The organism is Pseudomonas sp. AP19 (assembly GCF_001728855.1).
Classification (GTDB): Bacteria; Pseudomonadota; Gammaproteobacteria; order Pseudomonadales; family Pseudomonadaceae; genus Aquipseudomonas; species Aquipseudomonas fluorescens.
The window spans coordinates 1-56,089 of sequence record NZ_LXJP01000015.1 but is presented as its reverse complement, the minus strand read 5'-3'; the positions used below and the strand labels follow the sequence as shown (position 1 = coordinate 56,089).

Here is a 56,089-nt window from a genome sequence, read left to right as displayed (position 1 = left end):
TGCCAGCGCCTGGGAATCTTCAGTGACACCAACCCCAGCAACGCGGCCAATGCGCCACTGACCAGCAGCGCCTTGAGGCCAAGCTGATGCTCCAGCACCGCGCCGATCACCGCCCCCACAAACATCCCGGCCCACGGCACCAGTTGCACTCGCCAGCCGTTGCGGCGCTCGCCGAGCATCCAGCGCCCGAGCCCGCGGCCAAAGCGGGACAGCGCGCCCGTCACATACGTCAGGCCCACCGGCAAGCCGTTGACCTCTTCCACTGCGGCGTTGAGCATGCCCATGGCCGTAATCGCCGCCAGCAACGCAGGCAAGTCATTGTCGTAGGGCCACACGGCTGCGCCACACAACAAGGTGGCGATGCACATCAGCAACGGCAGTGCATGCCGCCGACTGAGCCGGCTGACCACCACGCCCAAGGCGTTGCCGACCACAAACACCAGCACCAGCAACAGCAAGCGCCCGGTCAGGCCGAGGTCACCTGCGCTGATGGCCACTGCCAGGCGCGTGGTGTTACCGCTCATGAACGAGACAAAATCACCGCTGGCCATGAAGCCAATCGCATCGGTCATGCCTGCCAGCACGGAAAGGCTGGCCACCAGCATCATGCCGACGCGCCCGCGCCAGCGTTGGCGATGGGCGAGTGCGGCACTGGCGTAAAGTCGTTGGGACGAAGGCAGCATGGGGCCGGGCTCCTCGGTGAGATTATTCGGCCACCACCGTAGTGCGCTTTGATTGCGCATGCAATGACCTCAGACATACTCCAGGTGCCATCCCGCTGGCTGCCAGATCAAGTGATGGGTCGGCCGAATCGCCTGCACAAACGCTTCGTCGTGGGACACCGCGACTATTGCGCCGCTAAACCCTTGCAGCGCCTGTTCAAACGCCAGCACCGACTCCAGGTCCAGATGGTTGGTCGGCTCGTCCAGTAGTAGCAGTTGCGCCGGTACTTCACGCCACAAGGCAATCGCCATCGCGGCCTTCAAACGCTCGCCACCACTTAATCTGCCTACGGGTTGAGTGACGCGCAACGCATCCAGTTGCAGCAGAGCCAGGCGTGTGCGCAACTGCGCTTCGGCCAGCGGCGTGTCGAGCAGGTTGAGTTGCTCTACGAGGGAGCGTTGGTCGTCCAGCAGCGCGAGCTGTTGATCGATATACGCGCAGGGCACGTGCACCGCACAGTCGCCGCTGACAGGCTGCGATTGGCCCGCCAGCAGTTTGAGCAGTGTGGATTTGCCGCAACCATTGGGGCCGCGCACGGCCACGCGTACCGGGCCCGACAGGTCAAGCGTGACGTAGGCAGACGGCTGCCGTGGGTCGAGCCATGGCAGTTGGGCGTTCTCCACTGTCAGTACGTGTCGGCCGTTGGGCAGTGCCGAGCCAGGCAGCGCAAGCAGGGTAGGTGTTTCATCGACAACACGTTCGTAGGCGTCGCGCACGTGCCCATCAAGCTCGTTTTTATACGCATGATGTGCGCTGCGTACCGTGCTGACGATTTCCTTGGCGGCGCCTTTCCAGCGGGCTTTGGTAAACCGCGAGACATTGGCGGTCTCGGCGTGTTTGCGCGCGCGGGCAGCACTGCGTTGCAGGCTGTCGTGATCCTTTTGCAGGCGCTTGCGTTCGCGGCTGCGCGCCAGGCGCGCGTGCTCAACTGCCGCAACCGCAGCCTGGTGTTCGCTGTCGCGTTGCAGGCGATAGGCATCATAGTTGCCGCCGTACACCCGTGCGCCGAGGGGCGAAAGCTCGACGATGCGCGCCAGGGTGTTGAGCAACTGCCGATCATGGCTGACCACCACCAGGCCACCACGCCAATCGGCGAGGCGGTTCAGCAGCCAGTCGCGGCCGGCGCTGTCGAGGTGGTTAGTGGGCTCATCCAGCACCAGCAGATCCGGCGCCGCCAGCAGCGCACCAATCACGGCGACCCGGGCCTGTTGGCCGCCACTCAATTGATCGGCCGGGGCATCAAAACCGAGTGCTTGCAAACCGGCGGCATCAAGGGCGGCGCGCAGACGTTCGGCAAGGTCCCAGCGATCGTCGATCACTTCGAGGTCATTGGCCTGGGGCGTGCCCCTGGCCATGCGCGCAAGCGCGGCCAGGGCCTCGGCCGTACGGGTGAAACCGGCGATGCTTGCGCCCGTTTCAATCTCCGGGGTTTGCGCCACGTACGCCACGCGGGCCTTACGGTCGAGGGTGCCGGAGGAGGGCGTCAGCGCCCCGGCGATCAACTTCGCCAAGAGACTTTTGCCGCGACCATTGCGGCCGACAATCCCGGTGGGCGTGTGATCAATCGACAGGTTCAAATCTTCCAGCAGGGTTTCGCCATTGGCGAACTGGAAGCTCACGTGTTGCAGGGATACGAGTACGGGCAGCCGTTTGACGTCAGTCATCAGCACCTCCAAAAAAATGTCGAACAGGCCAACAAGCGCGCCGGGCGGCTCATTGCAGCTACATTTTGGAAGGCTTAGTTGTTCACGTCGGCGGTCATCCCGTGAGTCAGAAGGGACGCCAAGGCTACCCCACCTTGGCGTTTTTCGGCAAGTCAGCGGCCAGTTGTTCGAGGAACATCGCCAAGGCAACTTCCTCGGCTTTCAAGCCGGTGCGCTTGCGCGGTTTTGGCAAGCTGGACAGTTCGCCCAGGCTGAAATGCTCGAGCACCGCCGGGTGGATATAGCACTTGCGACACACGGCCGGGGTGTTGCCCAGTTGCTTGGCGACATCCTTGACCATTGCTACCACATGCCGCTTGGCGTCGGATTCCGGTTGCCACGCCAATTCCCGCAGCACCGCCAGTGCCATCGCGGTGCCGGCCCAGGTGCGATAGTCCTTGGCGGTAAAGTCGGCGCCGGTCAGGCTGTGCAAATACGCATTCACGTCGTGGGAGCTGACCGTGTGGCGCTCGCCGGCTTCGTCCAGGTACTGAAACAGGTTCTGCCCCGGCAATTCCAGGCAGCGCTTGACCACCGTGGCCAGGCGTCGGTCCTTGACGCTGATCTGATGCTCGACGCCGCTCTTGCCGCGAAACTGGAACTGGATTTCGCTGCCCTTGACGTCCACATGGCGGTTGCGCAGGGTGGTCAGCCCATAGGATTTGTTGTCGCGGGCGTACTGGGTGTTGCCGACACGGATCAGCGTCGCATCCAGCAGCATCACCACCGTGGCAAGGACTTTCTCGCGCGTGAAACCTGGGGCGGCAATTTGCGCCTCCAGTTGCTTGCGCAGTTTGGGTAGGGCATTGCCGAATTCCTGCAGCCGCGAATACTTGTCGGTGTCGCGCACCTCTCGCCAGCGCGTGTGGTAGCGGTACTGTTTACGACCGCGCGCATCGCGGCCGGTCGCTTGCAGATGGCCACGCGGGTCGGCGCAGATCCACACGTCGGTGTAGGCCGGCGGCACGGCCAGGGCATTCAGGCGTTTGATTTCCTCGGCATCGGTGATGCGTTGGCCTTTGGCGTCGACATACTGGAACTTGCCGCGCAGCTTTTTACGGCGAATGCCGGGCTGCGTGTCGTCAACGTAATGCAGGTCGCGGGGCAGCTCGGCAGTCGGGGCGGAGTCGGGCATCGTGCAAATTCCTTGGCAACGGATCAGGCCGGTATGACTGATTGACCGCAGGGTTTTGCGCGCGTGCAAAAAAGTTATGCGAGTACCGCCACCGCCTTGATTTGCGCCCACAGGGTCTGGCCGGGATGCACTTGCAACTGGTCGCGGGAGAAGCGCGTAATGCGCGCCAACAGCGGCGTACCCGCAGCATCCAGGCGCACCAGCACATGGGCGCTGTTATCCGCCGACATCTCCTCAGTGACCGTCACCGGCAGGCGGTTGAGGATGCTGCTGTGCTCTTGCGCCTGCAGGCTCAGGCTGACGTCGCGCGCTTGCACTTTGATTCGCAGCTGTTTGCCCAACGCCAGAGGTGTATGGGCCACGCGCATGCACAACGCACTGTGGGGCAATTGCAGGGTAAGTAATTGATAGTGCGCGTCATAGGCGCTGACGCTGCCATTGATGACCACGCCGGCGTCATCGCCCAGGGCCAGGGGCAAATCCAGGCGCGCCAGGGTCTCGCCGATGGGGCCGCTGGCCAGGGCCTTGCCGTCGCTGAGCAACACAATGTGATCGGCCAGCCGTGCCACTTCGTCCTGGGCATGGCTGACGTACAGCAGGGGGATTTCCAGTTCGTCGTGCAGGCGTTCGAGGTACGGCAGGATCTCGCTTTTGCGTTGGCTGTCCAGCGCCGCCAGCGGTTCATCCATCAACAACAATTGGGGACTGGTGAGCAATGCGCGGGCGATGCCGATGCGCTGGCGCTCGCCGCCGGACAAATGCTGCGGGTGGCGCTCGAGCAGGTGGCCGATGCCCAGCAGCTCGGTCGCGTGAGCCATGTCCACACGGCGCAGCTTGCGTGAGATGCGCTTGAAGCCGAACTCCAGATTGGCCCGTACCGACAGATGGGGAAACAGGCTGGCTTCCTGGAACACATAGCCCAAGGCACGTTTGTGCGGCGGCACGAACAGCCCCAGGCGACTGTCTTGCCAGACCTCGCCGTTGACCTGGACCCGCGCGTCTTCAGCGCGCTCCAGCCCGGCGATACAGCGCAGGCATGTGGTTTTGCCCGAGCCGGAATGCCCGTACAGCGCGGTGACGCCGCGGCCGGGCACATGCAGGTCGACATCCAGCGCAAAGCCGGAATAGTGCAGGTTCAGGCGTACATCAATCATCGATCAGCTCCAGCCCATCTTGGTTTTACGGCTGGAATAGAGCGCCAGCAACACAACGAAAGCGAAGACCACCATGGCGCCCGCCAGCCAATGGGCCTGGGCATATTCCATGGCTTCGACGTGGTCGTAGATCTGCACCGAGACCACGCGTGTTTTATCCGGGATGTTGCCGCCGATCATCAGCACCACACCGAACTCGCCGACGGTGTGCGCGAAACCGAGAATCGACGCGGTGATAAACCCGGGGCGCGCGAGGGGCAGGATCACCGTGAAAAACGTATCCCAAGGATTGGCGCGTAGCGTTGCGGCCACTTCCAGTGGGCGAGTGCCGATGGCAGAAAAGGCGTTTTGCAACGGTTGCACCACAAACGGCATGGAATAGATCACCGAGCCAATCACCAGCCCGGCAAAACTGAAGGTCAGGGTGCCCAGGCCCAGCCACTGTGTGAACTGGCCGAAGTAACCATGGGGGCCCATGGTCAAGAGCAGGTAGAAACCGATCACCGTCGGTGGCAACACCAACGGTAACGCGACAATCGCACCGATGGGGCCGCGCCACCGCGAACCGGTGCGCGCCAGCCACAGCGCAATCGGAGTGCCGATGACCAGCAGGATCACGGTGGTCAGTGACGCCAGTTTGATGGTCAACCAGATTGCGGAAAAATCGGCACTCGACAGCGGCATTTTAGTTGGCCAACTCGTAACCGTAGGCCTTGATGACCGCTGCGGCTTTCGGACCCTTGAGGTACTCGACCAGGGCCTTGGCGGCGGCGTTGTCTTTGCCTTTGGCGAGGATCACGGCGTCCTGTTTGATCGGGTCATGCAGGGCCGCCGGGACGATCCAGGCCGAGCCGCTGCTGAGTTTGCCGTCTTTGTAGATTTGCGACAGGGCAACAAAGCCCAACTCAGCATTGCCGGTGGACACGAATTGATAGGCCTGGGTGATGTTCTGGCCTTCGACGAGCTTGTCCTTGACCTGGTCGGTCAAGCCTTCTTTAGCCAGTACTTGAGTGGCGGCCAGGCCGTACGGAGCGGCTTTCGGGTTGGCGATGGAGAGGTGCTTGAAGGCATTCTTTTTCAGCACGTCGCCTTTGGCATCCACATAACCTTCTTTGGCCGACCACAGCGCCAGGGTGCCGACCGCGTAGGTGAAGCGCGAGCCTTTGAGCGTGTCGCCCTCGGTTTCGAGTTTTTGCGGGGTGGTGTCGTCAGCGCTGAGGAACACGTCGAACGGCGCGCCGTTCTTGATCTGCGTATAGAACTGACCGGTGGCGCCGTAGGCTGCAACGAGTTTGTGGCCGGTGTCTTTTTCGAAGTCGGCGGCGATCGCCTGGATCGGCGCGGTGAAGTTGGCGGCGACGGCGACCTGCACTTCATCGGCTTGGGCCGAGCCGCAGGCAAGGGCGGCAATAACGGTTACCAGGGCAGTGGGGGCCAAGCGTGAGGCGCGGATCATCATGAAGCAGCTCCTTTGGGCGGTGTACGGCTTGTTATAGGGGGAAGACTCTACCGCTATGTACGGGAATATATAGCGGTTGGCCATTGCCGGTACAGTGCAACGTTGCCTCACAGGTCAGTCGCGCGTGAGCTTGGCGAGGGTCTGCTCCGCCAACTGCCGCGTCAGGTCATAAGTGGAGAGATCTTTACCCAGGCGCAGTGCCTGGCCTGACCACAGGTTGCTGAAACCCGCTTCATCCTTGGCCTTGAGGGGCATCAAGGCGCCGCCGGAGGTCGGGAAGGCAGGCGCGGCCGGGTTGATCGCGCCGAGTTCACGCATCACGCGGTTGACGATCCCGCGTGCCGGGCGGCCGGTGAACAGGTTGGTCAGCGCCGTTTCGCTGGCCTGGGCATGACGCAGTGCAAAGTGGTGGGAGGCGGTTACGTTGGCTTCCGGCGTGAACAGGTACGCGGTGCCGATCTGGACGGCTGACGCGCCCAGGGCGAATGCCGCGACAATCCCGCGCGCATCACCCATTCCGCCAGCGGCAATCACCGGCACGCTCACTGCGTCGACAATTTGCGGCACCAGTGCCATCAGCCCGATCTGGGTATTGAGGTCGTCGCTGAGAAACAACCCACGATGCCCGCCAGCCTCTAGCCCCATCGCAATAATTGCATCGCAGCCATGCTGTTCCAGCCAGATGGCTTCTTCTACGGTAGTGGCCGATGACAGCACCTTGGCCCCAGTGGCTTTTACCCGGTCGAGCAAGGCTTTTTCGGGCAGGCCAAAGTGAAAACTCACCACCTCGGGACGAAATTCCTCGACCACTTTGCAGGTGGCCTCGCTGAACGGCTCGCGGTTGGAGAGGGGCGTTGGCGCATCAAAATCGGCGCCGAGTTCGCGGTAATAAGGTTCCAGCAACGCCTTCCAGTGGCGGTCACGCACCGCATCCGCAGCGGGCGGTTGATGGCAGAAGAAATTCACGTTAATCGGGCGCGAGCTTGCCTGGCGAACGGTGCTCAAGGCTTCACGCAGTTGCTCGAGACTCAGCGCGGCCGCCGGCACAGAGCCCAGCCCGCCTGCGTGATTGGCCGCGATGACCATGGCGGTGGTGGTCGCACCCGCCATTGGGGCCTGGATAATCGGCACTTCAATGCCCAGCAGGTCGAGGATTCGGGTGTCTGGCCAGGTGCTCATGGGATGCGTCTCCAGCAGTCGTCGGTCTTTTCGCTGTTTTAGCAGGGCCCTTGGCACCCGGCCAGTCTGTTTTATTCACTGGACGAAGCCGAGATTTCGTGTAGCGACTTCAGTCAATCGCCTCGCCCAGCACCGCATGAATGCGCTCAGCGATAAGCACTGCGTGGGTTTCCAGAGCGAAGTGGCCGGTGTCGAGCAGCTCGACCACGGCATTCGCGTTATCCCTTTTGTAGGCAAGGGCGCCGGGCGGGATGAAGAACGGATCGTGCTGGCCCCAGATCACCAGGGTGGGTACCTGGCTGGCTTTGAAGAACGCTTGGAAAGCCGGATAGAGCGTGAGGTTGTTGCGGTAATCGAGGAACAGGTCCAGCTGAATCTCGGCGTTGCCGGGGCGCTGCATCAACAGCGCATCCAGCATGTAGGACTCGGGCGCAACCCGTTGCGGTTCACTCACGCCGTGCAGGTACTGGTAGCGCGTGCCGTCCAGGCTGATCACCGCTGTGCGGATCACGTCCCGGTTGGCCTGGCTCGGCTCGGCCCAATAGGCCCGGATCGGTGCCCAGGCATCGCCCAAGCCTTCCAGGTAAGCGTTGCCGTTTTGCGAGATCAGCGCACTGACCCGTTCTGGGTGCGCCACGGCCAGCCGCAGGCCTACCGGTGCGCCGTAATCGAACACGTACAGCGCGTAGCGGGACAGCTTCAGCGCATCGACGAAATGCCCGACAGTCACCGCCAGGTTATCGAAGCTGTAGTGGTAAGCGCGCTCGGCAGGTATTTCGGTGAAGCCGAAGCCCGGCAAGTCGGGCGCGATAACCCTGAAGCGTGTGGCGAGCAGCGGGATCAGGTCGCGGTACATGTGCGAGGAGCTGGGAAAGCCGTGCAGCAGCAATATCACCGGTGCGGCCGGGTCGCCGGCTTCACGGTAGAACACGCGCACACCATCGGCATCGACGTGATGGTAGCGAACGACAGGGGCTTTGATCGACATGGCAGGCATACCTTATGTAACTGGTTTAGTGGTTATTACGGGTTACCATTTAAACGCTGCGCTGAATTATGTAACCTGTCAAATTAATATTTCAGGTTAGCTGTTTGTCGAATGTAACTACCCATGCACAAAAATAGTGGTTACGATTGCGCGATGAACACGAGGACGAATCATGGCCATCCCTACGCCCCCAGCGGCACCCTTGGAACCCTATGTGCTTGCCGATGACCCGGTGTTGGACATGCTCAATACCCTGGCGAATATCGATGGCATGCCGTGGGATTTCTGGCAGACCGACGCTGACGTCCAGCGTTGGTTAGTGCGTTTGGAGTGGGTTCAGCCAGCGGCCATGCCTGCGTTTGAAGCGGGCGCCTTGCTCGCCGCCGCACGTGAGTTGCGCGAGGTGGTCCGTGACCTCGTCGTGACGCGCAAGCTCGGTCAGCTCGGCAATCCCACGGCGCTCAACAGTTTTTTGCGCAAGGCAGTCAGCCATCCACAGCTGGTCTGGCCGGCGTCCGGGGCGCCGCTGTTGGAGCGTCAACGCAAATCGCAGACGGCAGAGCAATTTTTGTCGCCGATTGCCGAAGCTGCAGCTAATTTATTGGTGGCCGGCGATTTCAATTTGATCCGGCGGTGCGAGCATCCGGAATGCGTGCTGTGGTTTTATGATCGGACCAAGGCCCATAAGCGTCGCTGGTGCAGCATGGCCTTGTGCGGTAACCGGCATAAAGTCGCCGAATTCCGTAAACGTCAATTGCAGCGTTGAAAGGAGAGGGCTTTGCCAGCAATCAAGGAACAGGTCGTGGCAGCAACCAGGGTCTCGGGCTTGCAAGTGCGGACCCGCAATGCCGATGAAATGCTGCCCGCGAGCGCGAAAATCGGCCCGCTGTGGCAACGGTTTTTTGAGCAGGGGCTTTACCAGGCAATTCCGGGCAAGCACCCCGACTCGCCGGTGTACGGGGTGTACAGCGGCTATGAGTCGGATGCGAGTGGTTTTTTTGATGTGATGGCGGGTGTTGCCTCCACCGCAGCGGCGCAAGGCTTTGAAAGCCTGGTGATCGAGCCGGGCCGGTATTTGGTGTTTGAGGCGCGCGGGCCAATGCCGGACGCAATCATTGCCACCTGGCAACAGGTCTGGGCTTATTTCGAAAAACCGGGTGTCGAGTCGCGGGCGTTTGTCACTGACTTCGAGGTCTATCAGGCAGACGAAGTGGCGCGAATTTATATCGGCATCCGCTAGGCCATTACTGGCGTTCGCGCTCCAGCAACTGCCGCTTGCGCGCTACGCCCCAGCGGTAGCCCGACAGCTCGCCGTCGCTGCGTACCACGCGATGGCAGGGAATCGCCACCGCCAGGCAGTTGGCGCCACAGGCCTGGGCCACGGCGCGAAAGGATTTGGGGGCGCCGATACGCTCGGCAATCTGCGCATAACTGGCGGTGCTGCCCAGCGGAATATCGCGCAGCGCCCGCCATACTCGCTCCTGAAAGGCGGTACCGCGTAAGTCCAGCGGCAAATCCAACCCCAGCGCAGGCGCTTCGATAAAGCCCACGACCTGGGCAATCAGCTGTTCGAAGTGGCGGTCCGCGCCCACCAATTGTGCCTGCGCAAATTGATCCTGCAGGTCTCGCACCAGTTTGTCCGGGTCATCCCCCAGCAAAATCGCACACACGCCGCGTTGGCTCTGTGCCACCAGAATCGCGCCCAGTGAACACTGGCCGACGGCAAAGCGAATCTCGCTGTTAGTGCCGCCGGCCCGGTAATCCGTCGGCGTCATGCCCAGTAATTGATCGGCGGACTCGTAAAAGCGGCTGTTGGAGTTGAAGCCTGCGTCATACAGCGCGTCAGTGACCGAGTGCTCGTTCAAGAGGCCGTCGCGTATTTTGCGCGCGCGCAGGGCGCTGGCGTATCCCTTGGGGGTGAGGCCGGTGATGGCTTTGAATACGCGGTGGAAATGAAAGGCGCTCAGCCCGGCCAGACGGGCGACTTCATCCAGGCTGGGCGGCGTTTCGGCCTGTTCTATGTACCGGCACGCCGTCGCCACCAAGTGCGCATGGTGCGCAGCCAGTTGGGTCTGGTCACCGGCGGCGCGCTTGCTCGGGCGATAACCGGCAGCCTCGGCTTGCTTGGGGGTGTCGAAGAATTCGATGTTTTGCGGGCGTGGCAAACGCGAGGCGCTGCTGGGGCGGCAATACACGCCTGTGGTTTTTACGCCGTAGACAAACAGCGTGTCTGCCTTGGCATCGCGGGCGATGATGGCGGCCCAGCGTGGGTCATGTTCGTTGTTCATGGCCTGCACTCTTGACGGATCACGGGCAGATTAGCCGCTGCGGGGATACTCGGCACTCCGAAGCTTGCGGTCAAATCAGCCGGCGGTACGAAAGGTCAGGTTGATGCGTTGTGGGCCCATGATCGGGTGCACGCCGTCCTTGATCGGCATCACCCCATGAAAACGCAAGCGATCAACGCCGCCCCAGACCACGATATCACCGTGGAACAAGGCGATCTTCTGGGGCTTGCTGCTGCGCTCAGCGCCGCCGAACAGGAAAATCGCCGGCAGGCCCAGCGACACAGAAACCACCGGGGCGTCGTAGTTGCGCTCGTTTTTATCCTGATGCAGGGACATCTTGGCCCCAGGCACATAGCGGTTGATCAGGCAGGCATCCGGGGAAAACGCGCTGAAGCCGGCCTCGGCTGCCGCACGTGTGGCGAGTTGGCGCAGCGCGCTGGGCATGGCTGGCCAGGGGTGTTGGCTGCGCGGGTCGAGGGGGCTGTAGCGATAGCCGGACGTGTCGGTGGTCCAGCCCAGTGCGCCGCAACTGCTCAGCGCCGCTGACATGGTAAAGCCGCCGGGCGTGACCATTTTCCGAAACGGCGCTTGGGCCAGCACCTGGCGAAGCTCAGGCAGCAGGCGCTCAATCCAGGGCAGGGCATAGCCCCTCAGTACGTAGGACTCTTCGCCAATCTGTTCGCGCCGCGCAGGTTGCTGCAACGCATCCTCGGCGAACAGGTCGGCAGTCGGCCCAGGCATGGCTTACAGCGCCTTACTCACGTTGATGTCAGTGATTTCGTCACTGGCATCGTGGATTTTCGCCAGGGCTTGCTTGGCCTCTTCGACACTGTTGGTGTGCAATTGCGCGAACTCAAAGCGACGTTCGCCGTTGAGCTTGTACTTGATGACGTATTTGGTCGTGGTGGTCACAGCTTGTTTCCTGTCGAGGGTTCGGCTCAGCTCAGTTTGGTGCTGGTGCGACGAACGATGCGGATCTTGTGGGACAACGCGGGTTTACGGGTAACGCTGATGGCGCGACGTGTCACCACGTCCAGGGTGATGTTCCAGAAACCGGTGCTGGGCGCGGTAATTTTCGCCGGGAATTTGTCGAACGCACCGCCGTGGTAGGTGTGGCGGCCGCCGTTCTTGAAGCTGCGAAAATTGGCATCGCTCATCAGGCGAATATTGCAGGTCTGCGAGCATTCGATGACAACGATGTCGCCCTCGTTGAGGTGCTCGCGCTGGTGGATGAATTTCATGGGGTGTCTCCAGAAGGGCTTTTTCTGAAAAATCAGAATGATACGTAGGTTAAGATAGAGTTTATCAGCCCCAGCGCGTTTATTATCGGGTCGTCGTCGACGACTTCGACAATTTAAAACAGTTATTTACCGAGTTTTCAGAGATAAATCCTACATTGGCGGGAGAAATTTACTCTCTAAGCTGTCGTAGGGTCTTTATCGGAGGTTTTAGTATGAAGTGGAGTGTGTTGGTTCTGGCCTTGGCGATAGGTGGATGTGCTTCGGTTGCAGATATCAAGCAGACCCCGCCAACGTTGGTGGTGATTTCCGGGAAAAAACCGCCGGAATATGCCGCCTGTGTGGTGCGCAAGCTGGCCGACACCCGTCGCCCGCCGCAGATCGAGCCCCATAAGGATGGTATACAGGTGATTGTGCCGCAGAAATTCTCGGCCGACCCTTCGGCAATCTTCGAGATTGAAGATCGCTCCAGCGGCAGCAGCATCAAGCTCTACGAGAGCATGTCCAATGTCCCGATCCGCCCGGGTGATATCAAGAAAGCCGCTGAGGCGTGTATTTCCGGCTGAGCCTCAGGCTCACCCACGCCGTTGAATCCGATAAAAAAGCCTGACGCTGCGATAGTGGCATCAGGTTTTTTTTGGCGTTGATGTCAGGTGTCGTCGACAAAGGATCATTACCCTGGGGTTTGCAGATCCGTTAAACTGTTGGTTATCCAATCCAAAAAAATACCGCGCAAGCCTTGAGAATGCGCGGCATTTGTCTTTTCTGGAAATCGTCATGAAACGTGAACATGTCACAGCCCGCCATGCCGAGGGCGAAATCTCGGCCACCCATGTCATCCAGAATCCTGCCGACCTGGGCGAGTGGATCGTGTTCTTCAAGAAAAGCGGCGGTCGTAGTTATTTCTTGGTGGATGAGCACGATGAAGTCGAATCATTTGCGCGCCTGGATGACCTGATAGAAATCCTGCGCGGCCTTGGCATCAAGTTCGCAGAAATTCACCTGTAGCCCTCAGGCTTACTTGCAAACGACAACCACGCTGCGGCTCTTGAAGTTACCCACGTCTTTGCCAAGGGTCTTGTCGCTTTCCTTCAACGCAGGCGTGCCTTCGGTGCCGACGATGCGGTAGCCGGTGCCGGCGCAGGAAGCATCGGCTTTTTCGTAGCAACTGGCCCACGAGTTGGCCTCGCCCGAGCAGTCGATGGTCAGGCCTTGCTCGCCATTTTTCAGGTAAGTATCGGAAGTGGTGGTGCAGCCGGCCATCAGCGCCAGTAGTGCAGGCAGTGCCAGAATCTTGTTCATAGTGGAATCGTCGTCGAGGGTGTTGGAGGGGCGCTGACACTGTCGTGGGGCGTTTGCGCAAGATTATAGCGAACTGCCACCTAGGTACAGCCAATCACAAAAAAGCCCCGATCATCGGGGCTTTTTGCAAAAGGCCAGGGCTTACTTGCCCTTGGGTCTTTTGCTCGACGCGTGGCCAGCTTCATCCACGAACACCTCGGCGACTGCAACAGCCTGGCTTTCGGTCGCAAATGCCCCGGCGACGCTGTCACCGTGGAAGTTGATCAGGTGCCAGCCGTCCGCTCGCTTTGTGATCAGGTAGCCGTTTACGCCTTTGGGTTCTGACATCTATCAATCTCGTGGTGTGGTTCAAGTGCGTAATGATAGCGCCAAACGCCCTGGGAGCGGGCAAGTTGTTGCAGGTCAGTGCCTTGCGTCGAAAAGCGTGCTAAAACATTGACAGCCCTCTTAATCAAAGGGGTCAAGGCGTGGTTTGTCGTGCCGTTGGTAACGCCCTTGTAGGATCAGCGGAACTTACGCGCACATTTTTTCTCTATGTTGACATCGCAACGCCAGCAGGACCCATTGTAAGGTGACTGCGGCCTCATTAGACTGCGCCGAATTCCGTACGCACAGCCCTTTGTAAGGACTCATATGATCAAGAAATGCTTGTTCCCAGCAGCCGGTTACGGCACTCGCTTCTTGCCAGCGACCAAAGCCATGCCTAAAGAGATGCTGCCGGTGGTGAACAAGCCACTGATTCAGTACGGCGTCGAAGAGGCACTGGATGCCGGTCTGAACGAAATTTCCATCGTTACCGGCCGTGGTAAGCGCGCGCTGGAAGACCACTTCGACATCAGCTACGAGCTGGAAAACCAGATCAAGGGCACCGACAAGGAAAAATACCTGGTCGGTATCCGTAAATTGCTCGACGAGTGCTCGTTCTCGTACACCCGTCAAACCCAGATGAAAGGCCTCGGCCACGCGATCCTGACCGGGCGCCCACTGATCGGTGACGAACCGTTCGCTGTGGTACTGGCGGATGACCTGTGCGTCAATCTGGAAGGCGACGGCGTACTGACCCAGATGGTCAAGCTGTACCAGAAATACCGCTGCACCATCGTTGCAGTTCAAGAGGTCGATCCTCTGGAAACCAACAAGTACGGCGTAATCGCTGGCGACGACATTGGTGATGGCCTGATTCGTGTGCGTGACATGGTTGAAAAGCCAGCGCCGGAAGATGCACCTTCGAACCTGGCTATCATTGGCCGTTACATCCTGACCCCGGACATCTTCAAATTGATCGAAGAAACCGAGCCAGGCAAGGGCGGCGAGATCCAGATCACTGACGCTCTGTTGAAGCAAGCCAAAGACGGCTGCGTAATTGCCTACAAGTTCAAAGGCCGTCGTTTCGACTGCGGTGGCGCTGAAGGCTACATCGAGGCGACCAACTTCTGCTATGAGCACTTCTACAAAACTGGCAAGGCTTACTGATTCACGGTTGCCTGACCTGTTTTAAGAGAAAGCCACCTTAGGGTGGCTTTTTCGTTTTTCAGCCCCATCTAAATCGGTATGCTGATGCCCTGCCGAGGAGAGTGAAATGGCCTACGATTTTGATCTGTATGTAATTGGCGCCGGTTCCGGCGGTGTTCGCGCGGCGCGCTTTGCCGCAGGGTTTGGCGCCAAGGTGGCTGTGGCGGAAAGCCGCTACCTGGGCGGTACGTGCGTTAACGTCGGCTGCGTGCCGAAGAAACTGTTGGTGTACGGTGCGCATTTCGCCGAAGACTTTGAGCAGGCCAGCGGTTTTGGCTGGTCCCTGGGTGCAGCGAACTTTGATTGGGCGACCTTGATCGCCAACAAGGACCGTGAAATCAATCGCCTTAATGGTATCTACCGCAACCTGCTGGTTAACAGTGGCGTGACCCTGCATGAAGGGCATGCGCGGCTGGTTGACCCGCACCAGGTGGAAATCAATGGCGAGCGTTACACCGCCAAGCACATTTTGATCGCTACCGGTGGTTGGCCGCAGATCCCGGAGATCCCGGGGCGTGAGCACGCCATTGGCTCCAATGAGGCGTTCTTTCTGAAAGAACTGCCCAAGCGCGTGCTGGTCGTTGGCGGTGGTTACATCGCGGTTGAGTTCGCGGGTATTTTCCACGGTTTGGGCGCACAGACGACGCTACTGTATCGCGGCGATTTGTTCCTGCGCGGTTTTGATGGCTCGGTGCGTACGCACCTGAAGGAAGAGTTGACCAAGCGCGGCCTGGACCTGCAATTCAATGCCGATATCGAACGTATCGACAAGCAAGCAGACGGCAGCCTCAAGGCAACCCTGAAAGATGGGCGTGTGCTGGAGGCCGATTGCGTGTTCTACGCCACCGGTCGCCGCCCAATGCTCGACAACCTGGGGCTGGAGAACACCGGCGTCACCCTCGACGAGCGTGGCTTTGTTACGGTGGATGACCTTTACCAGACCGCTGAGCCGTCGATCCTGGCCATTGGCGACGTCATTGGTCGTGTGCAATTGACGCCGGTAGCCCTGGCTGAAGGCATGGCAGTGGCCCGTCGTTTGTTCAAGCCAGAACAGTACCGCCCGGTGGATTACGCGATGATTCCGACGGCGGTGTTCAGCCTGCCGAACATCGGCACCGTCGGCTTGAGCGAAGAAGACGCGAAGAAGCACGGCCACAAGGTGCAGGTCTTTGAAAGCCGCTTCCGGCCGATGAAGCTGACGCTGACCGATTGCCAGGAAAAAACCCTGATGAAACTGGTAGTCGATGCCGACACCGATAAAGTCCTGGGTTGCCACATGGTCGGGCCGGATGCCGGCGAGATCGTTCAGGGGCTGGCGATCGCGCTCAAGGCGGGCGCGACCAAGCAGCATTTCGACGAAACCATCGGCGTGCATCCTACGGCGGCGGAAGAGTTCGTCACCATGCGCACGCCTGTGGCGGACTGATCATGTGTCGGGCGTTGCCTCTGGCGTCGTTGCAACGACGGCCGCCAGGCGCAATGCCTCGATACTGGCCTGGGCCTTGATGAGGTCCAGTTCCAGGCTCTTGTTCGCCAGCTGGTGTTCGTTCAGCGCTTGCTGGCGTGACTGGCTCTCCAGTAGGGCAACCCGCAGGCGCTCCTGAAGCAGGGTGCGCTCGCTTTCTATCAGGCTGACCTGCTCGCTGAGTTTTTGCTGCGCGGCCTGATCCTGGCGGGTTTGGGCCTGCAGGGCGGCCAGCTCCTTGATCGTGACGCGGTGCTCGATCAACAGTCGCTCATTGTCACGGTGCAGTTGGGTGATCTCATCCTGGCGCACCATGGCGCTTTGCTGGGCCTGGCGCAGTTCCGCCTGGACCTGCTGCAACTGGCCTTCATGACGTCGCTGTTCCTGCTCGCGCTGCTCCTTGATTGCATTGCGGTAATGCTCGAGGGCTTCCCGCGCGTGCAGGTGTTTTTCTTCCAGCGAACGAATTTGTTCGTCCTTGTCGTTGATGCGTAATTCGTAATCGCTGCACGCCTGGCTGAGCCCGGCGTTACGGGTTTGCTCGGTTTGCAGGCTGGTGCTCGCGGTTTGCAGGGCGGCACTTTCTTCTGCGAGGGCGGCGGCCTGGATAGCGCATTGCTGACTGAGCTGGCTCTGAGCCTCTTCAAGCGCTTGCAGCTGGGCGAGCAGGGCGGCTTTCTGTTGTTCGAACTGCGCCAGCGCCAGGTCAATCGGCTCCTGGGCCTTTTCTTTAAGGCGTTGGGCCAGGCGTGCAACCAGTTCACCCAGCTCGTCGTCGATGGGTGCCTCGGTGATCGTCAGCCGGGTTTCGCTCTCGTCCAACTCCTTCAAATAACGATGAATCGTGGTTTTTGAACCGGTATTGCCCATTTCGATGCGGACTGCGTCGATGCTCGGGTTCTCGCCGCGGGCAAGGATCGCCAGGCGTGCCGTTTGAACTACTGCTTTGTTTATGCCGCCGCGAGCCATGGAGTCTCCGTCGATTTAGTACTGTGGTACGTATTATGTAGATACATACTGTAACACGAATAAAATCTCGTTTAAATTCATGATTCAACAGATGGGATATTGGCGTATTATCCCGTGTCATAGCGGTATTGAGCGTCAATTCACCCGTCAGCAGTACGCATAGGCTTTTCATGAGCGATCTGGAGCGTTATCTCAATGCCGCCACCCGCGATAACACGCGGCGTAGCTATCGCGCGGCCATTGAGCACTTTGAAGTGAGTTGGGGTGGGTTCCTGCCCGCGACCAGCGACAGCGTGGCGCGTTATCTGGTGGCACACGCCGGGGTGCTGGCGGTCAACACCTTGAAGCTGCGGCTCTCGGCATTGGCGCAGTGGCACACCAGCCAGGGTTTCCCTGACCCGACCAAGGCGCCGGTGGTGCGCAAGGTGCTCAAGGGCATTCGTGCGGTGCACCCGGCGCAGGAGAAACAGGCCGAGCCGCTGCAACTCAAGCACCTTGAGCAGGTGGTCGCCTGCCTGGAGGCAGAGGCGATTCAGGCGCGGACTGATCAGGACCCGTCGCGATTGCTGCGCGCCAAGCGCGACACGGCATTGATCCTGCTGGGCTTCTGGCGCGGGTTTCGCAGTGATGAACTGTGCCGCCTGGCTATCGAGCATGTGCAGGCCGTACCGGGCGCCGGCATCAGCCTGTATCTGCCGCGCAGCAAAAGTGACCGCGACAACCTCGGCAAGACCTACCAGACCCCGGCGTTGCTGCGGTTGTGCCCGGTGCAGGCCTATAGCGAATGGCTCAGCGCGTCGGCGCTGGTGCGCGGCCCGGTATTTCGCGGAGTCGACCGCTGGGGCAATTTGGGCGAGGAGGGGTTGCACCCCAACAGTGTCATCCCGTTGCTGCGCCAGGCCTTGGAACGCGCCGGTATCGCGGCCGATCAATACACCAGCCACTCACTGCGTCGAGGCTTTGCCACCTGGGCCCACCGCAGCGGCTGGGACTTGAAGTCGTTGATGAGCTACGTCGGCTGGAGCGACATGAAATCCGCCATGCGCTATGTTGAAGCGACGCCCTTTCTTGGCATGACCTTGGCCACCCAACCGCTGATTTGAGATTTCTTCTATTAATAGCGCCACTTGATAGCGAAAACCAATCGTCAGCATCAGGTTTGCCAATGAGCCATCGTCGGAAAGAGTGGGTAGGATTCATCTCATCAACTTACTAACCCCTGACGGAGAGTCATCGATGCCTATCATCAACAGCCAAGTAAAACCGTTCAAAGCTACCGCCTACAAAAACGGCAACTTCGTCGACGTGTCGGATGCTGACCTGAAAGGCAAATGGTCTGTCGTGTTCTTCTACCCGGCTGACTTTACCTTCGTATGCCCAACTGAGCTGGAAGACCTGGCTGACAACTACGCCGAATTCCAGAAACTGGGCGTCGAAATCTACAGCGTCTCCACCGACACTCACTTTGCTCACGCTGCCTGGCACAACACTTCGCCAGCCATCGGCAAAATCCAGTACACCATGATCGGCGACCCAACCCTGACCATTTCCCGCAACTTCGACGTACTGATCGAAGAAGCCGGTCTGGCTGACCGCGGCACCTTCGTGATTGACCCAGAAGGCAAGATCAAAATCGTTGAACTGAACGATGGTGGCGTGGGTCGCGATGCTTCCGAACTGCTGCGCAAAATCAAGGCTGCTCAGTATGTTGCTGCTCACCCAGGTGAAGTGTGCCCAGCCAAGTGGAAAGAAGGCGAGGCTACCCTGGCTCCGTCCCTGGACCTGGTCGGCAAGATCTAAACCTGTGAACGACCTCAGGGCGGGCTCTGCCGCACCTTAAGTAAGCTGCACCGCCCTCAAAACGCCCGGGCGAGATTCGCTCGGGCGTTTTTTTGTCTGCAATAAACCGAATTAATAGGAAATCGCCCGTATGTTGGACGCCAATCTTAAAGCTCAGTTGAAGTCATACCTGGAACGGGTCACCCAGCCGATCGAGATCGTCGCCTCCCTCGACGACGGCGCGAAATCCCAGGAAATGCTTGCTCTTTTGCAGGACGTAACCAGCCTCACCACGCTGATTACCCTGAAAACCGATGGCGATGATGCGCGCAAGCCATCGTTCTCCATCAACCGCCCGGGTGCCGATATCAGCCTGCGTTTCGCCGGCATCCCTATGGGCCATGAATTCACTTCGTTGGTGCTGGCCCTGCTGCAAGTGGGTGGCCACCCATCGAAGGCCAGTGTCGAAGTGATTGAACAGATTCGCGCTTTAAAAGGCCAGTTCAGCTTCGAGACTTACTTCTCGTTGTCGTGCCAGAACTGCCCGGACGTGGTCCAGGCGTTGAACCTGATGGCGGTGCTTAACCCGAACATCCGCCACGTCGCTATCGACGGTGCGCTGTTCCAGGCTGAAGTCGATGAGCGCCAGGTCATGGCAGTGCCCAGTGTTTACCTCAACGGGGTGAACTTCGGCCAGGGCCGCATGGGCCTGGAAGAAATCCTCGCTAAACTCGACACCAGCGGCATCGAAAAAGCCGCCGAGAAAATCAGCGCCAAAGACGCCTTTGATGTGCTGGTCGTCGGCGGTGGCCCGGCCGGTTCGTCGGCGGCCATCTACGCGGCGCGTAAAGGTATCCGCACCGGTGTGGCAGCTGAGCGCTTTGGCGGCCAGGTGCTGGACACCATGTCCATCGAAAACTTCATCTCTGTGCAAGAGACCAAAGGGCCGAAACTGGCCAGCGCCCTTGAAGCGCATGTGCGTCAGTACGACGTGGACATCATGAACCTGCAACGTGCCAGCAGCTTGATCCCCGCGAAAAATGCCGGTGATTTGCACGAGATTCGCTTTGAAAGCGGTGCGACCCTCAAGTCCAAGACCGTGATCCTGGCCACCGGCGCCCGCTGGCGTGAAATGGGTGTACCGGGCGAGCAAGAATACAAAGCCAAAGGCGTGTGCTTCTGCCCGCACTGCGATGGTCCGTTGTTCAAAGGCAAGCGTGTAGCGGTGATTGGCGGTGGTAACTCTGGCGTTGAAGCGGCCATCGACCTGGCCGGTATCGTCAGCCACGTAACGTTGCTCGAATTTGACAGCAAGTTACGCGCCGATGCGGTGTTGCAGCGCAAGCTCTACAGCCTGTCGAACGTTGACGTGATTACCAGCGCGCTGACCAGCGAAGTCAAAGGCGATGGTCAGAAAGTCACGGGCCTGGCCTACAAGGATCGCGACAGCGGTGAGTTCCACACCATCGACCTGGAAGGCATCTTCGTGCAGATCGGTTTGCTGCCCAACACTGACTGGCTCAAAGGCACTGTGGAGCTGACGCCTCGTGGCGAGATCATTGTTGATGCCCGTGGCGAAACGTCCCTGCCAGGGGTGTTCGCTGCCGGCGACGTCACCACTGTGCCGTACAAGCAGATCGTGATTGCGGTAGGCGAGGGTGCCAAGGCTTCCCTGAGTGCATTCGATCACTTGATCCGAACCTCCGCGCCGGCATAAAACCGCACCGGCCAATAAAAAACCCCATGAGTGATCATGGGGTTTTTTCGTGCTTGCGCGTTGCGTGGGCAGGCATCCAGTGACACTGCGCACGCACCTATCGGCGGTTTACATCGGCGCCGGCTGAATAATCTCAACCCAGTACGCGTCAGGGTCCTTGATGAATGCCAGGCTTTTCATGCGGCCATCGGTCAAACGTTTCTGGAAATCGCAACCCAAGGCTTCAAAGCGCTCGCAGGCCGCCACGATATCCGGCACCGAAATGCAGATATGGCCAAAGCCGCGAGGGTCGGTGTTGCCATTGTGGTAGGCAAAATCGGCATCGTTTTCAGTGCCGTGGTTGTGGGTCAGTTCCAGAATGCCCGGGATCGACTTCATCCACTGGGTACGTTCAGCGGCGTCTGCCGGGATCTGGGCTTTGTCCACCAGGGCCAGGAAGTACAGGCTGAATTCGGCTTCCGGGAAGTCGCGCTTTTCAACCAGGGAAAAACCCAGGACGCGGGTATAGAAATCCAGCGACTTGGTGATGTCTTTGACCCGCAGCATGGTGTGGTTGAACACGAAGTGGGTGGTCGCGGTGTCGGGTTGGGCGGTGACGCCCGGGAAAGTGTTCAGATCGTGCAGGCTCATGGGCCCTCCAGAAAAAATCGGGCAAGCTCGGCTTGAAGTGAGAGTAGCGTTCCCTTGGCTTGCGGCAAGCATCCATGCAGCCGCGCCATGATACGCAAGGCCTGCCTGCTGCGCCAAATGAAAAGGTCACACAGCGCTTGCGACTTGCGGGTGTCGGGCGTCAAACTTTGGCGCTTGAACCTTGGGTGTTTTTCGTAATGATTGAATTCCGTAAACCGCTGTTAAGTGTGTTGTGTGTGCTGTTTGGTCCACTGTTGGGCAGTTCGTTCGTGCAAGCGGCAGACCCGGAAATTCATTGGCCCAGCGGCTGGCAAGTCGAGGAGGTGGTGCCCGACGACGCGGCACCGGCAACCCCTCAGGCGGTGTCTCGGCAACGCGCGATCAAGAATGATGAAAATGGCAATACCTTGATGGTCATGGAGTTGACCGGCACACCGATTGAGGCCGGGCATAAAGTTAATCTTCAGGGTGTGTTGCTGGACATGCGTAAATCCATCCAGAAAGAATTTGCCCGCAGTGGTTATCAAAGCGTGTGCAGCAAAATGCACCCAACCACATTGAGTGGTCTTGACGCGATGGAAACTACTTGCGTGATTACCGAGAACGGGCGACACGTATTGTCACAAACATTGGTGGGCGCGGTTGATACCGATAAAGCGTATGTTTTTTCATACGCGGGGCAAGCCGAAGCCTATGAGGCCAGCCGGGGCGAAGTGAGTTCGGTGCGCGACAGTCTGAAACTTTGAACAATCCATTTTGATCGATTTTGAACAAAGTGAACGGTTAGTTGGATTCGTTTTTGAACCCGCCAACAAAAAGCCCCGCCAATGCGGGGCTTTTTGCCAGACGTTGTCGATCAGCCGCGAAGCCAGGAATCTACAGTGGCGGCGCCATACTGTTCTTTCCAGGCTTTCAGGCCGCGGTGGTTGCCGCCTTTGGTCTCGATCAGCTCGCCGGTATGCGGGTTATGGTAGACCTTGACCACGCGTGCGCGGCGCTGTTTGGGTGCGGTCACGGCAGCACCGGCTTTGCCAGGGTTCGGATCAAGGATCGAGATGATGTCGCGCAGGCCTTTGCCGTAGTGCTTCATCAAGCCCTGCAGCTTTTCTTCAAATTCGATTTCTTTTTTCAGGCCGGCGTCGTTCTTCAGTGATTCCAGCTGGGCAAGCTGTTCTTGAAGGGCTTTTTCTGCTGCGCGAAATTCGGCGAGTCTGGACAAAATCTGTACTCCAATAGTGTAGTTGGCTGATATCAACTGCAGATAAAGCTAGTAAGCCAAGAGCTTAAGGTGACTCAAAGAAAGAGGCCTTTCTGCGAGTTCAGCACAGGCAGGAAAAATTGTAGTAGTTAATGTCGCACGAGTAAATCACGTCGTTGCTTAAATAAGATTATTTCATTGAGCGCAGTAGATGGCTATTCAATGGCTGGCCAGCGACTTAATGAACTCTTCACAGGGTAACGGTCGGCCGAACAGGTAACCCTGCAGGAAATCCACACCTTGTGCCGCGAGGTATTCGCACTGCTCCGTGGTTTCCACACCCTCAGCGACAATACCCAGGTCCAGCTTGCCGGAGAGTTCGATGATGCTGTCAAGAATATGCCTGGAGAGTGCATCAGCGCCAATCATGGCGACAAAGCTTTGATCGATTTTCAAGTAGTCGACGTTGAAGTTACGCAAGTAAGCCAGGCTCGAGTGGCCGGTGCCAAAGTCATCAATCGCGATCATCACCCCCAGTTGATGCAGGGCGTCGAACAAGCGGCGGGTGATGTCGGTAGGCTGGATCAGGTCGCGCTCGGTCAGCTCCAACACGAGGGTCACTTGGCCTTGGGCAAAGGCGGCGAGAAACTCCCGACAGTCCTGGACCAGGTCCAGATCCAGGCAGTGGTGCGCCGTGATGTTCACGCCGACATGAAAGCCCGGGCTGAAGCGCGCGGCGTGCGGGGCCAGTTGCGTGGCGGTCTGGCGCAGCAGTGAGCGGGTCATCGGCACGATCAGGCCGGAGTGCTCGGCCAGCGGGATAAACAGGTCGGGGCGCACCAACCCTTCCTTCGGGTGTTGCCAGCGCATCAACACTTCACAGCCGGCCCATTCATGGGTATCGCCGCGTACCACGGGTTGGAAATAGGGAATGAACTCGTTGGCACCCAAGGCGCGCTGCAGCTCGTGGGTGGGGGCGGACGAGCGCTTTTGCAGCCAGTGCGCGAGCATGCCCGCCAGTACGCCAAAGAACACCAGCAGGCTGAACAGTGCCGGGTAACGCGCTTCCATATAACGCCAGACCTCACCGTCGGGCATGCCTGCGTCGACACTGTAGTGATAGCGCTCAGAGGCCAGGTGGTGATGGGCCACGGCAAACTCCGGCACCGCTGTGTTGTGGACTTTGCCGTCGGCATCCAGCCAGTTGCGGCCGACTTGCAGGATCAGGTACGTGTAGCGGCTGATCAGGCGCAAGGCGTTGGTCAGGTGGTAGCCGTCGACAGAGGCAAATGCAGCTTTGTCGCCGTCGACCAGGCGGTAAACCAGCAGTGCGGTGTCCGGCGTCACCGGGTTGCCGTTCATCAACCACAGCACGCCATCAACGTAATCGTCCGGGTTGACCGCTGACTGGTAAGTCCCGCCGAACAACGAGCTGCAGTAAATGTTTTTCTGCCAGGACAGGGTCGTCGCTCGCACAAAGGGCCGGCGCGTCACCTGCTCACGCAGCGCCAGTTGCGTGCCGTTGTCACAAGGTTGGCCGGCCAGTGGCAGCAAGGCCCGGGCGGCGAGGGCCGTGTTGTCGAGCATCAAGTCGAATTGGCGAACGGCTTCGTGGGCGGTTTGCTCCGTGCTTTGTTCAAGCGTACGTTCGGCTTGCCAATAAAGAATCGCAACCCCGAGTAAAACCGGGAGCACGCCACAGATGCCGCTGATAAGGGCGCGTGCAGTTCGGCTTCTTGGGCCTTTGGCGGTGAGGGGCATAGGGGCAGCCAATAACGATAAACACAGGGAGGTATGCCGATGATAGATGGCATTGCGCTGGGGCGCTCGGTTGTTTAAAGCCCATGCCCCGGGCCTCTGGGTCAGTTGTGGCGAGTCTCTCATCCTGGGACGATAAACATCGCTGCGAACAGTAGGCGCGCCACCAACAATGCTTTCTTCTGTCGCTCTCAGCCGTTCAAGCCAGCGTTGACGGGGTATCGTTCAGTGCGATAAGTCCGGGGGCGGTGCACTTTTGCGCCAGCGCGATAAATGCCAGGGTGGCCGGCGAGGATTGGCGACGGTCAAGCACGGCCAGGCCGATCCGGCGGGGCACCGCCGGCGTCAACGGACGCGCTGCGTAGCGCGGGTCGACGCGTTCCGGTAGCGACGCTTGCGCGACGATACTCAACCCATCACCACGGCTGACGGCGTCCAGCGTGCTGAGCAGCTGGGCGCAGCGATAACGCACTTTAGGCCTTAACCGTGCCTCGCTGAACAAGCGCATCACCAGTTCCGAGGAGCCGGCCTCGGTGAGAATAAACGGGTCATCACACAGCGCTGCCAGGGGCAGCGCCGCGTTGGCGGCCAGTGGATGAGCGGCGGGCAGCAGTGCCACCAGTTGGTCCTCGAACAAGGCCACGGTGTCGAAGCGTTCGTGATCCAGCACCACGAACCCGACATCGATGCGTCGCTCATCCAGCCACTGGATAACCTGTCGGTCGGGCCCTTCGTCCACGTGCACTTCGATACCCGGATAAGCCTGTCGAAACTGCTGCAGGAGGGTCGGCAGCAGACGGATTGATGCCGTCGGCCCGAACGACCCAATCCGCAGCGTGCCGCGTTTCATTCCACGGGCGTCGGCCGCTTCCTGTTGCAAGGTATTGGCCAGGCCGAGCATTGCGCGGGCGCGCCCGAGTAATTGCGCGCCGATATCGCTCAGTTCCACCAACGACTGGTGGCGCCGGAACAATTCCACGCCCAGCTCTTGTTCCAAGGCTTTGATTGCATGCGACACCGCCGATTGACTGATGCCCAGGCGGTGAGCCGCACTGGTAAAACCTTGCAGTTCGGCGACCAACGAAAAGATTTCCAACTGGGTCAGGGTCATGAGTAAAGGCTCATTTTACGATTACCGATCATTAGTCGAAGAATACGCCAATCCTTCAGTGCCCCGAGCAAATCCTCATGCAACCCGTGTCCGATCGACTGACCTATCTGAAACTTGCCGCCGTTACCATGCTATGGGGCGGCACGTTTGTCGCCGGGCGCTACCTGGCTGATCGGGTCGACCCGTTACTGGCCGCCAGCCTGCGGTTTATCCTGGCCAGCCTGGCACTGTTGCTGTTTATGCTGTGCGCGCGGGTCCCTCTGGCGCGACCCAGTGCTCGGCAACTGGTGCGGCTGTTCGTGCTGGGTTTTTTTGGCATCTTTTTTTATAACCTGTGTTTTTTCTATGGCCTGCATTACGTCAACGCCTCGCGCGCGTCGTTGATCGTGGCGTTGAATCCGGCAGTGATCGGCCTGGCCGGATGGTGGCTCTTCAAAGAGCGCCTGAGTGCCGGCAAAGTTGCGGGCATCGCCTTATGCCTGGCGGGCGCGGCCGTGGTGATCGTCAGTCGCAACCCGCAGGTGCTGCACAGTACCGCGAGCAACTGGCGCGGCGACGGGCTGATTATTGGTTGCGTCGTGGGGTGGGGGATTTACTCGCTGTTTTCCCGTGAGCTGAATCGCAGCCTCGGTCCGTTGCAAACCGTCACCTGGTCAGTGCTGCTGGGCACCTTGATGCTGACGCTCCTCAGCCTGGTTATGGGGCGTTTCACTGTCGCCGGGCTCGGCAGCCTGCAACTGCCGCAGGTCTTGAGTTTGTTGTACCTGGGCGTGCTGGGATCAGCCCTGGCGTACATCGGCTATTACGACGGCATTCGGCGCATCGGCGCGACCCGTGCCGGGGTGTTTATTGCGCTGAACCCTCTGACAGCCTTGATTTGCGGCGCATTACTGCTGGGCGAACAATTGACCGTGGCCATGGGGCTGGGCGGCGCGGTGATCCTGTGCGGCATATACCTGTGCAACAAACCCCTTGCGCAGGCCAAGCCAATGGGGATTTGATAAGAGTGCGGACAAATACTGTTACGCTGTGTAGAATCGATTTACGCATACAAGAATATGGACTTGCGCTCACGCAAGCCTCGGCTGTCAGAGACTGATGTAACCATGAAGCTACTCGGCTCCCCCCTGATCTTTGGTGACTTCCTCGCACGCAGCGTGCGGGGCCTCTCTTGTGCGCCTCCCTCCCACCTCATCCTTGCTCGCAACTGACTATTTGTGTGTTCACTACAAGAATGAGGCGCCGAAAATGGCCGACCAATACGAAAACCCAATGGGCCTGATGGGCTTTGAATTTATCGAATTCGCATCGCCAACCCCGGGCACCCTGGAGCCGATCTTCGAGATCATGGGCTTTACCAAAGTCGCCACCCACCGCTCCAAGAACGTCGACCTGTTCCGCCAGGGCGAGATCAACCTGATCCTCAACAACGAGCCCAACAGCCTCGCGTCTTACTTTGCGGCCGAGCACGGCCCGTCGGTGTGCGGCATGGCGTTCCGGGTCAAAGACTCGCAACAGGCCTATAACCGTGCGCTGGAGCTGGGCGCCCAGCCTATTCACATCGAAACCGGGCCGATGGAACTGAACCTGCCGGCGATCAAGGGCATCGGCGGCGCGCCGCTGTATCTGATCGACCGTTTCGGTGAGGGCAGTTCGATCTATGACATCGACTTCGTGTTCCTCGAAGGCGTCGACCGCAACCCGGTGGGCGCCGGCCTCAAGGTTATCGACCACCTGACCCATAACGTCTATCGCGGGCGCATGGTCTACTGGGCCAACTTCTACGAGAAACTGTTCAACTTCCGTGAAGCGCGTTACTTCGACATCAAGGGTGAATACACCGGCCTGACCTCCAAGGCCATGAGCGCCCCGGATGGCATGATCCGCATCCCGCTGAACGAGGAGTCCTCCAAGGGCGCCGGCCAGATCGAAGAGTTCCTGATGCAGTTCAATGGGGAGGGCATCCAGCACGTGGCGTTCCTCACCGACGACCTGATCAAGACCTGGGACGCGCTGAAGAAAATCGGCATGCGCTTCATGACGGCGCCGCCGGACACGTACTACGAAATGCTTGAAGGCCGCCTGCCGAATCACGGTGAGCCGGTGGACCAACTGCAAGCACGCGGCATTCTGCTCGACGGCTCCTCGATTGAAGGCGACAAGCGTCTGCTGCTGCAGATTTTCTCGGAAACCCTGATGGGCCCGGTGTTCTTCGAATTCATCCAGCGCAAGGGCGATGATGGGTTCGGCGAGGGTAACTTCAAGGCACTGTTCGAGTCGATCGAGCGTGACCAGGTGCGTCGTGGCGTCCTGACCGCCGACTAAGCGTAAAAAAGCCCGCCCGAGGTTAACCCTCGGGCGGGCTTTTTATTGCCTGCCAATTACGCTCTGCGCTGGCGTACCAGGTGTTTGAACCCCTCATACACGAGCACCATCACCGCCAGCCAGATCGGGATGTAAGTCAGCCATTGGCCGCCCTTGATGCTTTCTCCCAAGATCAACGCCACCACCAGCAGCAACACAGGCTCTACATAGCTGAGCAGCCCGAACAGGCTGAAGGGTAACAAGCGGCTGGCAACGATATAGCTCACCAACGCCGAGGCACTGATGACCCCCAGCAGCGGAATCAACGCATACAGCTTGGGATGAATGTCCATCACCGCAAAACCTTGTTCGCCGTGCTGCACAAACCACCAGGCCACGGGCAGCATCAGCGCCATATCCAGCCATAGCCCGCCCAGGTGGTCGGTGGTGAGGTATTTGCGCACCACAAAATAGATCGGGTAACCGATGATCACCACCAGCGTCGCCCAGGAAAAACCACCGGCCTGGTACAACTCGTTCAGCACCCCGAGCGCGGCGAAAAAAACCGCGATCTGTTGCAGGCGCGACAGTTGTTCGCCGTACACCAGGCGCCCGGTCAGCACCATGGTCAGCGGCAGCAGGAAATACCCCACCGACACATCTAGGCTGCGCCCGTTAAGCGGCGCCCACATAAACAACCACAATTGCAAACCCAGCAAGGCCGATGACACGAGCACGCCGCCGATCAGCCTCGGCTTGGCCACCAACCTGTGCACCAGCTCCCACACGCGCCGCCATTCGCCACTGACGATCATGAACACGGTCATGCAGGGCATGGTCAGCAACATGCGCCAACCGAAAATCTCCAGGCCGCTCAATGGCGTGAGCAACGAAGTGAAGTAATACATCACGGCAAATAACACCGAGGCCGATACCGATAACACAACACCTTTAGACACAGCGTCCTCGCCAAAACCCATGGATACAAAAGACAGGAAATCTGGGGGGAATATAGGGTGCATGACATTGTTTGTCACGACGATTAAGCCGATTTAATGGAACAAACTCCTACGCAGATATCACATAGGTTTTACAACGTTTAGTTAGCCTGGCTGAACGTTCTCTTGCCTAAAGCGCTGCTGCATTTAGGCGAGCCATGGAAACCGCTCGACCCCAATGGATTAATGGCAACTTCCTGAGTGTCAGTCACCGCACCTGTTGCGACGGTGCGCGTGGAAAACCGCTCAGCAAATTAATGGTTTAGACTTTTGATAGAGAGTAGACGGCATGCGCGGTATCTCACCCTATTATGGCTCCTCACCAGCTTCTTTCAGCGGCCTGCCTGGCATTATCGGTCGATTTGGCGAAAGCCACGCATTTCCCAAGGATGATATACCGGCCTGGAAAAAGCTTAATATTTATAGAGAATTCTCCGCATCGTTGGCAAGCGATACAGAACGCGGCGTACTGACGCCGGGCGGCAAAGAATTGCTTGATGCGCTGGTATTGCCAGATGCCGCGAAGCAGCCCCACGTAACGGTTTACACGTTTAATGTGGGGCGTCATCAGGCCAAGGATATGTTCATGGTCAAGCGCGAACCTATCGTGCCAGGCAAAGTTAACTTCGTACTGTGGATGCAGCAGAAAGACTTTAAGTCAAATCATGAATTTAAAAGTTATCAGGAAATAGATAATTTTTTGAAAGATTTACCCAAAAAGCCTGAAACGTTTAACGCCTTTCTTGCCCACTTTGGAGATAAAGCAGAATCTGCACCGGTCAGTGCCGCCGTGCAGGCACTGGCCTGCGCGCCTGAAGGCAGCGCCCCCAAGGTGCTGATGGGCCCAGGGAAACAGATCATTGGGAATGTGTTTGAACACCTGAATCAATTCAGCGCAAATCCCACCCAGTGTATTTTTGTGAATGGCCTTGTTAATCAGCAACTCGAGTCGATTGATGCAGGCAAGCCTACCTTCAGTGGTGTACGACCCGATGGCGAGAAAGTGGTCTATCGGTACGACTACCACGGTAACTTGCTGGGTTCTGGCAATAGAGGTAATTTTTACTTCCTCAAAAATGGTGCTCACAGTCAATTGCCGCTTGTGCCAATAACATTGGCACAATTCAGGGCGCTCGTTTTCAGGGAGCGTGGTGACCTGAGTGCTGTGATCAATGTCGTTGCCAATTTTCTCGAAAAACCGTTTACCGGCGTGTCTGCTTTTTTGCAAATGCTGGGTGTAGATAAAGCCACTGCCGACACTGTTCAGCAGGGCCTGGACAATCCAGTCAATGCAGTGTTGCTGTTTTTAAATAAAAATAATGATATCGGTAAGGTGTTCGGTCTGCCAAAAAGTGAAATGGACCAGGCGCTTACAGTGTTCGCCACTACCGCTCAAGGCTTTGTGCCTGGCTATGGCACCTACAGGACTGTCGCCGCCGTGATCGCGAAGATATTAAAACAAGTGCCTTTGACAGAACAGGACATCAGAGAGGCTGCCCATGGGTTAGACGTTAAAGTAGAAATAAAACCCTAAGCCTGCAACGAAAACACCGCCCACACTGGAGAGTGTCGGCGGCTGTTGTTATCGGCTAATCCGCCCCGACACAAAATGGCCTACATCATTGAACCCCGGTGTAGACGAATGCCCCGGTGTCACCAGCGAGTCAATAAACGCCTCATCTTCAGCGTTGATCTTCACATCCAGCGCCCCGGTGTACGCATCCCACTGGGCCTCGGTACGCGGCCCGACAATCGCCGAACTGACCGCCGAGTTGTTCAGTACCCAGGCAATCGCAAACTCGACGATCCCCACGCCACGCCCTTGGGTGTATTGCTGAATCTGCTGGGCGATACGTAACGACTCAACCCGCCATTCGGTTTCCAGAATGCGTTTGTCCTGACGTGCTGCGCGGCTGCCGGCTTCGGGCGTTACATCCGGAGCGTATTTGCCACTGAGCACACCACGCGCCAGCGGGCTGTAAGGCACCACGCCCAGGCCATAGGCGGCTGCGGCGGTGATTTGCTCGATCTCGGCCTGACGATTGACGATGTTGTACAACGGCTGGCTGATGATCGGCTTGTCTACGCCCAAGCGCTCGGCCACGCGAATCACTTCAGCGATGCGCCAACCCCGGTAGTTGGACAGGCCCCAGTAACGAATTTTGCCTTGGCGGATCAGGTCGCCTATTGCTGACACCGTGACTTCCAGCGGCGTGTCGTGGTCTTCGCGGTGCAGGTAATAGATGTCCAGGTAGTCGGTGTCGAGGTGGGTGAGGCTGGCTTCGAGGGCGTTGAAAATGCGCTTGCGGCTCAAGCCATTGCGGTTGGGTAAACCGTCCAACGGGCCGATGCCGACTTTCGACGCCACCACCCAATCCGAACGATGGCGGGCGATGGCTTCACCGACGATTTCCTCGGAGCGCCCGCCGGTGTAAACGTCGGCAGTGTCGATAAAGTTGATGCCCTGGTCCCAGGCCTTGTCGATGATGCGCAGCGCGTCTTCGGTACTGGTCTGTTCGCCAAACATCATGGTGCCCAGGGTCAGTGCGCTGACCTTCAACCCGGACTGGCCCAATGTGCGATAAATCATTCAAAGATCCTCATGGCTGGGAAAGGTGAGTGATGCAATACCAGACTCAAGGGCTCTGGAACAACCCCTGCGCGGCGTTCTTCATGTGTTCAGCAAGGTCTGACAGCGTTCCTGTAAAAAGCGGTGCAGCACTTTGACCCGTTCCGACACTTGCAGGCGGTGAGGGCACATCAGGTTGAAAGGGGTGGGCTCACCTTGCCAATCGGGCAGCAGCGGCACCAGGCGCCCGGCCTTGATATCCCGGGCGATATCCAGGTTGGCCTTATACGCAATCCCGTGGCCGGCCAAGGCCCACCGGCGAACAATTTCGCCATCGTCGCTGAGGTAATCCCCGCTCACTTCAACTGCCTGAAGCTGTGCCCCTTGGCGAAAGTACCAGGTGTTATTTGGCTGCCCGCGACGCATGTAGCGCAACGTACTGTGCTGCGCCAAGTCGGCAGGCGTACGCGGTGTGCCGTGACGCGCGAGGTAGTCAGGGCTCGCGCAAGGCATGCGCTGATGGCCGGGCACGACGGGCAATGCCACCAGGCTGGAGTCGCGTGGCACCCCAAAGCGCAAGGCGATGTCGACGGTGTCGCGGAACAGATCGGCGTTGCTGTCGTTAAGCAGCAACTGCAGGCGGATGTTCGGGTGCTCGAGTTTGAATTCATCCAGCCAACCCAGTAGCACATTGCGCCCGAAATCCGAGGGGGCGGCCAACTGCAACAGGCCGCTGAGGCTTTGGCCTTGTTGTTTGATCGCCTGCTCGCCCTCGGACAAGGCTTCCAGCGCTATGCGTACGCTGTCCAGATAACGCCGGCCTTCTTCGGTCAGGCGCATGCTGCGGGTGGAACGGGCGAGCAGGCGGATGCCCAGCCGGGTTTCCAGGCGTTTGAGGGCGATACTGGCCGCTGCCGGCGTGAGGTTAAGGCTACGCGCGGCTGCCGAGAGGCTGCCTGTGTCAGCGGTGCGCACAAACACTTCAAGGTCCAGGGTTGAGCTCATTTGTAAAAATCCTTTAAAGATCTTGTCGTTTTACCGGGATTTTTCGCCGATTGCCAAGCTGAGAAGATCAACGCTCACTTTCTCACTCAGGTATCAACCTCATGACATCCTCCCTCAACGGTAAAACCGTCATCGTGATTGGCGGCAGCAGCGGTATCGGCGCAGCAGTGGCCAAGGCCGCCGTAGCACGTGGCGCCCAGGTGGTGCTGGCCGGGCGCCGGTTGACCGCGAGTGTCGACAACGGTGTGCGCAGCGAGCCGGTCGACGTCACCGACAGCGTCTCCCTGCAGCGGTTGTTCGAATCGGTCGGACACGTTGATCATCTGGTCTTTACCGCCGGGCCGTCGGTGCGCGCCAAAAACCTCAGTGAAACCGACCTGTCCGAAGCCCAGGACAACTTCAATGTAAAACTCTGGGGCGCGCTGCGGGCAATCCAACAGGCACTGCCGTTTTTGGCTGAGCACGGCAGCATCAGCCTGACCTCGGGCCAACTGGGCCGCAAACTGGCGCCCGGCCAGTTGATCAAGACCGGCATCAACGCAGCGACCGAGGCGCTGGGCAAGCAACTGGCAAAAGAGTTGGCGCCACGTCGGGTCAATGTGATCAGCCCGGGTGTGATTGATACGCCGGCTTATGCAGGCCTGGCAGAGGAGCAACGGTTGGCGATGTTCGCCAAGGCTGGCGGGGGCTTGCCGGTGGGGCGAGTCGGCCAGGCTGAGGAAGTTGCGGCGGGGTATGTGCTGGCCATGGAGAATGGATTTATGACCGGTGCCGTGCTGGATATCGATGGCGGGGGGTTGCTGTAAACACAGCAGACATGCGCGGTTTATCCGCCGTGGCGGCTGAGATCAACACCAAAACGATCAAAGGGCCGCGCACGGCGGCCCAGCAGCCGGCCTGAGGGGTGTGGCTCGATGGCAAGGCGCACCGCTCAGGTTGGCGGTGTTGTCGTCAGACTTTCAAGGTCCGCGTCATGCGCAATGCCAGCACGCTGCCGGCGACAATCACCGCCGCCAGCAGGTACAACGCGATGTCCGTGGACCCGGTGGCATCCTTCACAAACCCTACGATGTAGGGGCTGAGGAAACCGGCCATCTGGCCCATGGAGTTGATCAACGCCAAACCGCCTGCCGCCGCGCCCGCGCTGAGCAGGGCGGTTGGCACCGGCCAGAACATTGGCAGGCCGGTGAGGGCGCCCATGGTGGCGATGGTCAGGCCGAGAATCGCAATTGCCGGGGTGGTGGCGAAGTTCACCGCGATCACCAGGCCGATCGCGCCCATCAACATCGGCACCACCAAATGCCAGCGACGCTCCTTGCGCAGGTCAGCGGAGCGGCCCACCAGCAGCATGAACACCGCGGCCAACAGATACGGAATCGCACTCAGCCAGCCAATCACCAGGTTATCGCTGAAACCCAGGTTCTTGATGATCGACGGCAGCCAGAAGTTGATCGCGTACACGCCGCTCTGGATGCAGAAATAGATCAGGCCGAACGCCCAGATGGCCGGGTTCTTGAACACCGCGCCGAGCGAATCGGTGGCAGTTTTCGGCTTGTTGGCCAAGTCTGTCGCCTGATCGGCTTCCAGTACCGCACGCTCATGGGCGGTGAGCCACCGGGCATTGGCAAAGCTGTCGCTGAGCAGGAAGTACGCGAGTGCACCGAGTATCACCGTCGGGACCCCTTGCAGCAGGAACATCCACTGCCAGCCCGCCAGGCCACCCTGGCCGGCAGCAAAGTGGTTGAGGATCCAGCCGGAGAATGGGCTGCCGAGCAAGCCGGAGACCGGAATCGCCGACATGAACAAGGCCATGATCCGCCCACGGCGAAAGGTCGGGAACCACTGCGAGAGGTACAGCACCACGCCAGGGAAAAAGCCGGCTTCAGCCGCACCGGTCAATAAGCGCAGGGCGTAGAAATGCGTCGGTGTCGTGACGAACAGCAGGCAGGTGGACAAGGTGCCCCACACGATCATCATCAACGCAATCCAGCGGCGCGGGCCGAACTTGGTCAGCGCCAGGTTACTTGGCACGCCGCACAACACGTAGCCGATAAAGAAGATCCCGGCACCGAGGCCGTACACCGTCTCACTGAATTTCAAGGCGTCGAGCATCTGCAACTTGGCAAAGCCAACGTTCACCCGGTCAAGGTAGTTGAACAGGTAGCAGATAAAAATGAAGGGGATCAGGCGCAGGGTAATGCGCTTGTAGATGGTGTTTTTTTCGTCATCGGTGGCCAGTGTGGCAGCGGCGCTCTGTGACATGGCAGTCTCTCTTTATTATGATTTTTCGCGATGCGAGGGTAACGTTGATCGCCCAAAGAGTCTCGGCCACCGGCCGGGGCGCTGTCTTTGTGCCAGCGCACAGTCAAGCAGCCTTTGCGCTGTGCCGATGAACAACCCTGCCTTTCAAGGAACTTAGCCCCATGTTCGAGCTGGATCATGACCTGGCGCAGGATATCGTCAATCGCACCATGGCGATCCTGCCCTACAACGTCAACGTCATGGACAGCCAGGGCTTGATCCTCGGCAGCGGCGAGCCGGAGCGCATCAACACCCGTCATGAAGGCGCGCAGTTGGTGCTGGCCAATGGTCGTGTGGTGGAAATCGACGGCCAGACCGCCAAACACCTCAAGGGCGTGCAACCGGGCATCAACCTGCCGCTGATGCACGACCAGCGGCTGATCGGCGTGCTCGGCATTACCGGTGAGCCGGAGCTGCTGCGTACTTACGCCGAGTTGGTGCGCATGACCGCCGAAATGCTGGTCAGCCATCGCCATCAACAAGCCGAACAGCAATGGCGGCGCCAGCGCTGTGATGATCTGCTGGCGTTGCTGCTGGCCGACGCCGGCGACTCGCCGCGCTTGGTCGATGAAGCGCAACAGCTGGGGCTCAAACCGCAAATGACGCGCACACCGTACTTGTTCGAATTGGGCGTGGGCCAATCGGCCGACGCGTTGAGCACCTGGCTCACCAGCCGCTACCCGGACAGTTGGTGCGTGAGCTGCGCGCAATTTTCCCTGCTGTGGTGCCGACCTGCAGCGGTGCACGTGGATAACCTGCGCTTGCTGGAGAAGCTCGAAGGCCTCGGCTGGAATATCCTGCGAGTGGCCGTGGGCGGGCAGGCCGATGGTTTGGCGGGGTTGCGCCGTTGTTACCGGCGCGTGGGGGATTTGCTCGCCTATGGTCGCGACATTCTTCCGCACTCCCGGTTGTTGACGCTCAACCGTTATCGCCTGCCCGTGATGCTCTGGCGACACCGTAATGAAGACGCCCTCGACGAACTGCTCAACCCGTTGCGCAAAGTGCTGGCCAAGGACGCCAACGGTCAGTTGCTGACGACCTTGCGCAGTTGGTGCGAACACGACGGCCAGAGTCAGGCGTGTGCCGATGCGTTGGGTATTCACCGCAACAGCCTGCGGTATCGGATGGAGCGCATAGCCGAGTTGAGTGGTGTCGACCCACTGACCCTCGATGGCATGCTTGCCCTTTACCTTGGCGTACAGCTGTTGCCCCAGGTTTTGTCGAAATGAACAACAAACCTCGCTCACCCTTGTGCATCTGACCGGCGTCATTGCCGCAGCCAACTGGCAGCATGGGCGTTATAAAAAACGGAGAAGCCCCATGAAAATCATCATCGCCCCCGACTCATTCAAGGACAGTCTGAGTGCCGAAGGCGTCGCCCAGGCAATTGCCGAAGGGTTGGCCCACGTGTGGCCGCAGGCACGCCTGATCCAGTGCCCGATGGCCGATGGCGGTGAAGGCACGGTGGCTTCGATCCTTGCCGCCTGCCATGGCGAACTGCGCAGCCACACCGTGCGAGGCCCGTTGGGTGGGGCGGTTGAGGCGCACTGGGGCTGGCTGGCCGACAGCCACACCGCGATTATCGAGATGGCCGAAGCCAGCGGCTTGCAACGCGTGCCGCCGGCTCAGCGCGATGCCTGCACCAGCAGCACCTACGGCACCGGCGAACTGATACGCGCGGCGTTGGATGCCGGCGCCCGGCGCGTCATCCTGGCGATTGGCGGCAGCGCCACCAACGACGGCGGCGCAGGCGCGATGCAGGCGCTCGGGGTGCAACTGTTCGACTCTCACCACCAGGCACTTGCGCCCGGTGGCCTGGCCTTGGCTCAACTGGCGCGCATCAGCCTCGAACAACTGGACCCACGGCTGGCCCACGTGCGTTTTGAGATTGCCGCCGACGTCAACAACCCGTTGTGCGGTGCACACGGCGCCTCTGCGATCTTCGGCCCGCAAAAAGGTGCGAATGCGCAGCAGGTCGAACACTTGGACGCCGCCCTCGGCCACTTTGCCGATCACTGCGCCCAGGTGCTGCCCAACGATGTGCGCGATGAGCCGGGCAGTGGCGCGGCGGGTGGCCTCGGGTTCGCCGCCAAGGCCTTCCTGGGCGCGCAATTTCGCGCCGGGGTTGAGGTGGTCGCCGAATTGGTCGGGCTGGACCAGGCCGTACGCGGTGCCGACCTGGTGATTACCGGCGAAGGCCGTTTCGACGCCCAGACGCTGCGCGGCAAAACCCCGTTCGGCGTGGCACGCATCGCCCGCCAGCACAACGTGCCCGTGATCGTGATTGCCGGCACGCTGGGCGATGGCTACGAGCAAATGTACGCTCACGGTGTGGACGCCGCCTTCGCCTTGCCTTCGGGCCCGATGAGCCTGGAACAGGCCTGCAGTGAAGCGCCGCGTTTGTTACGCGAGCGGGCCGCGGACATCGCACGCTTATGGCGGCTGGCCGCGCTCAAGGTTTAATCGGCAACCCCGTGCGCCAACGGCCCGATCCAACCCGGGTGCAACCGTTTTCGTAGCGACGCAGGCATCGCCGGCTGATTTGCGCGAGGACGTCGCGCTCGTCAGAGACGCGGGTTTGCCCCTACACTGGCCTGCCACTTGTCTTTCAAAGGATGAAACACAATGCACACACCTGAACCCCACATCGTGATCCAGCGCTTTACCGAAGCCCACCTTGAAGGTGTGACTGCGCTCTATAACGAACCGGCTGTGTGTCGTCAGGTGCTGCAAATGCCTTTTCAGTCGATCGAGGCCTGGCGCAAGCGCCTGGTGATGGACAACGAGCGGCGGCTACAGCTGGTGGCGATGCATGGCGGCGAGGTGATTGGTCAGCTCGGCATGGAGCAGTACCTGCGCGTACGCCAGAGCCACGTCGGTTCATTCGGTATGGGCGTGGCGACGGCCTGGCAGGGCAAGGGTGTGGGGTCGAGGTTGTTGACGGCCGCGCTGGATGTAGCCGACAACTGGATGAACCTGCACCGCGTCGAACTCACGGTGTACGCCGACAACGAGGCGGCGCATAACCTGTACCGCAAGTTCGGCTTCGAAGTCGAAGGCCGGTTGCGCGATTACGCCCTGCGTGACGGTGTGTTTGTCGACACCCTGAGCATGGCGCGCCTGCGCAAATCGGCTTAATCCGCCAGCGCGAACGCCACCGCAGCCTGCGCATGCAGCTCGGTGGTGTCCAGCAATGGCAGGTCGCTGTGTTCAGGCTTGATCAGCAGGCCGATTTCCGTGCAGCCCAGGATGATCGCCTGGGCACCCCGTGCGGCCAGGCTCGCGATTACGCGCTGATAGACCTGACGCGAAGCCGCCTTGATCACCCCGACACACAACTCCTCATAGATGATCCGGTGCACGGCCTGGCGCTCGTCCGCGTCGGGCACCAGCACGGTCAAGCCCTGGGCGGCCAGACGCGATTTGAGGAAATCCTGCTCCATGGTGAACGCGGTGCCCAGCAGGCCGACCTTCAGCGTGTCGCGCGCTACGGCCGCCGCCCCGGTGGCATCGGCAATATGCAGAAACGGAATCGACACCGCCGCTTCGATGCGTGGCGCCACCCGGTGCATGGTGTTGGTACACAGCACCACACACTCGGCACCGCCGGCTTGCAGGCGGCGCGCGGCATCTTCCAGAATCAGCGCGGCGTCATCCCAACGGCCGGCATGCTGAGCCTGTTCCACCGGGCCGAAATCCACGCTGTACATCAACACCTGCGCAGAGCGCAGTGGGCCAAGCTGGTTGCGCACGCGTTGGTTGATGATGCGGTAATACTCGGCGCTGGACTCCCAGCTCATGCCGCCGATTAGGCCGATGGTACGCATGCGAAGCTCCTGACAAGGAATGTCGCGTTACCTTACTCAGCGCCTGCAGATTAGTCATATGCAGTTACCGGCTAAATGACCGGAGCAGTTTTAAGCCATACGGCAAGCCGTCACTTCTGCCATGATCTGACTTCGCAACCTGGCTCACCCAAGGAAATCTGCAATGGACGATGTACAGCAACTGGGCGAGATGCTTCGTCACTACGCCGATAGCGAAGCGCACAAGAAACAGCAATTCGACCTGCAGTCGGCACGCTGGGCGCAAAAACTCGGTGAGTTGTTCGGGCAGATTGAACAGTGGCTGGAGCCGGTCAAGACCGTCGGCCTGCTGGACGTCCATCGCGAAGCCTATGTCGCCAGCAGCCCAAGCCTGCCGGTCGAAAGCTCGACCTTCAAGACCGAGAAGCTCACCGTGCAGATCACCGGCAAAGCCGTCGAGTTCGTGCCGGAAGTCATGGGCACAGGCGGCTTGATTAACGTTTCGGTGATAGGCCTGACCGCTGCTCGGCACGGCAGTATCTCGCTGGTGCTGCCGCCGGAAAAACATGACTGGCTATGGAAGAAAACCAATGGCCTGAAAGACCCGGACACGTTCGCCTTCGACGCCAACTTCCTGGCTGCGCAGTTACAAAGCCTGATCCCGCGCGAACGTGGCTGAGCAATTTCCTTCCGTGTTAGCTATACCTAGGGACCGTTGTTTCGACGATGACCGCCAGGGAGTTCAATGATGAAACTAAGGCTAATGCTCAGTTCGCTGTGCGTCGCTACGGTTGCAGTGTCCGGCTGCGCCTCGAAGGTCCCCCAACCGGGCGAGTATTCCGGTTTTCTCGCGGACTACAGCCAACTGAAAGCGGCCAAGTCGCCTTCGGGGGCCGAGGTGATGCGCTGGGTCGATCCCCACCTGGACCTCAAACGCTACACCGCGGTGTATATCGAACCCACTCAGTTCTATCCCAAACCCCAGGCCACTACGAAAATCCCGTCCAGTACCCTGGACGGCATCAACCGTTACTACAGCGCGGCGCTCAAGCGCGAGTTGACCAGGTCAATGCCGTTGGCCAATGCCCCCGGCCCTGGCGTGATCGTGGTGCGCGCAGCCATTACCGCCGTGAGCAGCAAGACCGAAAGCCTCAAGCCTTACGAGTACATTCCCGTGGCGTTGGTGGTGGCCGCGGTGAGTACCGGAACCGGTATTCGTGACCAGGAAACCACACTGGGCACTGAGGCGCAGTTTCTGGATGGCGCAACGGGCAAGGTGCTCGCGCAGGTGGTTCGCAAAGGCACCGGCAAGCCGTTGTCCAACGATTCTCAAGTGATGAAAGCTGATGACGTTAAAAGCGTCATCGATGGCTGGGCGGCAGACGTGTATCAGTCTTATGTGAAGCTGAAGAACCGCTGAGGGTTGCGCGCATTGCCGGCGCCAGCTTTGTTATAGCCGGGCAGGGCGGCGAATCAGGCAGGCTCGCAAGCCCTGCGTCAGTGAGGTCAGGGCTGCAGTCATTTAATGGAGGAGGGGCGTACCCGGCCAAAGCGTGGTTTCGGCCGGGCACCGGGTGTTACTTGAGCGGTGTCAGCGGTGGCAACGTCCATTGCGCCGCTTCAGGCTTGGGCAGGTAAATCCGCAGCACGGCATAAAACGGGCCGGGCGGGGCCGGCAACCAGTTGCTCTGTTCGGCTTTGGGCGGCTCGTGGTGCTGCAATGCCAGGGTCAGCCCGCCGTCGGCGTCCAGCTTGAGGTCGGACAGCATCCGCGAATTGATCAGGTAGCGTTTCTTGAGGTTGTGCGCCAGCAACTTGGTCTTCGCGTCGTACATGGTCAACGACCAGAATGCATCGGCGGGCGGCAATTGGTCCTTGTTGAAGTGCACGGTGTAGCTGTGGCGCGCACCGTTGGCCGGCTTGCCTTCGCTGTCAACCGAGTAGGTCAGGTTGATGGCCTCGTCGGGGGAGTTGCCGAAAATCCCCAGATCGGCCCCGGCATAGCGGTACAGGTAGTTGTTTTTCAGGCGATCGCGGCTGCCGTACAGGTCACTGCTGGACACTTGATGGGTGTCGATCTTGTCCTTTTTGAATGCCGCAAACTCAGCCCGGCCATCGGCGATGCCATCTTCCAGCGCCTTGCGCTGTTCGGCGGTCAATGCCTTGGCCTTGAACGGCGCGCCAGGCGCGATACCGATCTTGGCAAAGCGGGCCAACAGGTCTTTTTCGCTGTCCTGGGGGGCGGCATACGCCAGCATGAAGTTCAGGTAGCGAAACAGCTGCGGGCCTTCGGTCATGGTCGCAGTAGGCTTGGGCCATTCAATCTTCGGCACCGGCGCCGGTGCGGGCTGTTTTACATAGCTGCTCAGCGCCTGCACTTTGTAGCCGTTTTGAATCTGCTTGACCTTGTTCAGGTCCTTGTCGTCGAACAATTGCGTGCGATACAAAGCGTAGGCGATGTTACTTTCGCTGTAGATCACTCGGTCGATGTCAACCGGCTGCTGCCCCTTCCAGTCCGGGCCGGCGATCATGTAGTGGCCGCCATTGTTGCCGGTACTGCGGGTGCCCAGGTAAGCCATGTTCTGCGTATAGAGGTCGATCAACTGCACCGAGTAGTAACGGTTGTCTTCGATCTTTGGCAGGGTCAGTACCAGAGGTTCCTTGCGCAGGTCCATCCATACGAACGAGTAGGGTGTGTCCGCGTTCGGGGTGGCGAACGCCGTGTCCTTGGGCGTGAAGATCTGGGCGGTACTCGCGATATGATTGAACGGCGCCTTGAATTTGGCCCCGCCTTTATCAACGGCCTGGGTGTAGAGCCTCTTGTACATCGCCACCACCGGGTAGCCATAGAGATAGGCTTCTTTGGCGATGGCCCGGGCTTCGGCAGGGGTTGCGGTAAAATCGGCCCAAGCGCCGGTACTCATCAGAATCGAGAGGCTCGCCAACAGCAGGCGCGTCGGTTTTCCAATCATGTTGTTGCGTCCTTCCAGAGTGCTTTTTAAAGGGCGGTGTAGAGTAAAACGCCGAGTTTCCATTTTTAATGGCCGCACGTCACGTTAATCCCTTCAAACACGCTCAACTGAAGTAGATCGCAGTCATTCTGATGTCGGGTCGCGCATGTCGTTTTAAGCTGGCAGTAATATCCCGCCTTGCTGGAAAGCCGTATGCATGGATGGGCTTATGGGGGGCGGGCAGGGTGTTGCGAAGAGGGCGAAACGCCGCCACTGCTGGGCGGCGTCGAACGAGGTCGGCTCAGGCAGCGGGCAACATCGATTTGACCTTGTCACGCAGTTGATCGATCGAGAACGGCTTGCCAATCACCTGCATACCGGGCGATACATCAATGTTTTCGGCATAGCCGCTGGCAAACAGAATCGGCAGGCTGGGGCGCAGTTCACGCACTTTGGTCGCCAGTTGTTTGCCGTCCATATCCGGAAGGCCCACGTCAGTCATCATCAGGTCAATTACCAGGCCAGCATTTTCGACGATTTTCAAGGCCTCCTCAGCGTCTGCAGCTTCAACCACTGTGAACTCCAATTCTTCAAGTACATCGACGATCAGCATGCGCACGATGGCGTCGTCTTCGACTACAAGGATGGTGGAGGAGGTAGCGGACATAGTGAAAATTCCCGAAAAATGGAAGGGCAGGTCTTTAGCGGTTGAAAGACCATTCTCTAATGAGTCGCGTCAATCTCGGCAAGTTCCGTAGGCTGTGGCATTGTGAAGGGAATGGGGGGAAATGTCGCGTTGCCTGCGAGCGGCTGTCATCAACAGGGGCGGGGCGTCAATGGCATGTTCCAGAAGCACCATTGACGCAAGGTGATGGCCGTCAGAAAAAACCACCGCCACAGCGGCAGCGCTGGGTCTTCAGTCAGGGTTACAGGGTGGTTTTAAATAAATTCTCTTGGTAGAGGAATGACACGTCGACGCCTGAACCACTGAGCGTAGCGTTCAGGTTCGCTTCGTCGAATACCGAAATCTTATACTGGGGGGTGTCGCGAGTGGTGCCTGGAAAGTGCGGCATTAATTGTGAACTAAGACCACGATTCAAGGTGCTTTCCAGCCCAGCACTCATCGCCGCTTCGCTGGTGAATGTGGCTTTCCCGAAGTTAGGGTCGAAATAAAACCATTCGCGCTTTTTGGCGTTGTAACCGGCCGTAATGCCGTGCCCTGGGCCATTGATCAATAGCGTTTTTGACGTCGAGGCCTTACCCGCTTTGGCGAGTTCCGCAATGATTTCAGTGTGGGGGACTTGTCTAGCCTGCATTCCGTGATGAAAACGGGTGCCCATCACCTCTTGCATTTGGTTCAACTGCACGCGGAACTTGCTGACGTCTGCTGCCCGACGCTGTTCGATGGTGGCTTTGTTCGGGTCAATTTTTCTCAATTCAGCGATGTCGCCGGGGCTCAGCGCAGGCACCATCGCGGCATACATGTTTTTCATAAAGACGTCTTGTTTGCCGGGGCTCAGGTGCGCAGCGGCGGATGCCATCACGTTAGAGATCGCTGCGCACTCGCCGTCGGACAGCAGGGAGACCTGGCTGAGGTAAAAGCCTTGCGGAACGGGAACTGCTTTGCCACCCGCAGCGGTTATCTCCGCGTTGAATACCCTGAAGTTCTCCAGGCCGACGGCAATTCTTCGGTTTTCCATATATTTGACCAAGCGGCCGAGCTCTTCGGGGGTACGGCCGCGCACGATAGCCAGTTCTGCGCACTGGTTCAGGGTCAACGTGCCTGCGAACCCACTGATACCTTCTGGGCTACCCGCCTCATACCCTCTCTTATAGGCATCAGCGTCAACGAGTTGCGCCGTTTCACGGGCCGTTTTGAATCGGTCGGGCAGCGCTTGCAGTTCATCTATGCGCTTGACCAGGCTGCCGAGCTCCGTCGGCGTACGCCGTTCAGCGACTGCAAGACGCTTCAAATCATCAATTTTCAGCGCTGGGGAGTAGCCAAAGATCGCGTCTGGTTTTCCCGTGTTCTGACCCCTTATATACGCGGCATTGTCCTCTGCTTTGGCTCTGGATAACGCGGACACAAAGTCTTTAAGGAAATTTGCATTGACCGCAGGAGGGGCGACTACGGCGCCGATCATTTTCCCCAGCCAGCTATCGGTGAACGCTCGGACTTCCCCGTCATGGGCGGCGACTTTGGGTATGAAGTCCTTGAGCGCAGGACCGTATTGGCGGTCGCTGATCGGGTCATAGGCATACCATTTGCCCTCATGAAATACCGCACCGCCTTCGATGGTCTGCCCCGCAACCTTATAGGAACCTGTCGCGGCGACGCCGTGGGTTTTGCTGGCCGCTTTCAGTCCATCGAATGTACCTGTGAGGCCTTTGAGCTTGATGATGACATCGCGGCCTTTGGCCGATAGATAATTGACGCTGTTGCCCAGTAGCTTACCGCCGCCAACCGCTAAGTCGCCCAGACCACTGAGCGGATTGAGCGCCTCAAGGGTGGCCGTGCCAATGAACTTGACCGTTTTCACGACCTTGCTGGTTGCGTTCAGGCCTGTACCCAGCGCTTTTGCGGCGTGTGCGGCTTTACCTGAGCCCAGTGTGACCAGCCCAATCACATCGAAGAACAGATCAAATAACCCGTCGGCAATCTTGTTGTTTTTGAAGTTGACGATGGCAGACCGAAGCGGAATCAGGTTGAGAAAAAACTCACCAATCGCCGCGTTGAACAACCGGTCTGCGTCGAACGACGACACGCCCCTAGCGTGGTTCAGTAGATCGTCGTTATCCAGAGCGAGAGCCTTGAGGAAAGCATCGGCAATAAAAGCGGTGCGTTCGGAGCCATAGCTGTTGGGGATCGCAGGAGGCTGGGGGTTTTCGTCGGCGTGGTTGCCAGGGTACGGGGGGGCCAGAAGTGTCGTTCGGGATACTGTGTTTGCATGTCGTCTATCGAGTTTTTCACCGCTGTAAGGCTCGGTGAATGTACGGGTCAGGTGGTTGTCTTTTTCGATAGTTCCCTTGCTGGTGTCAATCCGGTAAATATTGACTTCACCGGCGAGCGTGGTTTTTACATGCAGTGTATTCCCACGTTTTGACAAGGCGAGCGGCGACGTGAAATCCATCGCAATCTTGTAGTCATTGGTGTGGAAGAACTCGAGTTTGCCGGATTCAAGGTTCCTGCGGTCCGCCAGTGGCAATTTGGAAATCAGGTATTTGACCATCCCGCGGTGCCCATCGGTTTGGGCACTTTTCGTCTCTGCGTACGCTGTGTCGAACAGGTCGGCAACGCTCGCTTTATCGGACCGGACTAAGTTGTTGAAGTCGTTGATCGGCACACCGATGTTACTGGTGATGATCCAGCGATAATTTTTCTTCAGCTTTACGCCCTCCATCACGATATCGAGCATGGAGCGCAACTCTGGATAAACCCCGGGAGCGCGGCCGCCACCTTCGTAGAATCTTTTTAAAACCCTGGCTTTAAAAACGTGTGGATCAACCCCCGGAAACGCAGCTTCAAGTAGGCTGAGCGCCATCTTCTCGCGACTGGGCCAAGCGGTCTGCATCGACGAAGAAATGTTCGGCAGCGCGGTCAACTGATCGTTATAGGCGAGCCTGACCTTTTCGATGTCGGCCTCCGAAGGTTCGCTGTCAGGCGCCGTCAGCACGCCCTGGCTGCCGCCCCAATCTCGCAGGGCTTCGCGCTGGGCAAACTGAACCGCGTGGTTGTTCGCCGGCATGGACTCCGCTGCGACCAATACCTCGGCGTAGGTCATGGTTTGCACCCGGCCAGGTGTTTGCGCTTCGATCTTGGCGGCTGCAAGGCTCAGTTGCGTCCAGACGGTGCTGCCGTAGGTCACCCTGGCAGGGATATCTTTGATGAGAAAGTGTGGGTACCGGCTGGCCAGCAGCAGGTGGCTCGCAAGTTTAGCCGTTGCCTGTGTGGCTTTGCCGTCTGAGACAAGCTTCTGGCTCAGACTTTCAACAATCGAGGACGGCAACCGTCCAATATTGTCAGGGTGCGCCAGGTCATAATCAGCCACGTTGTTACGATCCCGCGAGATCGTTGCGGATTTCGGGTCAAGGCCAACGTTAATCGCGGTCAATAGATAGTCGTAAATACTGGTGTCCGAAGACACCCCTCCCAAGTGCGCCTGTATCGCGTGCCCGAGCGCCTGAGCGCTGGGCGTGTCGAGCAATGTTTGTAACGCCTTGACCGGATCCTGTAGATCGCTTGGCGTCAACGCGCTGGCGCTCAACAGGTAACCCAGAGTTGCCTTGCCATCGCGCGGCAACGGCAGGCCTGGCACACCGGTATTGTCGGAAGAGAGGAAACGGTCGAGCTTGAGTTCGTCTGCTCTCGATAGGGGGACTGGCCAGGACAGCGCGCCACCTAAATCTCCCAACGGATGCAATAAGGCTTTTTGCTCGATTTTTTGCGCCAACGCAGTGAACTCATCCGCAGTGCGCGGCAGGTCATAACCGAGCTCAGTAATGAGGCTCGTGAAGGTTGGCGGCGTTGTATGCGCTAAGGCCTGGGATGAGTTCGGATTCAGCGGGAGGGTGTTTTTGTTCAACCAGGCAGCCGTTGAGAAGCCGTCGTTAACCCAGGGAACAATACCCCGGAGCCTGAGGGCGAGGCTCCTCAGGTTTTCCTGGTCAGCCAGCAGGCGCTGCAAGGAACTCGTGGTGGGCGCCTGAGCGATGCTGTTATCCGAACGTGTCGCTGTTGACGTGCCTGAGGCGTCTTGCGGGGTGATGTCAGGCTCAGTGACAGTTTGGCGGTGGGCAGTAATGTCAGGTTGGGGTGCTAGGTGGGTGATGTTCATTTGAATTACCTTGGCGGGCCATGAAAAGACGCCTTCCAAAAGATCTTCCGTGTTCCTGAGGCGCAGTCCTGAGTGCGAGAACCATGAACGTGCGTTCCTCCTTTGTTGTAGGAACATGTTTTGAGGTGTGTTAATCAGTTGAATCAACCGCACCAAATCACCTTGAAATTCACCTGCTATGAGTAGGCTTTTGCTTCAAATCAGCGCACAAACGTAGCCCTGGGCGATGGTATTCGGGCAAACTCCCCCTTTTTCCGCACTTGGCCAAGGCATGCCCATGACTCCCGCTCCGTCTGTCGATGAAAAGAGCTTCCGTAAACTCCTGAGCCGAAACGTGGCCTTGCCCCTGGGCGTGGGCGTGCTCAGCGCGGCTTTTTTTGTCGTCTTGATTACCTATCTGTTGTCGGTGATCCAGTGGGTTGAGCACACCGATCGGGTCATCAACAACCTTAATGAGTCGTCCAAGCTCACGGTTGACCTGGAAACCGGCTTGCGTGGCTTCCTGATTACCGGTGACGAGCATTTCCTCGACCCGTATGAAGTGGCAAAGCCGCGCATCATTGGCGACTTACGTAACCTGCAGGAACTGGTGGCAGACAATCCGCAACAAGTGGATCGCCTCAAACGCCTGGAGTCGATGCAGGTCGAATGGAACAAGTACGCTCAATCAATGGTTGACCTGCAGCGCCAGAGCGGGGATTACCGCGGCGCAGTCAAGTCTGGCCGAGGCAAGAGCCTGACCGACGCCATTCGCCAGGAATATGCAAACGCGGTGGACATGGAGCAGCAGTTCCGTGTCGCCCGCAACGCAGACGTCACCCGCACGACGGTCGTCAGTGTCACCCTGTATTTGATCTTCGTGCTCGGCTTGAGTGGTTTCCTGGCGTACAGCGGAAGAAAGAATTTAGTATCTCTATCAGATAGTTACAGCGCAAACCTCGCGTCACAACAGAAGATTGCCCGACGCCTGGAACAGCAGGCCTGGCTACGCAACGGTCAAACCGAACTGGCCGAACAGGTGCTGGGGCAACTCAGCCTCAATGTGTTGGGGCGCAACATTCTGCATTTCTGTGCCCAATACATGGGCTCGGCGGTGGCTGCGCTGTATGTGCGTGAAGAACACGGCGGCCTCAAGCGTGTGGCCACGTATGGCTTCTCACGTGAACAGGAGCAGCGTGAACAGTCGATCTACAGCGATGAGGGCATTGTCGGGCAGGCCGCCCAGCTCAATCGCCTGATTCGCCTGGACGATGTGCCGGTGGACTACTTCAAGGTCAGTTCGGGCCTGGGCGAGGGGGCAACCCGCAGCGTGATGGTGATGCCGACCAGCGACGATGACCGTGTCAACGGGGTCATTGAACTGGGCTTCCTGCGCCCGCTGCAAGAGCGTGATGTCGAGTTGCTGGAGCTGATTGCCGGCAATATTGGCACGTCCATTGAAGCTGCGCGTTATCGCCAGCGCCTGCAGGAAGTGCTGGCCGAAACCCAGCAACTCAACGAAGAGCTGCAAGTCCAGCAGGAAGAGCTCAAGACCGCCAACGAGGAGCTGGAAGAGCAGTCGCGCATCCTCAAGGAATCCCAGGCTCACCTGGAAACCCAGCAGGCCGAGCTTGAGCAGACCAACGAGCAGTTGGCCGCGCAGACGCAAACCCTCGCCGAGCAGCGCGATGCCATGGACCGCAAAAACGTCGAGCTGAACCGCGCCCAGATCGAACTGGAAGACCGCGCCGACGAATTGCAGCGCTCCAGCAAGTACAAATCCGAGTTCCTCGCCAACATGTCCCATGAGTTGCGCACACCGCTGAACAGCTCGCTGATCCTGGCCAAGCTGCTGGCGGAAAACCCTCAGGAAAACCTCAGCGCCGAGCAGGTCAAGTTCGCCGAATCAATCTATTCGGCCGGTAATGACCTGCTCAACCTGATCAACGACATCCTCGATATCTCCAAGGTGGAAGCCGGCAAGCTTGAGGTGCGCCCGGAAAACTCCAGCGTCGCGCGCCTGGTGGATGGTTTGCGTGTGATGTTCGAGCCGCTGACCGCCGACCGCAAGTTGGGCTTCCAGGTTGAAGTGCAGGCAGATTCACCGACCATGCTGTTTACCGACCGCCAGCGTCTGGAACAGATCCTGAAGAACCTGCTGTCGAATGCGGTCAAGTTCACTGAGCAAGGTGCGGTCAGCCTCTCGGTGTCCCGTGCCGCAGAGGGGGGCATTGCCTTTACCGTGCGCGACTCAGGGATCGGCATTGCGCCCGACCAGCAGGAAAGCATCTTCGAAGCGTTCCGTCAGGCGGATGGCACGACCAACCGCCGCTACGGCGGGACCGGCCTCGGGCTGTCGATCTCCCGCGACCTGGCGACGTTGCTCGGCGGCTACATCAGCGTCACCAGCGAGCCGGGCAAGGGCAGCGTGTTTACCCTGGTGTTGCCGGAGCACTATGTGGAGCGCACGGAGCACGACGCGCCGATTGAACAGCCACGCCAAGTCGTCGCAGCGCCTGCTCCGAAGCCGATTGTGGTGTCTGCGCTGCCGATTGCCGACGCACAACAGATCCCGCGTTTTGCCGATGATCGCGACAAGGCACCGTTTACCACCCGTTGTATTCTGGTGGTGGAAGACGAGCCCAATTTTGCGCGCATCCTGTTCGACCTCGCGCATGAGCTGGGCTACAACTGCCTGGTCGCCCATGGCGCGGACGAAGGCTACAGCCTGGCCGAGGAGTTCATTCCCGACGCCATCCTGTTGGACATGCGCCTGCCCGACCATTCCGGGTTGACCGTGCTGCAACGCCTCAAGGAACACGCCAATACCCGCCACATTCCGGTGCATGTGATCTCCGTGGAAGATCGCGTCGAGGCTGCGATGCACATGGGCGCCATCGGGTATGCGGTCAAGCCGACCACCCGCGAAGAGCTCAAGGACGTGTTTGCGCGTCTGGAAGCCAAATTGACCCAAAAGGTCAAACGCGTCCTGCTGGTGGAAGACGATGACCTGCAACGCGACAGCATTGCCCGCTTGATCGGCGACGATGACATTGAAATCACCGACGTAGGCTTCGCCCAGGCCGCCCTGGATCTGCTGCGCACCAACATCTATGACTGCATGATCATCGACCTCAAACTGCCGGACATGCTGGGTAATGAGCTGCTCAAGCGCATGGCGACCGAGGACATCTGTTCGTTCCCGCCGGTGATCGTCTACACCGGGCGTAACCTGACCCGTGACGAAGAGGCTGAGCTGCGCAAGTACTCGCGCTCGATCATCATCAAAGGCGCGCGCTCACCTGAACGCTTGCTGGACGAGGTGACACTCTTTCTGCACAAAGTCGAATCCCAGCTGTCCCATGACCGCCAGAAGATGCTCAAGACCGCGCGCAGCCGCGACAAGGTCTTCGAAGGCCGCAAGATCCTGCTGGTGGACGACGATGTGCGCAACATCTTCGCCCTGACCAGTGCCCTGGAGCACAAGGGCGCCGTGGTGGTGATCGGGCGTAACGGCCGTGAGGCGATCGACAGGCTCAATGAAGTTGACGATGTGGACCTGGTGTTGATGGACGTGATGATGCCGGAAATGGATGGTTACGAGGCGACCGCCTTGATCCGCCAGGACCCGCGCTGGAAGAAGCTGCCGATCATTGCGGTGACGGCCAAGGCCATGAAAGACGACCAGGAACGCTGCCTCGCGGCGGGCTCCAACGACTACCTGGCCAAGCCGATTGACCTCGACCGTCTGTTCTCGCTGATACGTGTATGGCTACCGAAGATGGAACGCATTTAAGTGGAGCGAAGTTTTTTGGACAAAAGCAGCGATATTGAGCTGCGCCTGCTGATCGAGGCGATTTACCTCAAGTACAGCTATGACTTTCGCGACTATTCGGGTGCGTCCGTCAAGCGCCGCGTGGCCCATGCCTTGCGCCAGTTTGACTGCGCGACCATTTCCGCGTTGCAGGAGCGTGTGCTGCACGATCCCGCCGCGTTCATGCAGTTGCTGCAATTTCTCACTATCCCGGTGAGCGAGATGTTTCGCGACCCGTCGCACTTCCTGGCGATCCGCCAGGAAGTCGTGCCATTGCTCAAGACCTACCCGTCGATCAAGATCTGGATCGCCGGTTGCAGCACGGGGGAGGAGGTGTACTCCATGGCCATCCTGCTGCGCGAAGAAGGCTTGCTGGAACGCACGATCATCTATGCCACGGATATCAACCCGGCCTCGCTGGAAAAAGCCAAGCAAGGCATTTTCTCCCTGGAGAATGTGCGGGCCTACACCGCTAACTATCAGCAGGCTGGCGGGCAGCGTTCATTTGCCGATTACTACACGGCGGCCTACGATTACGCGATCTTCGACAAATCACTGCGCGAGAACGTCACCTTTGCCGATCACAGCCTGGCAACCGACAGTGTGTTCTCAGAAACTCAGTTAATTTCGTGCCGTAACGTACTGATTTATTTCAATAAAAAATTACAGGATCGGGCGTTCGGGTTGTTTCATGAGTCGCTCTGCCACCGCGGTTTTCTGGTGCTGGGCAGTAAAGAAACCCTGGATTTTTCCGCTTACAGCAAGCAGTTCGAACCCTTGGTCAAGCAGGAACGGATCTACCGAAAATCATGAGCGACGCCGCAACCCACCCAATCAGCGGGATTGAAGCCATCGTCGTCGGCGCGTCCGCCGGCGGCGTCGAGGCGTTGCTGAATATTTTTGGCGCGTTGCCGGGTAGCTTCAGCGTGCCAATCATTGCCGTATTGCACCTGCCGGATGAGCGCCGTAGTCAGTTGGCCGAAGTCTTTGCGCGGCGCCTGCGCATCCCAGTGCAAGAGGCACGCGATAAGGAAGTGATAGCGGCGGGTACCTTGTATTTCGCCGGGCCCGGTTATCACCTGTCGGTGGAAAACGACCGCAGCCTGTCCCTGAGCCAGGAAGACCGCGTGCACCATTCCCGACCTGCCATCGATTACTTGTTTGCGTCCGCTGCCGATGCCTATGGCAGCGGTTTGCTGGCGGTTCTGTTGACGGGCGCCAATCACGACGGCGCGCGAGGCCTTGCCCACGTCAAACAATCGGGTGGCACCACCGTTGTACAAGAGCCCACCGAAGCACGCATCGCCGTGATGCCCCTGGCGGCCCTGGCCTTGCATACACCTGATCATATTCTCACGTTGAGCCAGATTGGCTCATTGCTGGCTTCCCTGGAACCTTCCCCATGTTAAGTACTGTCCAGGCCAAACTGCTGATCGTCGACGATCTGCCGGAAAACCTGCTCGCCCTCGAAGCGCTGATCAAGCGCGAGGATCGCCAGGTCTTCAAGGCATTGAGCGCCGACGAGGCCTTGTCACTGTTGCTGGAGCACGAGTTCGCCATGGCGATTCTCGATGTGCAGATGCCCGGCATGAACGGTTTCGAGCTGGCCGAACTGATGCGCGGCACTGAAAAAACCAAAAATATCCCGATTGTGTTCGTCAGCGCCGCCGGCCGTGAACTCAACTATGCCTTCAAAGGCTATGAAAGCGGCGCCGTCGACTTCTTGCACAAACCGCTGGATATCCACGCGGTCAAGAGCAAGGTCAACGTGTTTGTGGACCTGTATCGCCAAAGCAAGGCGATGAAACTGCAGGTCGAAGCCCTGGAGCGCAGCCGTCGTGAGCAGGAGCTGTTGCTGACGCGCCTGCAGGCCACCCAGGCCGAGCTGGAACAGGCGGTGCGCATGCGTGACGACTTCATGTCGATCGTCGCCCACGAAGTGCGTACGCCGCTTAATGGGCTGATCCTGGAAACCCAGCTGCGCAAGATGCACCTGGCCCGCGACAACGCCGCCGCGTTTACGCTGGACAAGATGCACGCGATGGTCGACCGCGATGAGCGCCAGATTCAGAGCCTGATTCGCCTGATCGAAGACATGCTCGATGTGTCGCGCATCCGCACCGGCAAGCTGTCGATTCGCCCCGCGCGCGTCGACCTGACCCACCTGGTGCGTAACCTGGTGCAAAACTTCGCACCGCAGGTGGCTGCTGCGGACTCTTCCATGCACCTGGAGGCCGAAGAGGGCGTCGTGGGTCATTGGGATGAGTTTCGTATCGAGCAGGTGGTGACCAACCTGCTCACCAATGCGTTGCGCTACGGGGCCAAGAGCCCTGTGGATGTGCGGGTGTATACCGAACATGGAGAGGCGCGCGTCGAAGTGCGTGACCGTGGCATCGGTATCAGCGAAGACAACCAGAAGCGTATTTTTCAGCAGTTCGAGCGTGTTTCGGCCAGCCATGTAGCGGCAGGCCTCGGCTTGGGCTTGTTTATTTCCGAGCAGATCGTAACCGCCCATGGCGGGGCCATCGAGGTCGAAAGCCGTATAGGCGAGGGCGCCCTGTTTCGGGTGTGCCTGCCGCTTGAGGCGCCGGTATGAAATCAATCGTCACCTCGACGCAACCTCTGCGTGACCCCATGGTCGTACTTGCAGCAACTGACCGGACAAAGGCTTCCCATGAGTGAAGATGCACAAGATGTCGTACTGATCGTCGAAGACGACGAATCCATTATGTTCGTGCTGGGTGAGTACCTGGCCGGCCTGGGCTACCGGGTATTGAAGGCGATCGATGGGGAGCAGGCCTTTGAAATCCTTGCGACCAAGCCGCACCTGGACCTGATGGTGACGGACTACCGTTTGCCCGGTGGCATTTCCGGTGTGCAGATCGCCGAGCCGGCAATCATGCTGCGCCCGGAGCTGAAAGTTATTTTTATCAGCGGCTACCCGCAGGAAATTCTCGACTGCAACAGCCCGATCACGCGCAATGCGCCGATCCTGGCCAAGCCCTTTGACCTGGATACGCTGCAAGAGCATATCCAGCGTTTGCTGGCCTGAAACGCACCAGGGCTGCCCTGCAGCCCTATTGCTTGATCATCTCGCGCACTTTGGCCGTCAATAGGTCAAAGGTGAAGGGTTTGGTGATCAGTTGCATTCCCGGGTCGAGGAAGCCACCTCGCACGGCTGCATGCTCGGCATAGCCGGTGATAAACAGCACTTTCAACTCCGGGCGCAGTTGCCGCCCGATTTCCGCCAGTTGCCGCCCATTCATGCCGGGCAGGCCGACATCACTGATCAACAGGTCAATGCGCTGGTCAGACTCAATGATCGGTACCGCCGCGCTGGCATCGCCCGCTTCTACAAAACCGTACCCCAACTCTTTGAGAACCGCGCTGACCAGCACGCGCACAGCCGGGTCGTCTTCGACGATTAACACCGTCTCGCCTGGATTGGCAAATGGCAACAGCGCCGGGTTAACTGCGGCGGCCGTCACGGTTTCACCGCTAAAGCGCGGAAGAAACAGGCTGACGGTCGTGCCCTTGTTGACTTCGCTGTGGATGATCACATGGCCATGGGATTGTCGGGCAAAGCCATAGATCATTGACAGGCCCAGGCCCGTTCCCTGGCCAATTGGCTTGGTGGTAAAGAAGGGGTCGAAGACGCGACCAATCACGCTTTCAGGGATGCCGCAACCGTTGTCACTCACGCTCAGCTCCACATAATCGCCCGGCAGCAACGTGCCGTAGGCGGCGGTGAACACACTGTCGAGGTGGCGGTTAGTAGTCTCCACGGTCAGCCGACCGCCATTGGGCATGGCATCGCGCGCGTTGATGACCAGGTTGAGCAGGGCACTTTCCAGCTGATTAGGGTCGGCCTCCGCAGTCCAGAGCGTGTCGGCCAGGCGCATGTCGAGGCTAATGCTTTCATCGATGCTGCGTTGCAGCAGTTCGCCCATGGAGGTGACCAACTGGTTGATCTCCACGGGCTTGGGGTCGAGGGATTGGCGACGGGAGAACGCCAGCAGCCGATGGGTCAGGCCGGCGGCGCGGTTGGCGGAGGTCACGCCGAGGTCGATCAGGCTGTCCAGATCATCCAGTTTCCCGCGCGAAACGCGCCTGCGCAGCAGCTCCAGGCTGCCGATAATCCCGGTGAGCATGTTGTTGAAGTCATGGGCGATGCCGCCGGTCAGTTGGCCTACGGCTTCCATTTTTTGCGACTGGCGCAGCGCTTCTTCATTGCTGCGCAACTGCGCCGTGCGTTCTTCAACCTGCTGCTCAAGGGTCTCCAGCGTGCGTTGCAGACGCAGTTCGCTCTCGCTCAAGTCGATCAGGCGGTCACGCGCGTCATATTGCCGGCGCCGACCGCGCAGGGCCGCGCTCACCAGGCTGATCAGGGTCACCGGGTGGAAGGGCCGCTCCAGAAAGGTCACATTGCCCAGCAGCCCGCTCAGATGGGATGAACCATTCTGTTCGCTGCCACCGTGGTGAGTCATCAGTACGATGGGCAGGTCTGACCAGGCCGGTTGTTCATGCAGGTATTCCAGCAGCGGTTGCAAATCCACGCCGCGCAAGGCTTCAGCGGCAATCAACAGCATGCCGGCGCCTTGCTCCAGGGCCTCGCACAGCGCCGTGAGGTTGCCGGCAATCACGCCGCTGTAGCCGGCTTCGTTGAGCATCGCCAGCGCCAGGGCGCTGTCACGGCCCAATGGCGCCAGGATGATTGCGCGTTCGGAGAAGGGGGAAAGACCGGTCACACGCCGTCTTCCTTGAGCAGCGGGGAACCGGCGCCCATGTAGGTCGGGATGCCGCGCAGTACGCCTTGAAAGTTGTCGAGGGGCTCGCCGATCGTCAGGCCACGCCCGCTGATTCGATACTCGCGAATGGTCGACTCATGGGCGCCGGTGCGCTTCTTGATAATCGAAATGGCCCGGCGAACCTTGCCGAGCGCCTCGAAGTAGCGCAGCAGAATCACGGTGTCGGCCAGATAGGTGATGTCCACGGGCGCCTGCATATCGCCGACCAGCCCGTGCTGGGCGACGGTCATAAAGGTCGCGGCGCCCCGGCGGTTGAGGTACAGCAGCAGTTCGTGCATATGCAGGATCAGTGAGTTTTCTTCCGGCATTGCAGCCTGGTAGCCGTTGATACTGTCGATCACCACGGTTTTGATCCCGCGTTCGTCGACGCAGCGCCGCACGCGGTGGGAAAACTCGCCAGGCGTAAGCTCGGCGGCGTCCACCTGTTCGATCAGCAGGTTGCCGGTGGCTTGCAGGGCCGCGAGGTCGATACCCATGTTGTTCATGCGTTCGAACAACAGGCCCAGTTCTTCGTCGAAAATAAACAGCGCGGCTTTCTCGCCACGGGCCACAGCGGCGGCGGCAAAGATCATCGATATCAAGGATTTGCCAGTACCGGCAGGGCCGAGGATCAGGGTGCTGGAGCCGGTCTCGACACCGCCGCCGATCAAGGCATCCATTTCGCGGATGCCACTGCTCAACGTCTGGCGTACGTAACCGCCCCGGTGCTCGGCCGCAACCAGGCGGGGGAATACGTGGATGCCGTCGCCCATGATGGTGAAGTCATGAAACCCGCCGCGGTATTTCTGGCCACGGTATTTCACAATCCGCACCCGACGCCGCTCGGCGCCGTAGGTGGGGGTCAATTCTTCCAGGCGAATCACGCCGTGGGCCACGCTGTGCACGGTTTTGTCGAGGGACTCGGTGGTCAGGTCGTCCAGCAGCAGCACGGTGGCGTTGTAGCGCACAAAATAGTGCTTGATTGCCAGGATTTGCCGGCGATAGCGCAGCGAGCTTTGTGCGAGCAAGCGGATTTCCGAGAGGCTGTCGATCACCACGCGGGTCGGCTTGACGCGTTCCACCTCTTCAAAAATCTGCCGAGTGGCTTCGCCCAGCTCCAGGTCGGAGGAATACAGCAGGCTTTGCTGATGCTGAGCATCGAGCAGGCTCTCCGGCGGGGTCAGTTCGAAGATGCAAATATTGTCATCCAGGTCCCAGCCATGGGACTCGGCGCCTTGGCGCAACTCCCGCTCGGTTTCGGACAGGGTGATGTACAAGGAGCGTTCACCGTTTTTAGCGCCGGCCTGCAGGAAATGCAGCGCTACGGTGGTTTTACCTGTGCCAGGTTCGCCTTCCAGCAGGAACAGGTGGCTGCGCGATAGCCCGCCGGAAAGAATGTCATCAAGACCTTCGATGCCGGTGGCCGCCTTTT

The 56,089-nt window shown here is 59.2% G+C and carries 53 protein-coding genes (1 of these 53 cut by a window edge); 24 read left to right on the top strand and 29 right to left on the bottom strand.

All coding sequences use genetic code 11. From position 1 onward, the window contains the following. The 8 genes from A7D21_RS13150 to A7D21_RS13115 all read right to left on the bottom strand — a co-directional run. Positions 1-683, bottom strand: partial view of a YoaK family protein gene (locus A7D21_RS13150; protein ID WP_053255945.1) — the 5' portion only. 22 nt of this gene lie to the left of the window's left edge; only the first 683 of its 705 coding nucleotides appear in the window; the start codon lies at positions 681-683; its stop codon lies beyond the left edge, outside the window. A 69-nt stretch (positions 684-752) separates the two neighbouring features. After that, entirely contained in the window at positions 753-2,387 is a 1,635-nt protein-coding gene (locus A7D21_RS13145; RefSeq protein WP_069551884.1) for an ABC-F family ATP-binding cassette domain-containing protein, read from the bottom strand. Between the two features lie 124 nt (positions 2,388-2,511). Continuing rightward, on the bottom strand, positions 2,512-3,561 hold the full coding sequence (locus A7D21_RS13140) for a DNA topoisomerase IB (protein WP_069551883.1): 1,050 nt from the start codon (positions 3,559-3,561) through the stop codon (positions 2,512-2,514). A gap of 74 nt (positions 3,562-3,635) precedes the next feature. After that, positions 3,636-4,715 carry a molybdenum ABC transporter ATP-binding protein gene (gene modC, locus A7D21_RS13135; RefSeq protein WP_069551882.1) on the bottom strand — a complete coding sequence of 360 codons (1,080 nt, stop codon included), beginning with the start codon at positions 4,713-4,715 and terminating at the stop codon, positions 3,636-3,638. A 3-nt stretch (positions 4,716-4,718) separates the two neighbouring features. Beyond that, complete coding sequence (gene modB / locus A7D21_RS13130; protein WP_053255949.1) at positions 4,719-5,399, bottom strand: molybdate ABC transporter permease subunit; 681 nt, start codon at positions 5,397-5,399, stop codon at positions 4,719-4,721. Position 5,400: 1 nt separating this feature from the next. Continuing rightward, a complete protein-coding gene (gene modA, locus A7D21_RS13125) occupies positions 5,401-6,174 on the bottom strand; it encodes a molybdate ABC transporter substrate-binding protein (RefSeq protein ID WP_069551881.1) in 774 nt (257 codons plus the stop codon). Positions 6,175-6,288: 114 nt separating this feature from the next. Continuing rightward, complete coding sequence (locus A7D21_RS13120) at positions 6,289-7,353, bottom strand: nitronate monooxygenase family protein (protein ID WP_053255951.1); 1,065 nt, start codon at positions 7,351-7,353, stop codon at positions 6,289-6,291. Between the two features lie 109 nt (positions 7,354-7,462). Then, the gene (locus A7D21_RS13115) at positions 7,463-8,341 is read right to left on the bottom strand and encodes an alpha/beta fold hydrolase (RefSeq protein ID WP_069551880.1); all 879 of its coding nucleotides are present in this window, start codon (positions 8,339-8,341) and stop codon (positions 7,463-7,465) included. 172 nt (positions 8,342-8,513) lie between these two features. Between A7D21_RS13115 and A7D21_RS13110 the strand changes: the two genes are divergently transcribed. Then, positions 8,514-9,107: a CGNR zinc finger domain-containing protein gene (locus A7D21_RS13110; RefSeq protein WP_069551879.1), complete on the top strand. Its 594-nt coding sequence runs from the start codon at positions 8,514-8,516 to the stop codon at positions 9,105-9,107. 12 nt (positions 9,108-9,119) lie between these two features. Beyond that, the gene (locus A7D21_RS13105) at positions 9,120-9,581 is read left to right on the top strand and encodes a GyrI-like domain-containing protein (protein ID WP_053255954.1); all 462 of its coding nucleotides are present in this window, start codon (positions 9,120-9,122) and stop codon (positions 9,579-9,581) included. Positions 9,582-9,585: 4 nt separating this feature from the next. On the opposite strand, the gene ada is transcribed toward A7D21_RS13105, so the two are convergent. The 4 genes from ada to A7D21_RS13090 form a co-directional block, all read right to left on the bottom strand. Continuing rightward, complete coding sequence (gene ada, locus A7D21_RS13100) at positions 9,586-10,629, bottom strand: bifunctional DNA-binding transcriptional regulator/O6-methylguanine-DNA methyltransferase Ada (protein WP_069551878.1); 1,044 nt, start codon at positions 10,627-10,629, stop codon at positions 9,586-9,588. Positions 10,630-10,704: 75 nt separating this feature from the next. Further along, positions 10,705-11,370, bottom strand: coding sequence for a DNA oxidative demethylase AlkB (alkB, locus tag A7D21_RS13095; protein WP_053255956.1), 666 nt, complete (start codon positions 11,368-11,370; stop codon positions 10,705-10,707). A 3-nt stretch (positions 11,371-11,373) separates the two neighbouring features. Next, a complete protein-coding gene (locus A7D21_RS35780) occupies positions 11,374-11,541 on the bottom strand; it encodes a hypothetical protein (RefSeq protein ID WP_096236871.1) in 168 nt (55 codons plus the stop codon). Positions 11,542-11,567: 26 nt separating this feature from the next. After that, on the bottom strand, positions 11,568-11,870 hold the full coding sequence (locus tag A7D21_RS13090) for a DUF1883 domain-containing protein (protein WP_003173824.1): 303 nt from the start codon (positions 11,868-11,870) through the stop codon (positions 11,568-11,570). A 212-nt stretch (positions 11,871-12,082) separates the two neighbouring features. Between A7D21_RS13090 and A7D21_RS13085 the strand changes: the two genes are divergently transcribed. Together A7D21_RS13085 and A7D21_RS13080 are read left to right on the top strand one after the other, a co-directional pair. Next, positions 12,083-12,433: a hypothetical protein gene (locus A7D21_RS13085; protein ID WP_053255957.1), complete on the top strand. Its 351-nt coding sequence runs from the start codon at positions 12,083-12,085 to the stop codon at positions 12,431-12,433. Positions 12,434-12,644: 211 nt separating this feature from the next. Continuing rightward, positions 12,645-12,875, top strand: coding sequence for a hypothetical protein (locus A7D21_RS13080; RefSeq protein WP_053255958.1), 231 nt, complete (start codon positions 12,645-12,647; stop codon positions 12,873-12,875). A 9-nt stretch (positions 12,876-12,884) separates the two neighbouring features. On the opposite strand, the gene A7D21_RS13075 is transcribed toward A7D21_RS13080, so the two are convergent. Then, positions 12,885-13,169 (bottom strand): hypothetical protein, encoded by a 285-nt coding sequence (locus A7D21_RS13075; RefSeq protein ID WP_053255959.1) that lies wholly within the window; start codon positions 13,167-13,169, stop codon positions 12,885-12,887. Between the two features lie 141 nt (positions 13,170-13,310). Then, on the bottom strand, positions 13,311-13,496 hold the full coding sequence (locus tag A7D21_RS13070; protein ID WP_053255960.1) for a hypothetical protein: 186 nt from the start codon (positions 13,494-13,496) through the stop codon (positions 13,311-13,313). Positions 13,497-13,802: 306 nt separating this feature from the next. On the opposite strand from A7D21_RS13070, the gene galU reads away from it, so the two are divergent. Together galU and gorA are read left to right on the top strand one after the other, a co-directional pair. Continuing rightward, positions 13,803-14,642 (top strand): UTP--glucose-1-phosphate uridylyltransferase GalU, encoded by an 840-nt coding sequence (gene galU / locus A7D21_RS13065; protein WP_053255961.1) that lies wholly within the window; start codon positions 13,803-13,805, stop codon positions 14,640-14,642. 106 nt (positions 14,643-14,748) lie between these two features. After that, entirely contained in the window at positions 14,749-16,107 is a 1,359-nt protein-coding gene (gorA, locus tag A7D21_RS13060; RefSeq protein WP_069551877.1) for a glutathione-disulfide reductase, read from the top strand. On the opposite strand, the gene A7D21_RS13055 is transcribed toward gorA, so the two are convergent. Further along, positions 16,108-17,115: a DNA-binding protein gene (locus tag A7D21_RS13055; RefSeq protein WP_069551876.1), complete on the bottom strand. Its 1,008-nt coding sequence runs from the start codon at positions 17,113-17,115 to the stop codon at positions 16,108-16,110. 170 nt (positions 17,116-17,285) lie between these two features. Here A7D21_RS13055 and A7D21_RS13050 point away from each other — a divergent pair, with 170 nt between their 5' ends. The 3 genes from A7D21_RS13050 (at position 17,286) to ahpF (ending at position 20,611) form a co-directional block, all read left to right on the top strand. Then, a complete protein-coding gene (locus A7D21_RS13050) occupies positions 17,286-18,218 on the top strand; it encodes a site-specific integrase (protein ID WP_069551875.1) in 933 nt (310 codons plus the stop codon). A 133-nt stretch (positions 18,219-18,351) separates the two neighbouring features. Further along, positions 18,352-18,915, top strand: a complete 564-nt coding sequence (gene ahpC / locus A7D21_RS13045) for an alkyl hydroperoxide reductase subunit C (RefSeq protein ID WP_053255965.1) — start codon at positions 18,352-18,354, stop codon at positions 18,913-18,915. Positions 18,916-19,045: 130 nt separating this feature from the next. Next, the gene (gene ahpF, locus A7D21_RS13040) at positions 19,046-20,611 is read left to right on the top strand and encodes an alkyl hydroperoxide reductase subunit F (protein ID WP_069551874.1); all 1,566 of its coding nucleotides are present in this window, start codon (positions 19,046-19,048) and stop codon (positions 20,609-20,611) included. 108 nt (positions 20,612-20,719) lie between these two features. Here ahpF and gloA read toward each other — a convergent pair whose 3' ends face one another. Further along, entirely contained in the window at positions 20,720-21,241 is a 522-nt protein-coding gene (gene gloA, locus A7D21_RS13035; protein WP_053255967.1) for a lactoylglutathione lyase, read from the bottom strand. Between the two features lie 197 nt (positions 21,242-21,438). On the opposite strand from gloA, the gene A7D21_RS13030 reads away from it, so the two are divergent. After that, positions 21,439-21,987, top strand: coding sequence for a DUF4946 domain-containing protein (locus A7D21_RS13030; RefSeq protein ID WP_069551919.1), 549 nt, complete (start codon positions 21,439-21,441; stop codon positions 21,985-21,987). Positions 21,988-22,097: 110 nt separating this feature from the next. Here A7D21_RS13030 and A7D21_RS13025 read toward each other — a convergent pair whose 3' ends face one another. The 3 genes from A7D21_RS13025 to A7D21_RS13015 form a co-directional block, all read right to left on the bottom strand. Next, positions 22,098-22,460, bottom strand: a complete 363-nt coding sequence (locus tag A7D21_RS13025; protein WP_053255968.1) for a histone-like nucleoid-structuring protein, MvaT/MvaU family — start codon at positions 22,458-22,460, stop codon at positions 22,098-22,100. Between the two features lie 198 nt (positions 22,461-22,658). Further along, entirely contained in the window at positions 22,659-24,200 is a 1,542-nt protein-coding gene (locus A7D21_RS13020) for an EAL domain-containing protein (RefSeq protein WP_069551873.1), read from the bottom strand. Between the two features lie 196 nt (positions 24,201-24,396). After that, on the bottom strand, positions 24,397-25,308 hold the full coding sequence (locus A7D21_RS13015; RefSeq protein ID WP_053255970.1) for a LysR family transcriptional regulator: 912 nt from the start codon (positions 25,306-25,308) through the stop codon (positions 24,397-24,399). Between the two features lie 77 nt (positions 25,309-25,385). On the opposite strand from A7D21_RS13015, the gene A7D21_RS13010 reads away from it, so the two are divergent. Continuing rightward, positions 25,386-26,309, top strand: a complete 924-nt coding sequence (locus tag A7D21_RS13010; RefSeq protein WP_069551872.1) for a DMT family transporter — start codon at positions 25,386-25,388, stop codon at positions 26,307-26,309. Between the two features lie 247 nt (positions 26,310-26,556). Next, on the top strand, positions 26,557-27,633 hold the full coding sequence (gene hppD, locus A7D21_RS13005; RefSeq protein WP_053255972.1) for a 4-hydroxyphenylpyruvate dioxygenase: 1,077 nt from the start codon (positions 26,557-26,559) through the stop codon (positions 27,631-27,633). 56 nt (positions 27,634-27,689) lie between these two features. Here the strand turns inward: hppD and rarD are convergent, their stop codons facing one another. Beyond that, a complete protein-coding gene (gene rarD, locus A7D21_RS13000; RefSeq protein ID WP_053256505.1) occupies positions 27,690-28,571 on the bottom strand; it encodes an EamA family transporter RarD in 882 nt (293 codons plus the stop codon). 328 nt (positions 28,572-28,899) lie between these two features. Between rarD and A7D21_RS12995 the strand changes: the two genes are divergently transcribed. After that, positions 28,900-30,144 carry a hypothetical protein gene (locus A7D21_RS12995; RefSeq protein WP_069551871.1) on the top strand — a complete coding sequence of 415 codons (1,245 nt, stop codon included), beginning with the start codon at positions 28,900-28,902 and terminating at the stop codon, positions 30,142-30,144. 48 nt (positions 30,145-30,192) lie between these two features. Here the strand turns inward: A7D21_RS12995 and A7D21_RS12990 are convergent, their stop codons facing one another. Together A7D21_RS12990 and A7D21_RS12985 are read right to left on the bottom strand one after the other, a co-directional pair. Then, entirely contained in the window at positions 30,193-31,200 is a 1,008-nt protein-coding gene (locus tag A7D21_RS12990; RefSeq protein ID WP_069551870.1) for an aldo/keto reductase, read from the bottom strand. A gap of 81 nt (positions 31,201-31,281) precedes the next feature. Then, positions 31,282-32,184 (bottom strand): LysR family transcriptional regulator, encoded by a 903-nt coding sequence (locus tag A7D21_RS12985; RefSeq protein WP_069551869.1) that lies wholly within the window; start codon positions 32,182-32,184, stop codon positions 31,282-31,284. A 101-nt stretch (positions 32,185-32,285) separates the two neighbouring features. On the opposite strand from A7D21_RS12985, the gene A7D21_RS12980 reads away from it, so the two are divergent. Beyond that, on the top strand, positions 32,286-32,990 hold the full coding sequence (locus A7D21_RS12980) for an SDR family oxidoreductase (RefSeq protein ID WP_069551868.1): 705 nt from the start codon (positions 32,286-32,288) through the stop codon (positions 32,988-32,990). A gap of 145 nt (positions 32,991-33,135) precedes the next feature. Here A7D21_RS12980 and A7D21_RS12975 read toward each other — a convergent pair whose 3' ends face one another. Continuing rightward, the gene (locus A7D21_RS12975; protein ID WP_069551867.1) at positions 33,136-34,446 is read right to left on the bottom strand and encodes an MFS transporter; all 1,311 of its coding nucleotides are present in this window, start codon (positions 34,444-34,446) and stop codon (positions 33,136-33,138) included. 161 nt (positions 34,447-34,607) lie between these two features. Here A7D21_RS12975 and A7D21_RS12970 point away from each other — a divergent pair, with 161 nt between their 5' ends. The 3 genes from A7D21_RS12970 (at position 34,608) to A7D21_RS12960 (ending at position 37,623) form a co-directional block, all read left to right on the top strand. Further along, on the top strand, positions 34,608-35,714 hold the full coding sequence (locus tag A7D21_RS12970; RefSeq protein ID WP_053255978.1) for a sugar diacid recognition domain-containing protein: 1,107 nt from the start codon (positions 34,608-34,610) through the stop codon (positions 35,712-35,714). Between the two features lie 91 nt (positions 35,715-35,805). Then, positions 35,806-36,948: a glycerate kinase gene (locus A7D21_RS12965; RefSeq protein ID WP_069551866.1), complete on the top strand. Its 1,143-nt coding sequence runs from the start codon at positions 35,806-35,808 to the stop codon at positions 36,946-36,948. Between the two features lie 162 nt (positions 36,949-37,110). Further along, entirely contained in the window at positions 37,111-37,623 is a 513-nt protein-coding gene (locus tag A7D21_RS12960; RefSeq protein WP_053255980.1) for a GNAT family N-acetyltransferase, read from the top strand. Here the strand turns inward: A7D21_RS12960 and A7D21_RS12955 are convergent. Further along, positions 37,620-38,312 (bottom strand): aspartate/glutamate racemase family protein, encoded by a 693-nt coding sequence (locus A7D21_RS12955; RefSeq protein ID WP_069551865.1) that lies wholly within the window; start codon positions 38,310-38,312, stop codon positions 37,620-37,622. The two genes, A7D21_RS12960 and A7D21_RS12955, sit on opposite strands and share 4 nt — an antisense overlap. Positions 38,313-38,475: 163 nt before the next feature. Here A7D21_RS12955 and A7D21_RS12950 point away from each other — a divergent pair, with 163 nt between their 5' ends. Together A7D21_RS12950 and A7D21_RS12945 are read left to right on the top strand one after the other, a co-directional pair. Continuing rightward, on the top strand, positions 38,476-38,970 hold the full coding sequence (locus tag A7D21_RS12950; protein ID WP_069551864.1) for a hypothetical protein: 495 nt from the start codon (positions 38,476-38,478) through the stop codon (positions 38,968-38,970). Between the two features lie 69 nt (positions 38,971-39,039). Beyond that, positions 39,040-39,711, top strand: a complete 672-nt coding sequence (locus A7D21_RS12945) for a DUF3313 domain-containing protein (RefSeq protein WP_053255983.1) — start codon at positions 39,040-39,042, stop codon at positions 39,709-39,711. Between the two features lie 157 nt (positions 39,712-39,868). On the opposite strand, the gene A7D21_RS12940 is transcribed toward A7D21_RS12945, so the two are convergent. From A7D21_RS12940 to A7D21_RS12930, 3 genes are all read right to left on the bottom strand, one after another. Beyond that, complete coding sequence (locus A7D21_RS12940; RefSeq protein ID WP_053255984.1) at positions 39,869-41,263, bottom strand: DUF1254 domain-containing protein; 1,395 nt, start codon at positions 41,261-41,263, stop codon at positions 39,869-39,871. A 280-nt stretch (positions 41,264-41,543) separates the two neighbouring features. Beyond that, positions 41,544-41,909, bottom strand: coding sequence for a response regulator (locus A7D21_RS12935; protein ID WP_069551863.1), 366 nt, complete (start codon positions 41,907-41,909; stop codon positions 41,544-41,546). 259 nt (positions 41,910-42,168) lie between these two features. Further along, on the bottom strand, positions 42,169-46,077 hold the full coding sequence (locus A7D21_RS12930) for a hypothetical protein (protein WP_069551862.1): 3,909 nt from the start codon (positions 46,075-46,077) through the stop codon (positions 42,169-42,171). Positions 46,078-46,354: 277 nt separating this feature from the next. Between A7D21_RS12930 and A7D21_RS12925 the strand changes: the two genes are divergently transcribed. The 5 genes from A7D21_RS12925 to A7D21_RS12905 all read left to right on the top strand — a co-directional run bounded on the left by A7D21_RS12925 (position 46,355) and on the right by A7D21_RS12905 (position 52,922). Continuing rightward, complete coding sequence (locus A7D21_RS12925; RefSeq protein WP_069551861.1) at positions 46,355-49,852, top strand: response regulator; 3,498 nt, start codon at positions 46,355-46,357, stop codon at positions 49,850-49,852. Continuing rightward, positions 49,853-50,683, top strand: coding sequence for a protein-glutamate O-methyltransferase CheR (locus tag A7D21_RS12920; RefSeq protein WP_169875446.1), 831 nt, complete (start codon positions 49,853-49,855; stop codon positions 50,681-50,683). It begins immediately after the preceding gene. Next, on the top strand, positions 50,680-51,279 hold the full coding sequence (locus A7D21_RS12915) for a chemotaxis protein CheB (protein WP_053255988.1): 600 nt from the start codon (positions 50,680-50,682) through the stop codon (positions 51,277-51,279). The genes A7D21_RS12920 and A7D21_RS12915 overlap by 4 nt, the downstream gene beginning before the upstream one ends. Next, positions 51,273-52,466, top strand: coding sequence for a hybrid sensor histidine kinase/response regulator (locus A7D21_RS12910; RefSeq protein ID WP_069551860.1), 1,194 nt, complete (start codon positions 51,273-51,275; stop codon positions 52,464-52,466). The genes A7D21_RS12915 and A7D21_RS12910 overlap by 7 nt, the downstream gene beginning before the upstream one ends. 78 nt (positions 52,467-52,544) lie before the next feature. Next, positions 52,545-52,922 (top strand): response regulator, encoded by a 378-nt coding sequence (locus A7D21_RS12905; protein ID WP_016974745.1) that lies wholly within the window; start codon positions 52,545-52,547, stop codon positions 52,920-52,922. Positions 52,923-52,947: 25 nt separating this feature from the next. Here A7D21_RS12905 and A7D21_RS12900 read toward each other — a convergent pair whose 3' ends face one another. Continuing rightward, the gene (locus A7D21_RS12900; RefSeq protein WP_069551859.1) at positions 52,948-54,618 is read right to left on the bottom strand and encodes an ATP-binding protein; all 1,671 of its coding nucleotides are present in this window, start codon (positions 54,616-54,618) and stop codon (positions 52,948-52,950) included. After that, the coding region (locus A7D21_RS12895) for an ATPase domain-containing protein (RefSeq protein ID WP_069551858.1) at positions 54,615-56,089 on the bottom strand (1,475 nt) is incomplete at its 5' end. The genes A7D21_RS12895 and A7D21_RS12900, both read right to left, overlap by 4 nt.

Bases quoted from the DNA above. Each gene is read 5' to 3' on its own strand.
- A7D21_RS13120 (WP_053255951.1), bottom strand. From the start codon at position 7,353: ATGAGCACCTGGCCAGACACCCGAATCCTCGACCTGCTGGGCATTGAA.
- A7D21_RS13015 (WP_053255970.1), bottom strand. From the start codon at position 25,308: ATGACCCTGACCCAGTTGGAAATCTTTTCGTTGGTCGCCGAACTGCAA.
- alkB (WP_053255956.1), bottom strand. From the start codon at position 11,370: ATGCCTGGGCCGACTGCCGACCTGTTCGCCGAGGATGCGTTGCAGCAA.
- A7D21_RS13140 (WP_069551883.1), bottom strand. From the start codon at position 3,561: ATGCCCGACTCCGCCCCGACTGCCGAGCTGCCCCGCGACCTGCATTAC.
- A7D21_RS12930 (WP_069551862.1), bottom strand. From the start codon at position 46,077: ATGAACATCACCCACCTAGCACCCCAACCTGACATTACTGCCCACCGC.
- A7D21_RS12955 (WP_069551865.1), bottom strand. From the start codon at position 38,312: ATGCGTACCATCGGCCTAATCGGCGGCATGAGCTGGGAGTCCAGCGCC.
- ahpC (WP_053255965.1), top strand. From the start codon at position 18,352: ATGCCTATCATCAACAGCCAAGTAAAACCGTTCAAAGCTACCGCCTAC.
- A7D21_RS13050 (WP_069551875.1), top strand. From the start codon at position 17,286: ATGAGCGATCTGGAGCGTTATCTCAATGCCGCCACCCGCGATAACACG.
- A7D21_RS13030 (WP_069551919.1), top strand. From the start codon at position 21,439: ATGATTGAATTCCGTAAACCGCTGTTAAGTGTGTTGTGTGTGCTGTTT.
- A7D21_RS13020 (WP_069551873.1), bottom strand. From the start codon at position 24,200: ATGCCCCTCACCGCCAAAGGCCCAAGAAGCCGAACTGCACGCGCCCTT.
- hppD (WP_053255972.1), top strand. From the start codon at position 26,557: ATGGCCGACCAATACGAAAACCCAATGGGCCTGATGGGCTTTGAATTT.
- A7D21_RS13070 (WP_053255960.1), bottom strand. From the start codon at position 13,496: ATGTCAGAACCCAAAGGCGTAAACGGCTACCTGATCACAAAGCGAGCG.
- A7D21_RS13115 (WP_069551880.1), bottom strand. From the start codon at position 8,341: ATGTCGATCAAAGCCCCTGTCGTTCGCTACCATCACGTCGATGCCGAT.
- A7D21_RS12910 (WP_069551860.1), top strand. From the start codon at position 51,273: ATGTTAAGTACTGTCCAGGCCAAACTGCTGATCGTCGACGATCTGCCG.
- A7D21_RS12905 (WP_016974745.1), top strand. From the start codon at position 52,545: ATGAGTGAAGATGCACAAGATGTCGTACTGATCGTCGAAGACGACGAA.
- ada (WP_069551878.1), bottom strand. From the start codon at position 10,629: ATGAACAACGAACATGACCCACGCTGGGCCGCCATCATCGCCCGCGAT.
- gloA (WP_053255967.1), bottom strand. From the start codon at position 21,241: ATGAGCCTGCACGATCTGAACACTTTCCCGGGCGTCACCGCCCAACCC.
- A7D21_RS12935 (WP_069551863.1), bottom strand. From the start codon at position 41,909: ATGTCCGCTACCTCCTCCACCATCCTTGTAGTCGAAGACGACGCCATC.
- A7D21_RS13145 (WP_069551884.1), bottom strand. From the start codon at position 2,387: ATGACTGACGTCAAACGGCTGCCCGTACTCGTATCCCTGCAACACGTG.
- A7D21_RS13075 (WP_053255959.1), bottom strand. From the start codon at position 13,169: ATGAACAAGATTCTGGCACTGCCTGCACTACTGGCGCTGATGGCCGGC.
- A7D21_RS13085 (WP_053255957.1), top strand. From the start codon at position 12,083: ATGAAGTGGAGTGTGTTGGTTCTGGCCTTGGCGATAGGTGGATGTGCT.
- A7D21_RS12965 (WP_069551866.1), top strand. From the start codon at position 35,806: ATGAAAATCATCATCGCCCCCGACTCATTCAAGGACAGTCTGAGTGCC.
- modB (WP_053255949.1), bottom strand. From the start codon at position 5,399: ATGCCGCTGTCGAGTGCCGATTTTTCCGCAATCTGGTTGACCATCAAA.
- A7D21_RS12980 (WP_069551868.1), top strand. From the start codon at position 32,286: ATGACATCCTCCCTCAACGGTAAAACCGTCATCGTGATTGGCGGCAGC.
- modA (WP_069551881.1), bottom strand. From the start codon at position 6,174: ATGATGATCCGCGCCTCACGCTTGGCCCCCACTGCCCTGGTAACCGTT.
- gorA (WP_069551877.1), top strand. From the start codon at position 14,749: ATGGCCTACGATTTTGATCTGTATGTAATTGGCGCCGGTTCCGGCGGT.
- A7D21_RS13110 (WP_069551879.1), top strand. From the start codon at position 8,514: ATGGCCATCCCTACGCCCCCAGCGGCACCCTTGGAACCCTATGTGCTT.
- A7D21_RS12925 (WP_069551861.1), top strand. From the start codon at position 46,355: ATGACTCCCGCTCCGTCTGTCGATGAAAAGAGCTTCCGTAAACTCCTG.
- A7D21_RS13090 (WP_003173824.1), bottom strand. From the start codon at position 11,870: ATGAAATTCATCCACCAGCGCGAGCACCTCAACGAGGGCGACATCGTT.
- A7D21_RS13010 (WP_069551872.1), top strand. From the start codon at position 25,386: ATGCAACCCGTGTCCGATCGACTGACCTATCTGAAACTTGCCGCCGTT.
- A7D21_RS12985 (WP_069551869.1), bottom strand. From the start codon at position 32,184: ATGAGCTCAACCCTGGACCTTGAAGTGTTTGTGCGCACCGCTGACACA.
- modC (WP_069551882.1), bottom strand. From the start codon at position 4,715: ATGATTGATGTACGCCTGAACCTGCACTATTCCGGCTTTGCGCTGGAT.
- A7D21_RS12990 (WP_069551870.1), bottom strand. From the start codon at position 31,200: ATGATTTATCGCACATTGGGCCAGTCCGGGTTGAAGGTCAGCGCACTG.
- A7D21_RS12915 (WP_053255988.1), top strand. From the start codon at position 50,680: ATGAGCGACGCCGCAACCCACCCAATCAGCGGGATTGAAGCCATCGTC.
- A7D21_RS13080 (WP_053255958.1), top strand. From the start codon at position 12,645: ATGAAACGTGAACATGTCACAGCCCGCCATGCCGAGGGCGAAATCTCG.
- A7D21_RS12970 (WP_053255978.1), top strand. From the start codon at position 34,608: ATGTTCGAGCTGGATCATGACCTGGCGCAGGATATCGTCAATCGCACC.
- A7D21_RS12945 (WP_053255983.1), top strand. From the start codon at position 39,040: ATGAAACTAAGGCTAATGCTCAGTTCGCTGTGCGTCGCTACGGTTGCA.
- ahpF (WP_069551874.1), top strand. From the start codon at position 19,046: ATGTTGGACGCCAATCTTAAAGCTCAGTTGAAGTCATACCTGGAACGG.
- A7D21_RS12995 (WP_069551871.1), top strand. From the start codon at position 28,900: ATGCGCGGTATCTCACCCTATTATGGCTCCTCACCAGCTTCTTTCAGC.
- A7D21_RS12975 (WP_069551867.1), bottom strand. From the start codon at position 34,446: ATGTCACAGAGCGCCGCTGCCACACTGGCCACCGATGACGAAAAAAAC.
- A7D21_RS13055 (WP_069551876.1), bottom strand. From the start codon at position 17,115: ATGGCTCGCGGCGGCATAAACAAAGCAGTAGTTCAAACGGCACGCCTG.
- A7D21_RS12940 (WP_053255984.1), bottom strand. From the start codon at position 41,263: ATGATTGGAAAACCGACGCGCCTGCTGTTGGCGAGCCTCTCGATTCTG.
- galU (WP_053255961.1), top strand. From the start codon at position 13,803: ATGATCAAGAAATGCTTGTTCCCAGCAGCCGGTTACGGCACTCGCTTC.
- A7D21_RS12960 (WP_053255980.1), top strand. From the start codon at position 37,111: ATGCACACACCTGAACCCCACATCGTGATCCAGCGCTTTACCGAAGCC.
- A7D21_RS12950 (WP_069551864.1), top strand. From the start codon at position 38,476: ATGGACGATGTACAGCAACTGGGCGAGATGCTTCGTCACTACGCCGAT.